55 protein-coding genes and 2 pseudogenes (2 of these 57 only partly in view) are annotated in these 56,159 nt (G+C 59.0%); 38 read left to right on the top strand and 19 right to left on the bottom strand.

Annotated features, from left to right (window positions below):
* Together NXC24_RS28585 and NXC24_RS28580 are read left to right on the top strand one after the other, a co-directional pair.
* A protein-coding gene (locus tag NXC24_RS28585) for an NAD(P)-dependent alcohol dehydrogenase (RefSeq protein WP_104826740.1) crosses the window boundary here: on the top strand, nt 1-916 show its 3' portion. Its footprint begins 131 nt before the window's first position; the window shows 916 of its 1,047 coding nt (coding positions 132-1,047); its start codon lies beyond the left edge, outside the window; its stop codon occupies nt 914-916.
* A gap of 195 nt (nt 917-1,111) precedes the next feature.
* The gene (locus NXC24_RS28580) at nt 1,112-2,854 is read left to right on the top strand and encodes a cation:proton antiporter (protein WP_104826739.1); all 1,743 of its coding nucleotides are present in this window, start codon (nt 1,112-1,114) and stop codon (nt 2,852-2,854) included.
* 12 nt (nt 2,855-2,866) lie between these two features.
* On the opposite strand, the gene NXC24_RS28575 is transcribed toward NXC24_RS28580, so the two are convergent.
* Nucleotides 2,867-3,775, bottom strand: coding sequence for an acetamidase/formamidase family protein (locus NXC24_RS28575; protein ID WP_104826738.1), 909 nt, complete (start codon nt 3,773-3,775; stop codon nt 2,867-2,869).
* A 320-nt stretch (nt 3,776-4,095) separates the two neighbouring features.
* On the opposite strand from NXC24_RS28575, the gene NXC24_RS28570 reads away from it, so the two are divergent.
* Both NXC24_RS28570 and NXC24_RS28565 read left to right on the top strand, forming a co-directional pair.
* Nucleotides 4,096-5,829 carry an adenylate/guanylate cyclase domain-containing protein gene (locus NXC24_RS28570; protein WP_104826737.1) on the top strand — a complete coding sequence of 578 codons (1,734 nt, stop codon included), beginning with the start codon at nt 4,096-4,098 and terminating at the stop codon, nt 5,827-5,829.
* A gap of 224 nt (nt 5,830-6,053) precedes the next feature.
* A complete protein-coding gene (locus tag NXC24_RS28565) occupies nt 6,054-7,817 on the top strand; it encodes an adenylate/guanylate cyclase domain-containing protein (RefSeq protein ID WP_104827880.1) in 1,764 nt (587 codons plus the stop codon).
* 39 nt (nt 7,818-7,856) lie between these two features.
* Here the strand turns inward: NXC24_RS28565 and NXC24_RS35305 are convergent, their stop codons facing one another.
* Complete coding sequence (locus NXC24_RS35305; protein ID WP_158704573.1) at nt 7,857-8,123, bottom strand: hypothetical protein; 267 nt, start codon at nt 8,121-8,123, stop codon at nt 7,857-7,859.
* On the opposite strand from NXC24_RS35305, the gene NXC24_RS35970 reads away from it, so the two are divergent.
* Complete coding sequence (locus NXC24_RS35970; RefSeq protein WP_348632779.1) at nt 8,070-8,996, top strand: phosphatase PAP2 family protein; 927 nt, start codon at nt 8,070-8,072, stop codon at nt 8,994-8,996. The genes NXC24_RS35305 and NXC24_RS35970 overlap by 54 nt on opposite strands.
* Nucleotides 8,997-9,695: 699 nt before the next feature.
* A complete protein-coding gene (locus tag NXC24_RS28555; RefSeq protein WP_158704571.1) occupies nt 9,696-11,210 on the top strand; it encodes a hypothetical protein in 1,515 nt (504 codons plus the stop codon).
* Between the two features lie 96 nt (nt 11,211-11,306).
* Here the strand turns inward: NXC24_RS28555 and NXC24_RS28550 are convergent, their stop codons facing one another.
* Nucleotides 11,307-11,744 carry a plastocyanin/azurin family copper-binding protein gene (locus NXC24_RS28550; protein WP_104826734.1) on the bottom strand — a complete coding sequence of 146 codons (438 nt, stop codon included), beginning with the start codon at nt 11,742-11,744 and terminating at the stop codon, nt 11,307-11,309.
* A gap of 481 nt (nt 11,745-12,225) precedes the next feature.
* Between NXC24_RS28550 and NXC24_RS28545 the strand changes: the two genes are divergently transcribed.
* Nucleotides 12,226-12,963, top strand: coding sequence for a hypothetical protein (locus NXC24_RS28545; RefSeq protein WP_104823072.1), 738 nt, complete (start codon nt 12,226-12,228; stop codon nt 12,961-12,963).
* Nucleotides 12,964-12,969: 6 nt separating this feature from the next.
* On the opposite strand, the pseudogene NXC24_RS28540 reads toward NXC24_RS28545, so the two are convergent.
* Nucleotides 12,970-13,929, bottom strand: a pseudogene (locus tag NXC24_RS28540) (ISNCY family transposase); the annotation flags it as partial.
* Nucleotides 13,930-14,050: 121 nt separating this feature from the next.
* Here NXC24_RS28540 and NXC24_RS28535 point away from each other — a divergent pair.
* Nucleotides 14,051-15,082 carry an IS110 family transposase gene (locus NXC24_RS28535; protein ID WP_104827879.1) on the top strand — a complete coding sequence of 344 codons (1,032 nt, stop codon included), beginning with the start codon at nt 14,051-14,053 and terminating at the stop codon, nt 15,080-15,082.
* A gap of 448 nt (nt 15,083-15,530) precedes the next feature.
* Nucleotides 15,531-16,568 (top strand): IS110 family transposase, encoded by a 1,038-nt coding sequence (locus tag NXC24_RS28530; protein ID WP_104823351.1) that lies wholly within the window; start codon nt 15,531-15,533, stop codon nt 16,566-16,568.
* Nucleotides 16,569-16,859: 291 nt separating this feature from the next.
* Here NXC24_RS28530 and NXC24_RS28525 read toward each other — a convergent pair.
* From NXC24_RS28525 to NXC24_RS28510, 4 genes and pseudogenes are all read right to left on the bottom strand, one after another.
* Nucleotides 16,860-17,321, bottom strand: a pseudogene (locus NXC24_RS28525) (helix-turn-helix domain-containing protein); the annotation flags it as partial.
* Between the two features lie 442 nt (nt 17,322-17,763).
* Nucleotides 17,764-18,801 (bottom strand): IS110 family transposase, encoded by a 1,038-nt coding sequence (locus tag NXC24_RS28520; protein WP_104826107.1) that lies wholly within the window; start codon nt 18,799-18,801, stop codon nt 17,764-17,766.
* 218 nt (nt 18,802-19,019) lie between these two features.
* Nucleotides 19,020-19,982 (bottom strand): GGDEF domain-containing protein, encoded by a 963-nt coding sequence (locus NXC24_RS28515; protein WP_104826733.1) that lies wholly within the window; start codon nt 19,980-19,982, stop codon nt 19,020-19,022.
* Between the two features lie 337 nt (nt 19,983-20,319).
* Entirely contained in the window at nt 20,320-21,075 is a 756-nt protein-coding gene (locus tag NXC24_RS28510; RefSeq protein WP_104826732.1) for a glucose 1-dehydrogenase, read from the bottom strand.
* A gap of 297 nt (nt 21,076-21,372) precedes the next feature.
* Here NXC24_RS28510 and NXC24_RS28505 point away from each other — a divergent pair, with 297 nt between their 5' ends.
* From NXC24_RS28505 to NXC24_RS28425, 18 genes are all read left to right on the top strand, one after another.
* Nucleotides 21,373-21,969 carry a L,D-transpeptidase gene (locus NXC24_RS28505; RefSeq protein WP_104826731.1) on the top strand — a complete coding sequence of 199 codons (597 nt, stop codon included), beginning with the start codon at nt 21,373-21,375 and terminating at the stop codon, nt 21,967-21,969.
* 181 nt (nt 21,970-22,150) lie between these two features.
* A complete protein-coding gene (locus NXC24_RS35965; RefSeq protein ID WP_104826730.1) occupies nt 22,151-22,273 on the top strand; it encodes an ABC transporter in 123 nt (40 codons plus the stop codon).
* A gap of 145 nt (nt 22,274-22,418) precedes the next feature.
* Nucleotides 22,419-22,997, top strand: a complete 579-nt coding sequence (locus NXC24_RS28495) for a hypothetical protein (protein WP_104826729.1) — start codon at nt 22,419-22,421, stop codon at nt 22,995-22,997.
* 143 nt (nt 22,998-23,140) lie between these two features.
* Entirely contained in the window at nt 23,141-23,734 is a 594-nt protein-coding gene (locus NXC24_RS28490) for a protein-S-isoprenylcysteine O-methyltransferase (RefSeq protein WP_104827878.1), read from the top strand.
* Between the two features lie 10 nt (nt 23,735-23,744).
* Nucleotides 23,745-24,536, top strand: a complete 792-nt coding sequence (locus NXC24_RS28485; RefSeq protein WP_104826728.1) for a hypothetical protein — start codon at nt 23,745-23,747, stop codon at nt 24,534-24,536.
* Nucleotides 24,533-25,405: an SDR family oxidoreductase gene (locus NXC24_RS28480; protein ID WP_104826727.1), complete on the top strand. Its 873-nt coding sequence runs from the start codon at nt 24,533-24,535 to the stop codon at nt 25,403-25,405. Before NXC24_RS28485 ends, NXC24_RS28480 begins: the two co-directional genes overlap by 4 nt.
* Nucleotides 25,406-25,928: 523 nt before the next feature.
* Nucleotides 25,929-26,018, top strand: coding sequence for a K(+)-transporting ATPase subunit F (gene kdpF, locus NXC24_RS28475; RefSeq protein WP_034509905.1), 90 nt, complete (start codon nt 25,929-25,931; stop codon nt 26,016-26,018).
* A gap of 32 nt (nt 26,019-26,050) precedes the next feature.
* Nucleotides 26,051-27,754: a potassium-transporting ATPase subunit KdpA gene (kdpA, locus tag NXC24_RS28470; protein ID WP_104826726.1), complete on the top strand. Its 1,704-nt coding sequence runs from the start codon at nt 26,051-26,053 to the stop codon at nt 27,752-27,754.
* A 9-nt stretch (nt 27,755-27,763) separates the two neighbouring features.
* Nucleotides 27,764-27,925, top strand: coding sequence for a hypothetical protein (locus tag NXC24_RS35300; RefSeq protein ID WP_158704570.1), 162 nt, complete (start codon nt 27,764-27,766; stop codon nt 27,923-27,925).
* A 47-nt stretch (nt 27,926-27,972) separates the two neighbouring features.
* A complete protein-coding gene (gene kdpB / locus NXC24_RS28465) occupies nt 27,973-30,063 on the top strand; it encodes a potassium-transporting ATPase subunit KdpB (protein ID WP_104826725.1) in 2,091 nt (696 codons plus the stop codon).
* Nucleotides 30,064-30,075: 12 nt separating this feature from the next.
* Nucleotides 30,076-30,648, top strand: a complete 573-nt coding sequence (kdpC, locus tag NXC24_RS28460; protein ID WP_104826724.1) for a potassium-transporting ATPase subunit KdpC — start codon at nt 30,076-30,078, stop codon at nt 30,646-30,648.
* Nucleotides 30,649-30,711: 63 nt separating this feature from the next.
* Nucleotides 30,712-33,423 (top strand): sensor histidine kinase KdpD, encoded by a 2,712-nt coding sequence (locus tag NXC24_RS28455; RefSeq protein ID WP_104826723.1) that lies wholly within the window; start codon nt 30,712-30,714, stop codon nt 33,421-33,423.
* A complete protein-coding gene (locus NXC24_RS28450) occupies nt 33,420-34,112 on the top strand; it encodes a response regulator transcription factor (protein WP_104826722.1) in 693 nt (230 codons plus the stop codon). The genes NXC24_RS28455 and NXC24_RS28450 overlap by 4 nt, the downstream gene beginning before the upstream one ends.
* Nucleotides 34,113-34,212: 100 nt before the next feature.
* Nucleotides 34,213-34,668, top strand: a complete 456-nt coding sequence (locus tag NXC24_RS28445; RefSeq protein WP_104826721.1) for a PTS sugar transporter subunit IIA — start codon at nt 34,213-34,215, stop codon at nt 34,666-34,668.
* 157 nt (nt 34,669-34,825) lie between these two features.
* Entirely contained in the window at nt 34,826-35,854 is a 1,029-nt protein-coding gene (locus NXC24_RS28440) for a sulfate ABC transporter substrate-binding protein (RefSeq protein ID WP_104826720.1), read from the top strand.
* 6 nt (nt 35,855-35,860) lie between these two features.
* Complete coding sequence (gene cysT / locus NXC24_RS28435) at nt 35,861-36,718, top strand: sulfate ABC transporter permease subunit CysT (protein ID WP_104826719.1); 858 nt, start codon at nt 35,861-35,863, stop codon at nt 36,716-36,718.
* A complete protein-coding gene (gene cysW, locus NXC24_RS28430; protein ID WP_104826718.1) occupies nt 36,708-37,580 on the top strand; it encodes a sulfate ABC transporter permease subunit CysW in 873 nt (290 codons plus the stop codon). The genes cysT and cysW overlap by 11 nt, the downstream gene beginning before the upstream one ends.
* An 11-nt stretch (nt 37,581-37,591) precedes the next feature.
* Entirely contained in the window at nt 37,592-38,638 is a 1,047-nt protein-coding gene (locus tag NXC24_RS28425; protein WP_104826717.1) for a sulfate/molybdate ABC transporter ATP-binding protein, read from the top strand.
* A 51-nt stretch (nt 38,639-38,689) separates the two neighbouring features.
* Here the strand turns inward: NXC24_RS28425 and NXC24_RS28420 are convergent, their stop codons facing one another.
* On the bottom strand, nt 38,690-39,487 hold the full coding sequence (locus tag NXC24_RS28420; protein WP_104826716.1) for an NAD(P)-dependent oxidoreductase: 798 nt from the start codon (nt 39,485-39,487) through the stop codon (nt 38,690-38,692).
* Between the two features lie 104 nt (nt 39,488-39,591).
* Here NXC24_RS28420 and NXC24_RS28415 point away from each other — a divergent pair, with 104 nt between their 5' ends.
* The 3 genes from NXC24_RS28415 to NXC24_RS28405 all read left to right on the top strand — a co-directional run bounded on the left by NXC24_RS28415 (nt 39,592) and on the right by NXC24_RS28405 (nt 42,468).
* Nucleotides 39,592-40,344, top strand: a complete 753-nt coding sequence (locus tag NXC24_RS28415) for a FadR/GntR family transcriptional regulator (protein ID WP_104826715.1) — start codon at nt 39,592-39,594, stop codon at nt 40,342-40,344.
* Nucleotides 40,345-40,432: 88 nt separating this feature from the next.
* Entirely contained in the window at nt 40,433-41,338 is a 906-nt protein-coding gene (kdgD, locus tag NXC24_RS28410; RefSeq protein ID WP_104826714.1) for a 5-dehydro-4-deoxyglucarate dehydratase, read from the top strand.
* Nucleotides 41,335-42,468 (top strand): mandelate racemase/muconate lactonizing enzyme family protein, encoded by a 1,134-nt coding sequence (locus NXC24_RS28405; RefSeq protein ID WP_104826713.1) that lies wholly within the window; start codon nt 41,335-41,337, stop codon nt 42,466-42,468. Before kdgD ends, NXC24_RS28405 begins: the two co-directional genes overlap by 4 nt.
* A 91-nt stretch (nt 42,469-42,559) precedes the next feature.
* Here NXC24_RS28405 and NXC24_RS28400 read toward each other — a convergent pair whose 3' ends face one another.
* From NXC24_RS28400 to NXC24_RS28390, 3 genes are all read right to left on the bottom strand, one after another.
* Nucleotides 42,560-43,303, bottom strand: a complete 744-nt coding sequence (locus tag NXC24_RS28400) for a phosphoglycerate mutase family protein (RefSeq protein WP_104827877.1) — start codon at nt 43,301-43,303, stop codon at nt 42,560-42,562.
* A gap of 149 nt (nt 43,304-43,452) precedes the next feature.
* The gene (locus tag NXC24_RS28395) at nt 43,453-44,292 is read right to left on the bottom strand and encodes an endonuclease/exonuclease/phosphatase family protein (RefSeq protein ID WP_104826712.1); all 840 of its coding nucleotides are present in this window, start codon (nt 44,290-44,292) and stop codon (nt 43,453-43,455) included.
* Between the two features lie 127 nt (nt 44,293-44,419).
* The gene (locus NXC24_RS28390; RefSeq protein ID WP_104826711.1) at nt 44,420-45,883 is read right to left on the bottom strand and encodes a phosphatidylserine/phosphatidylglycerophosphate/cardiolipin synthase family protein; all 1,464 of its coding nucleotides are present in this window, start codon (nt 45,881-45,883) and stop codon (nt 44,420-44,422) included.
* 338 nt (nt 45,884-46,221) lie between these two features.
* Between NXC24_RS28390 and NXC24_RS28385 the strand changes: the two genes are divergently transcribed.
* From NXC24_RS28385 to NXC24_RS28360, 6 genes are all read left to right on the top strand, one after another.
* Complete coding sequence (locus NXC24_RS28385; protein ID WP_104826710.1) at nt 46,222-46,512, top strand: DUF2934 domain-containing protein; 291 nt, start codon at nt 46,222-46,224, stop codon at nt 46,510-46,512.
* A gap of 260 nt (nt 46,513-46,772) precedes the next feature.
* The gene (locus NXC24_RS35595; RefSeq protein WP_199773649.1) at nt 46,773-46,925 is read left to right on the top strand and encodes a hypothetical protein; all 153 of its coding nucleotides are present in this window, start codon (nt 46,773-46,775) and stop codon (nt 46,923-46,925) included.
* Between the two features lie 79 nt (nt 46,926-47,004).
* Nucleotides 47,005-47,319 carry a plasmid stabilization protein gene (locus tag NXC24_RS28375; protein ID WP_104826708.1) on the top strand — a complete coding sequence of 105 codons (315 nt, stop codon included), beginning with the start codon at nt 47,005-47,007 and terminating at the stop codon, nt 47,317-47,319.
* 29 nt (nt 47,320-47,348) lie between these two features.
* Nucleotides 47,349-47,639, top strand: coding sequence for a DUF3175 domain-containing protein (locus NXC24_RS28370; protein WP_104826707.1), 291 nt, complete (start codon nt 47,349-47,351; stop codon nt 47,637-47,639).
* 28 nt (nt 47,640-47,667) lie between these two features.
* Nucleotides 47,668-48,405 (top strand): glutathione S-transferase, encoded by a 738-nt coding sequence (locus NXC24_RS28365; RefSeq protein WP_104826706.1) that lies wholly within the window; start codon nt 47,668-47,670, stop codon nt 48,403-48,405.
* On the top strand, nt 48,402-48,980 hold the full coding sequence (locus NXC24_RS28360; protein ID WP_104826705.1) for an isoprenylcysteine carboxylmethyltransferase family protein: 579 nt from the start codon (nt 48,402-48,404) through the stop codon (nt 48,978-48,980). The genes NXC24_RS28365 and NXC24_RS28360 overlap by 4 nt, the downstream gene beginning before the upstream one ends.
* 86 nt (nt 48,981-49,066) lie before the next feature.
* On the opposite strand, the gene NXC24_RS28355 is transcribed toward NXC24_RS28360, so the two are convergent.
* Nucleotides 49,067-49,543 (bottom strand): cupin domain-containing protein, encoded by a 477-nt coding sequence (locus tag NXC24_RS28355; protein WP_104826704.1) that lies wholly within the window; start codon nt 49,541-49,543, stop codon nt 49,067-49,069.
* A gap of 91 nt (nt 49,544-49,634) precedes the next feature.
* On the opposite strand from NXC24_RS28355, the gene NXC24_RS28350 reads away from it, so the two are divergent.
* The gene (locus NXC24_RS28350) at nt 49,635-50,069 is read left to right on the top strand and encodes a MarR family winged helix-turn-helix transcriptional regulator (RefSeq protein WP_104826703.1); all 435 of its coding nucleotides are present in this window, start codon (nt 49,635-49,637) and stop codon (nt 50,067-50,069) included.
* Nucleotides 50,070-50,091: 22 nt separating this feature from the next.
* Here NXC24_RS28350 and ligD read toward each other — a convergent pair whose 3' ends face one another.
* The 5 genes from ligD to NXC24_RS28325 all read right to left on the bottom strand — a co-directional run bounded on the left by ligD (nt 50,092) and on the right by NXC24_RS28325 (nt 54,867).
* Nucleotides 50,092-50,979 carry a non-homologous end-joining DNA ligase gene (ligD, locus tag NXC24_RS28345; RefSeq protein WP_104826702.1) on the bottom strand — a complete coding sequence of 296 codons (888 nt, stop codon included), beginning with the start codon at nt 50,977-50,979 and terminating at the stop codon, nt 50,092-50,094.
* Nucleotides 50,980-51,079: 100 nt separating this feature from the next.
* Entirely contained in the window at nt 51,080-51,874 is a 795-nt protein-coding gene (locus tag NXC24_RS28340; RefSeq protein WP_104826701.1) for an SDR family oxidoreductase, read from the bottom strand.
* A 155-nt stretch (nt 51,875-52,029) separates the two neighbouring features.
* A complete protein-coding gene (gene pcaF / locus NXC24_RS28335; protein ID WP_104826700.1) occupies nt 52,030-53,235 on the bottom strand; it encodes a 3-oxoadipyl-CoA thiolase in 1,206 nt (401 codons plus the stop codon).
* On the bottom strand, nt 53,235-54,005 hold the full coding sequence (locus NXC24_RS28330; RefSeq protein ID WP_104826699.1) for a CoA-transferase subunit beta: 771 nt from the start codon (nt 54,003-54,005) through the stop codon (nt 53,235-53,237). Before NXC24_RS28330 ends, pcaF begins: the two co-directional genes overlap by 1 nt.
* A 10-nt stretch (nt 54,006-54,015) precedes the next feature.
* Nucleotides 54,016-54,867 carry a CoA transferase subunit A gene (locus NXC24_RS28325; RefSeq protein ID WP_104826698.1) on the bottom strand — a complete coding sequence of 284 codons (852 nt, stop codon included), beginning with the start codon at nt 54,865-54,867 and terminating at the stop codon, nt 54,016-54,018.
* A gap of 130 nt (nt 54,868-54,997) precedes the next feature.
* On the opposite strand from NXC24_RS28325, the gene NXC24_RS28320 reads away from it, so the two are divergent.
* Complete coding sequence (locus tag NXC24_RS28320) at nt 54,998-55,753, top strand: IclR family transcriptional regulator C-terminal domain-containing protein (protein ID WP_104826697.1); 756 nt, start codon at nt 54,998-55,000, stop codon at nt 55,751-55,753.
* A gap of 60 nt (nt 55,754-55,813) precedes the next feature.
* On the opposite strand, the gene NXC24_RS28315 is transcribed toward NXC24_RS28320, so the two are convergent.
* Nucleotides 55,814-56,159: the 3' portion of a helix-turn-helix domain-containing protein gene (locus NXC24_RS28315; RefSeq protein ID WP_104826696.1), read on the bottom strand. It continues 542 nt past the right edge of the window; 346 of the gene's 888 nt are visible here — the last part of the coding sequence; the start codon falls outside the window, past its right edge; its stop codon occupies nt 55,814-55,816.

The following is a 56,159-nucleotide window of genomic DNA, read 5'->3' as shown; positions in this document are numbered from 1 at the left end:
TGTGCATTATTATACGCACGGGCGCATCGGTCCGTTCATCGTGAACGCGCCGATGGTGCTCGGCCATGAGGCGGCCGGCACAGTCGTCGAAGTCGGCGCCGGCGTCGCGCATCTGAAGGTCGGCGACCGCGTCTGCATGGAGCCCGGTATTCCCGACCCCAATTCCAAAGCCAGCCGGCTCGGTATGTATAACGTCGATCCGGCTGTCACCTTCTGGGCGACGCCGCCGATCCATGGCGTGCTGACGCCCTTCGTCGTGCATCCGGCCAATTATACCTTCAAGCTGCCGGACAATGTCAGCTTCGCCGAAGGCGCGATGGTCGAGCCTTTCGCGGTGGGCATGCAGGCGGCCGCGAAGGCGAAGATCACGCCCGGCGATACCGCCGTCGTGCTCGGCGCCGGTCCGATCGGCACCATGGTTGCGATCGCCGCACTTGCCGGCGGCTGCGCTCGCGCCATCGTTGCCGACCTTGCCCAGCCGAAGCTCGATATCGCCGCCCAATATCAGGGCGTCATCCCGGTCAATATCCGCGAGAAGAATCTGGTCGAAGAGGTCAGGCGCCTGACGGACGGCTGGGGCGCCGATGTCGTGTTCGAGTGCTCCGGCTCGCCGAAGGCCTGGGAAACGGTGATGGAACTGCCGCGTCCGGGCGGGGTCATCGTCGCGGTCGGCCTGCCGGTTGCCCCGGTCGGTCTCGATATCTCCACGGCATCGACGAAGGAAATCCGCCTCGAGACCGTCTTCCGTTACGCGCATCAATATGAGCGCTCCATCGCGCTGATCGCGTCCGGCCGTGTCGATCTGAAGCCGCTGATCTCCGAAACCTTCAAATTCGAACAGTCGATCGAAGCCTTCGACCGGGCCGTGGAAGCACGGCCGAGCGACGTCAAGCTGCAGATAGTCCTGGATCGGTAAGCACCTGCTGTTGCCGCCGCGTCATATAAATGGCGCGGCGGGTTTGTCTTTTGCGCAGCATGATCCCGTCTGAAAACACCATCTGCCCTTTCGCGATCATGCCCGAACCGGTAGACGTTCCCGCAAAAGCGGTGCTAGCGTAGTATCGAACAGAGGGAACGAGGCGGTAAACGCCGCAAAACGGGAAGGGCCGCCGTGCCGCACGACGTCGCATTGATAGCACTGATTGCCGCCGGTTTCGTGTTTGCGGCCATTTTCGGCTATCTCGCCGACCGGCTGCATCTGCCACCGCTGGTCGGCTATCTCGTGGCCGGTGTGATGATCGGCTCGTCGACGCCGGGTTTTGTTGCTGATACCGCTCTGGCGTCGCAGCTCGCCGAAATCGGCGTCATCCTCTTGATGTTCGGCGTCGGCCTGCACTTTTCGGCGGCTGATCTGCTCGCGGTGCGCGGGGTTGCGATTCCCGGTGCCATCGGCCAGATCGCCATCGCGACCCTCTTGGGAATTGGCCTGACCTCGCTGTGGGGGTGGGACCTCGGAGCCGGCCTGGTCTTCGGTTTGAGCCTTGCCGTTGCCAGTACCGTTGTGCTGCTGAAGGCGTTGGAAGAGCGCAATCTGGTCAGCTCCGCCAATGGCCGCGTCGCCGTCGGCTGGCTGATCGTCGAGGATTTGGCGATGGTGCTGGCGCTCGTCCTGTTGCCGGCCTTTGCCGGCGTTCTTGGCGGCCATGCCGGTGTGGGCACGCACGCAAGCAGCGGCCCGATCTGGCTGACCATAGGCATTACCCTCGTCAAGGTGGCGGCTTTCGCCGCCGTCGCGATCTTCATCGGCCCAAAGATCGTTCCCTGGCTGCTGACCTCCGTCGCTCGCACGGGCTCGCGCGAGCTCTTCACGCTTTCCGTTCTGGCCATCGCGCTCGGCATCGCCTTCGGGGCGGCGGAGATATTCGGCGTTTCCTTCGCGCTCGGCGCCTTCTTCGCCGGTCTGATCATGAGCGAGTCCCATCTCAGCCATCGAGCGGCGGCCGATTCACTGCCGTTGCAGAATGCCTTTTCGGTATTGTTCTTCGTTTCCGTCGGCATGCTCTTCGATCCGTCGGTGGTGGTGCGCGAACCGCTGATGGTCCTCGGAGTGCTCGCCCTCATCATTGTCGGCAAGTCGCTGATTGCTTTCTGCGTCGTGCTGCTGCTGCGTTATCCCGCCAGTATGGGTTTTGCCGTTTCGGCAGGACTTGCCCAGATCGGCGAGTTTTCCTTCATCCTGGCCGGTCTCGGCGTCTCGTTGGGTCTGCTGCCGCGCGAAGGGCAGGATCTGATTCTTGCCGGCGCCATTCTGTCGATCACGATCAACCCGCTGGTTTTCCTTGCCATGGAGAAGCTGGAAAAATCGGCCTTTTCCCGGTGGCCGGTGCGCATGGCCGGCTATGGTTCGGCAAAGCACGATCGCCTCTGCCGCGAGCTGGCTATTATCAGCCAAGAGCGCGAGGAGAGGGACCGTCAGCATCACCTGGAGATCGAGCAGTTGCTCGAGACGTTTCCGATGTTCGCCGAGCTCGACGAAAGCGCCCAGGAGGAGCTTCTGCTGCTCTTCCGGCCGAGGTCTGCCTCACCGGGCGATCGCGTCATCCGCACCGGCGACCGGGGCGACAGCATGTATTTCATTGCGTCCGGCGCGGTCGAGGTGCAGCTCGAAGACGACGAGATTCCGCTCGGCGCCGGTTCCTTCTTCGGCGAAATGGCGGTGTTAACCGGCGCACGTCGCACCGCCGACGTGGTGGCCGTCGATTTCTGCCAATTCCTGGTTCTGGAACGCCGCGACTTCAATCTCTTCATGTCCCGTCATCCGAGCCTACGCGCTGCTGTCAGCAGCATGGCGCAAGAGCGGCAGGAGATGAACGTATCCCGCCAAAGGCGGGATCAATCGCTGGACGCGGGTTGATCGCCTGAAAGCCTAGCGCTGTGGCAGCCAAGCCTTGGACACGCGGCAGGCCATCGTATAGGCCGGATCGAAAACATTGCCGACATCATAACGCACGACTTGGCCAAGCAAATGACTGGCGGCGGTCTTGTTGAGGCCGTAGTCGGAGGTCAGCCACCTAAGCATTTCGCTGGTTGCATGCTGCAGCGCCTGGTCGAGCGGTCGGGCATTGCCGACGGTGAAAATGTCGTCTGCCGTTTCGCCACGCGGCCAGACGATCTTTTTCTTTTCGACGCTGAGCCGCACCGTCACTTCGAAGGTGGTCTCGATGCCTGTCCCGACGATCTCGCCGTCACCTTGTACGGCGTGACAATCGCCAAGGAAGAAGAGGGCTCCCGGCGCAGAGACGGGAAACCAGATCGTCGTGCCGGGCCCGAGCAGCCGGTAATCCATGTTGCCACCGAATTCGCCGCTGGTGGCAGTGGATATGGCCTGGCCGAGCGAGGGGGCGACGCCGAAGCAGCCAATCATCGGCGACAGCGGCAACACGAAAGACTCAAGGCCCGCGACCGGCTCCGCAAGCCGGGCCGTCAATGCCTGACCGTCGATCTGCCAGATAACCTTGTTGCTTGGCGGCAGCGTCCGCACGTCTTCCGGGTCAACGACATTGCCGGCAACGACGCTTCGGGTAAAGCCCGTGTCGCGTGTCGGCACCATGCCGAGGATTTCGACCTTCAATGAATCGCCCCGTTCCGCGCCTTCGACAAAAATCGGACCGTTCATCGGGTTAGGGCCGGATGCCCGCTGGACGCCTTCCTTATCGTAGCCGGCGGCATCGAGCGTTTGCGTAACGACAGTGTCTCCGTCGGCGATGCGCAAAGCCGGGGGAAGAGACCCAATGACGTTGTGATAGACCGTCGGAGTAAAATGATGCGTTGCCATGGAGCTCCAGCCTTCTCTAAATTTTGATCCGGCCAACCTATGCCGGCTTTAGCCTCGACGAAAAGAGCAGAATGGCGCTGCAGGCAAATTGTCGCCATCAACCTGCCGCCATCGACCTCACGGCCCCACAAAATATCGCCGCCGCTTGGCCTAATCGCTTCGTTTGTCGAACCCGCTGCGAAGCTACTCCTCCGGGTTAATCTTCAACCATAAGCGGCTTTGTGCTACGACAATCCAGGCGGAATTTGAGTGCGCGTGCGGGGGGATTAGACATTTCAAATTCTCTCATTCTTCAGAACCTAAGGAAAATTTCCGGCTCGATGATCAAGCAGTCGATCCGAAGGCGGATCGTCGCGATCGCGGCCGGCTTGATCGTCCTGATGATGGCGACTTCCGTGCTGTCGATGGTGATGGTCGGGCGGCTCGGCCATCTGCTCGATGAGCTGACGGCAAAGTACAATCCGGCCAACGAGCATTTGATGCGGATCCATGTTCTGTCACTTGAAAGAGCGCTGGCGCTGCGTCGCATGGTGATCGCAAAGATGCAGGACCCACCTGACGAGATCGGATATAAAGCTCGCAAGGAAATGTACGACGCTAAGGGCGCTGAAGTCGACCGCGAGGCGCAGGCTACGCGCAGCCTCATCAATGCGGTCATCTCAGATACGAATACGCCCTCTGATAACGCGGCGCTGGCGCGCGTCGATAGCCGGATCGATAGTCTGCTGAGTGATGGCCGCAGTCTGCTGCGCAGGGAGACAGGGGAACTGCTTTCACTCCTCGATACAAGGGACTTTGCCGGCGTGAGAGATCGCCTTCCGCGCGTCGACGCACTCCGGGACCAACTCGATCAAAGGATCGACACCCTCCGTCAGGAGATGCTGGAAGTGAGCCATGGCGCCATCGCAACAATCAGGAAAGAGCAGTCTCAAGCAGTCCTGATCTCTGCAATTGCCACGCTGCTCGCCGCCGTCCTCGGATTGATCTTCGCCAACCTTGTCAGCGGTGGCATCATTCGCTCGGTTCGGGGACTGCTGGAAGGGACGCGCGCCGTCGAGGCTGGCCATCTCGATCAACCCATCGCGGTAACGACGCGCGACGAAATCGGAGAGCTGGCGGCTGCGTTCAATCGAATGGTCGTTCAGTTGCGCGACAACCAGCGCGTCAGGGAAACGTTTGGCAAATACATCGATCCCCGCGTCGTGGAAGGTCTCATCGATCGCCCAAACTTGACCGCGGCCGAAGGTCAGCGCCGGTTGATGACGGTCCTGTTCTGCGATCTCAGGGGATTTACGAGCCTGAGCGAAGGCTTGATGCCCCAGGGTCTGGTTAAGGTCATGAACCGCTACTTTTCACTCATGTCCGAGCCTATCCGGACCAACCGCGGGATCATCGACAAATATATAGGCGACGGCATCATGGCCTATTGGGGCCCTCCGTTTGTGGACGAGACGGATCACGCGCGACTTGCATGTCTGGCCACTCTGGACATGATTGACCGTATTGAGACGTTGCGGCGGGAAATCCCCGACTTGCTCGGCGTTCGCGGCACGCCGATCGAGAAATGCGATTTGCGGATAGGCGTCGCGACGGGTGAAGCATTGGTCGGGAGCATCGGCTCTGACATCATGATGAGTTATACGGTGATGGGTGACGCGGTAAATCTCGCTTCTCGCCTGGAAGGCGCAAATAAGGTTTACGGCACCCGCAATCTGGTCAGCGAGAAAACAATCGCTGCGGCGGCTACCGCACTCGAGTTTCGAGAGATCGATCGGATCGTCGTCGCTGGCCAAACCCGTCCGGAGGTCATTTTTGAGGTGCTTGGACGGAGTGGCGAACTGACGCCGGAACGGATGGCATTACGGGACTCCTATCGGGAAGCGCTCGCGGCGTACCGAGAACGTCGATGGGATGACGCGCTTGGCGCGCTCAAGGCATCGCTGGAGATAATACCGGATGACGGACCATCGCTCGGCCTGCTTGCTCGCATCGAAAACCTGAAAGCAAAACCACCATCCCACGACTGGGACGGATCTTGGCGCATCGAGAAATAGGGAGAGAGGAGGGCGATATTCTTGCGCTGCGGGATCAAAAAACACAGCAGTGCGTGACCTAACCCAAAGGCAGTACGTTGTGGGTGATATCAATACTACGTGATGTTGTGTACCATTTCTCGGGGTACTCGGGGTTCAACGCTCTTAACTTCATCCTTATCGGGATTCTCGGAAAAGCACGTATATGCATTACTGCATATACTCTGTCTGAAAAGAGCAGCGACATGAACGCAAGCGAGTTGGGGCACGCGTCGCGAGCCGTTCTATTCATTGATGTCGTAGATTCCGTTCGTCTCATTGAACATGACGAAGAAGGGACCGTCTTGCGTTGGCTCCGCATGATGGACTGTATCGAGAACTCCATTCTGCCCGGATCGGGGGGGCGCGTCGTCAAGCATCTCGGTGATGGAATGCTTCTTGAATTCGAGAATATGCAGGCGGCAGCGTCGGCAGCATTTGAGATTCAGAACGCAAGTGTTCGCGACAACGCCGAACAGCCGCCCGATTGTCAGATACTGCTGCGCGCAGGCATTGACGTTGGCGATGTGATCATATCGCACCAAGATCTCTACGGACGTGGCGTGAACCTCGCCGCCAGGCTCATGGGCCTCGCCGGTCCGGGCGAAATCGTCGTCTCTGCGCGCGCGCGGGGACAATTGACGCCTCTCCTCGATGCCGACGTTGAGGATCTGGGCGAGTGCTATCTGAAGAACATCGAGGCCCCCGTACGCGCCTTTAGAATTGGACCGCCGGGACCCCATCCCATCGTGCAGTCGCACTGGTCGCTAGGCGAACTGCGCCCAACGCTCGCGGTCATCCCTTTCGCCGTCCGGGGCGAAGCTGCAGAACAGGGGATCCTGGGCGAGGTCTTGGCCGACGAAATCATCCGCGCTCTGTGTCGTATGCAGGAACTCAACGTTATTTCACGGCTCTCAACGACCGCTTTCGCAGGACGCAGACTGAACCTCGACGAGGTGAGACTGCATCTGCACGCAAACTATGCCGTCTCAGGGGTCTGCAGGGTGACCGGCGACAGCGTATGTCTCGACGCGGAATTGGTAGAAACAAAGACGGGGCAAATCGTTTGGGAGAATCGCCTCACGGAGCGGATTATCGGGATTCTCGAGGGCGACCAAGAAATCGTTAGTCACGTAGTTGCCGAAATCTGCAATGCGATCATGGCACGCGAACTGCTGCGTACGCGCTCGCAGCCGCTTCCGACCCTTGAAAGCTATGCGCTGCTCATGGGCGCCATTACCTTAATGCATCGCCTGAGGCTTAGGGACTTCAATGACGCCCGCACAATGCTGGAGGCGATCTTGGAGCGCGGATCGTATCAGCCACTCGCGCAAGCATGGTTGGCGAAGTGGCATGTCCTGCGCGTGCAGCAGGGCTGGTCCGACGACGTCATGGATGATGCCCACCGAGCGCTCAATCTGACAAAACGCGCTCTTGATTCCGATCCAGAATTTTCGCTCGCCCTCGCGGTTGATGGCTTCGTGCACATGAACCTCCTCAGGCATTTCGATATTGCACGGGAACGTTACAACCTTGCCATTTACACCAACCCGAGTGACGCGCTGGCCCTCTTGCTAAGAGGAATGATGCACGCCTTTTGTGACGAGGGAGAGCAAGCGGTGAGGGATACGGAGCTGGCGCTTATGCTGTCCCCTCTCGATCTGCATCGGTTTTTCTACGATTCGCTGGCCGCCTCAGCAAACCTGACGGCCGGCAACTACGCTCGCGCCTTGGAACTTGCCAATCGGTCTCTGCGCGCGAACCGAATGCACACCTCGACTTGGCGGGTTCTCACCGTGGCACAGTGGCAGCTCGGCATGCACGAGGAAGCGCGAGAATCCGCGCGCGAGCTATTGAGGCTGGAGCCCGCATTCACGGTTGGCGGGTACCTGGACCGTATGCCAAGTGCAGCTTTCTCAATCGGCAAGCTGATCGCCGACGTGCTGCTAAAAGCTGGAGTGCCGCAATAAGGGATGCATTAACAGGGGGATAGGCAAATGAGCAACATATCACCACAGGCATCGCAGGGGGGGCATGGCGGTCATGGTGGCCACGGCGGTCATGGTGGCCATGGCGGACACGGTGAGGAGGATGATGTCTTCTTTGGTACGGACGCGCCGCTGGTCGCCGATGCGCTGATAAATAATCGCGACGGAATTGTCGGCAGTTTTCTCCGGCCTGAAGCGGTGCCTCCGGAGCTTGAACTCGAAGACTCTGCCAACATGGCCAGATGGGCTCAGGAACGGCGAGAGCAGGTCGTCGACTTCGAGCTTCATTCCCGCATTGGCTTCTCTCAGGGTACGGATGATTCTCCAGGAAGCATGAATGTCTGGCATTTGGACGTTGAGCCTGACCGGGACGCCGCCGTGCCAAACGTTGAATATCGTCCGCTCGTCAGAATGGTCCGGCCTACTGAGAGAGTTTTCTTTGGCCAACTTGCGCTTGTTGCGAACTATGCCGATTTGCGGGCGGATCGAGTCACTGAAATTCTGGTGCAGCGCGATGGACCGGCCGCATTCCTGGCTTCCATCGCATACATTGCCCCCAACCGTGCACGATGGACGCTTGAACTGCTAGGGGCCGTCTTCCGGCTTGCCCAGTTTGTCGAATTTCGCATGAAGCACGCACTCGCTTGCCGACGGCCAATGGAATACTCGCCACAGATACAGCCAATGATCCTTACGCCGGAACACGGCAGTCTGCCCAGCGGTCACTCGACTGAGTCCTTTGCGATGGCCATTGTACTGGTCCAGCTTCTCCGAGCTTCGACCAATCCCGTCTACGAGCAGCACACTTATGCTATCCAACTGCTTCGGCAGGCGGCTCGGGTCGCTGTTAATCGGCAGGTAGCCGGGGTGCACTTTCCAGTCGACAGTGCGGCGGGTGCGCTCCTGGGTTTAACCTTGGGCCAATATTTCTGCCGCCGGCTTAGCGGGGAGGCCGACTTCTATGCCTGGTCCTTCGACGGCGAAGCCTATCCGGAAGATGCCGATTTCGATTGGACAGGATGGTACGACGTTCGGCAGCAGCGGCAAACCGCTCCGGATGCGAGGTCTCCATGCGCCGCGGAGCTGGGCTCCCACAAACTTGGAGCCGCCTCTTCCATCCTCACCTGGCTGTGGGAGAAGGCGCTTGCCGAGTGGTCCTGATCGCATTGGTTCCAACCCAACAGTGAGGGAGAAGCCATCATGGAATGGCGAAAAACCGACCTTGAACACAGCTATTGCCGAATCGAGGGGATAGATCCTAACGCCGATTGGGTTCTCGGGCCTGGCTTTCGTGATTTTTCACGGGGTCACGATGACGTCTTGATCCCCTGTACGATCGGTCCGCTCGACAAATCCATGGTGGACATGATGAGGACCTTTCATAAGGTCGATGCTCAGCAAGGCGGTTGGGAAAGTGGAGTCTTCGTACCGTCTCTCTATCATGATGCGACAGAGGGCCAACACATGATCGCGTTTGTGAGAAGAGCCGTGTTCGATGACCTAGCACGCGGGGAGGGGCCATTCGGCCAAATTCGCACGACTGCGAAACAGATCGACATGAGCCTGCCCCTCAATCCGAAATCGCTGCCCAATCACTGGAAGAGCCGCACTCCAGCATCGGAACCTGTCCCTCTACCGGTCTTCTCCCCTGGCCATTGGCCGAAGGATACAGTTGTTATTGGTATCATCGATGATGGAATCGCTTTTGCCCATGAGCGGTTTCGCCTCGCTGACGGCAGCTCGCGTGTTCAATATGTCTGGCGTCAGGATGGCATCTTTGACAATGACGGTTCAACCGTCGATTTCGGAAGCGAGATATGTAAACTCGATCAGCCTCGGCACAGGGGTATCGACAAACTCTTGAAGGCTTACAACCAAGCTGGGCTGATTGACGAGGAGGGGCTCTATCGTGAGGCAGGTCTGATCGACTTCCGTGATCCCGACCACAAGGCTGCGGCGTGGCAACTATCGCACGGCACTCATGTACTTGATCAGGCGGCCGGCTACGATCCAATCAAAGCGCCAATGAACCGCCCGATCATCGCCGTTCAGCTTCCGGTTTCGGTGACGGCGGACACCTCCGGTTCGAATCTCAAAACATTTGCGACGGCGGCCATCAAATACATCCTCGATCGAGCAGATCGGCTCGCCGGAAAGGATCACCTGCCTGACGGATCATGGCGGCCGCTGCCGGTGGTCATCAATTTCAGCTATGGCATGCTCGCAGGACCGCACGACGGCACTCTCGATCTCGAGCAAGCTCTCGACGATTTTGTTACCAAGCGGGGCGCACCGCTGCGCATTGTCTTGCCCGCTGGTAACGCAAATCTTTCGCGATGCCACGCCGCGGTTAAATTCAATGGGACCCGCACTCCGGTGTCTCTCGAATGGCGCGTTCAACCCGATGATAGTACGCCAACGCAGATGGAAATCTGGTTGCCGTACGATCCAGGAAAGCCGAATGCGAGCCGGGTGACCATAGCCGTCGAAACACCGTCTGGGCTACGGAGTCCGCGCCTCAAGGAAGAGGTGGGCTCGGGAGTCCAGCTAGTCTCGAACGACGATGTCGTCGCGTGCGCGCATTACGCCTTTCGTTCGTCTCCCACGAAACGGGGTGTTTTTATCATCTCGCTGCAACCCACGGCCCGCTTGCGACCCCTCGACAACCCCGCGGCAGGCGACGCGACAGCGCCGGCAGGAGTTTGGAAGGTCATCATCACGAACTCCGGCCTGCGCCCGGAACAGGAGTTGGAAGCATGGATTCAATGGGACGACGTGATCTACGGATATTCGCGCCGCGGTCGGCAATCCTATTTCGAGGCAGACTGCTATCGTCGGTTCGATCCTGTAACCGGCGACGTGGTGGACGTGGATGACAAGGGCAATCCTTGTATCATCAGGCGAGGCGGCCTCATCAACGCCATCGCTACCGGAGATGAAACAATCGTGGTCGGCGGGGTCCAGCAGAAGGATCTCACCCCGCCAAAATATGCAGCCGGCGGTCCGGTCGCGCCAACCCGCGACAAGCCTTCTCATCGCGTCGGACCGGACGCGGCGTGCGTCAGCGACGATTCACGGGTTCACAACGGCATTCTCGGAGCCGGCTCGAGAAGCGGATCTGTGGTCGCCATGAGCGGAACGAGCGTTGCCGTCCCGCAAATCGTCAAATTGGTGGCTGATATGCTGGCAGACGGTGATCCTGGGAATCGCGAGTCGATTTCCCGCTTTGCGGCGGCTGAAGAACGCGCCCGCTGGGAAGCGTCAGGAGGCGTCAATCCGGAGGCGCTGGAAAGCCTGGACAAGGAACGGTGCGGCGCCGGCCGCATCGTGAGACCGCGACGAGATTGGCTGAATCGCTACGAGAGGGATACCTGATGAAACGCGGGTGGGCAAAAATTTCCAAAGAAGCACGCTCTCAGGTCCCCATCATTAGCTGGGCATCCGTAAAGCGTGCTCCTCAGACCCTTGGTATTAGGGGTTTACGGTCAGCCTCGCATGCATGCCGGCGGAGTAGTGCCCCTTGATGTTGCAGAGGAGCAGATAGCTTCCAGGCTTGAGATCTGCTTTGAGTTCACCGTTGGCGCCCGGATTCAGGTCTTCGACCTCACCGAGGCTCTTCAACTTCTTTTCCTCGACCCGGTCCTTATTCTTATTGAGCGGGATTTTCTCGTCGGCAGATTTCAGCTTGACGAGGACCATTTCGTGCTCTTCCGAGGCTGCCTCGTTGTGAACGGCGAACGTGACGAGTCCCGCCTTCACGCTGGTGGTGTCGAGCTTGATGGCCATTGCTCCACCGTCTTCGCCACTTTCGATCACCTTAACAACAGTATCGGCAAATGATGGTGATGCGGCAAGCGCCAGCAAAGTTGTGGCAACTGCAGCGACGACGGATTTGCTTGAGAAAAACATGTGGTGACACCCTCCTTGGATTGGAATTCGACGGAGGGCTTGTAGATGAAGTTGAATATTTTTGTCCACTATAAATAACTTGGTAAATAGCGGTCGTTCTTTTGCGAGACGCCATGAAGAGCAGCGGAACATGAGACGATCGTGGCATTAGATCTGCATGGTCGCTCGACAGTTGCGGGAAGCTGCAGGAAGATGGCGGTTTGGAGATCCTAAGCCAAGTGCATCACATCTGTTTGCAGGGTAGGGATCAGCGACTGCAATGTCAAAGCTGATTAGAGGAGCGACGTGTTCAGCCAGTTAGAAATGCGCCACTGGTTCTGCCGGTAGCCCCCGATCCGACCGGCTGGGCCGGGTTGAAAGGGCGGAGCGGGGGCGGGTGATAACGCTCCCCTTCGACTTTAGCTTTCTCAGTAGCAATTGTTCTGTCGTCGGCTGATACTCCTCTACACCGCATGGGGCGGATAGGGATCGAAGCCGCACGATGCTTCCGGAAATCAACCTGCAAGGTGACGTCGATGTCGCCGCGCTGTCACCTCTTCTTCGCGGCATGCTTCTGTCCGTTGCCTATGCTGACGGTGAGGGTGGCATAGGATTGACGGCGACCGGCGCCATGAACCGCAAATTCGTGCATTGGGCCGCTGTGAACTTCCTCTGGCCCGACTTCACGGCCGAAGACCTCTACAGCATGAACAAAGTGCTGAACGAAAACGACATGCCGCCGCTCTGGGTCGTGCGGGACATGACCCGCCATCTGAAGCTTCTTCGCCGGAAAAAGGATGTGCTGCTGCCAACCAGACGTGGCCGCGAGTTCCTGATGAACCCGCAGGCCTTCTTCGATCTCGTCGCCACGGATTATCTCTATTCCTATGTCCACGCCACCGAGCGCAAAGAAGAGGTCCAAGCTCGGTTAGGTTGGTGGCGCATGTTCCTCAATCTTCTCAATATCAAGGCGAGAGAGGGCTGCACGCCATTGGACGTTGTAAAAATCCTCTATCCAGACATGGCACCTCTGTCCGACACCGAAATGACCCTGGAAGCCTGGGAGCTCAAATCCGATCTCCAATATGGTGTCCTGCGGCGCCTGTGCTGGCTGGGCCTGCTTTATGAGGCACGAGAAGGGCTCACGCTTCTTCAAGACGGAGCCTTCCATAAGACGCCGCTTTGGTCCGCCTGCCTGCAGCTGGAATCAGATACGCAAAGCGACATCGGCGTGCACTGACGATCTTTATTCCGCCGCTGGTTGCCTCAATAACGCTTTCTCTCGCCGGGCAATCACCGCGGGATCGTTCATGTAATCTGTCCTCGGCTTGCGGCCACGCTTCTGATAGCCGTTCGCCGTGCTGCCGTCCCGAATGCCGAACATATGATCCGTCTGCCCGGTGCGGCGAGGGCCGCTCTTGCTCCGTTGCTGTTCTCGTCCAGCCTGCATCTCGGCGACGATCGACAGCATGTCGTCCAGACGCTTGTTCTCGACGACTTCCGGCCGATGGACCGACCGCAGCTTGTCAAAGGTTCTGTAGGGTAGGGCAAAACTCTCGTGCATGATCTCGAGACGACCGTCCGGATAATCGCAGACAATCACCTTTTGGCCGGCCAAGGGTCTGGAAACGTCGGTCGGATCGAGAATGAACAGCACCTTGTCGTAGCGCAGCGTCAAAGCCTGCGACAGCGTGCGAACTTCCTTGCGGCACATGGCGCCATCAAGGTTCTCGTGATCGGCCAACGGCCGGTGCATGTCCTTCGGATTGCGCGGCTGTTTGCCGAAACGCGCGTTGAAATCCGTAATGAACTCAGGTGCATAGGCGTTGGCTTCCTCGATCGTGTCAATGCCGCGAAGCCGCATCTCCTTGACCAGCCGATCCTGCAATGTCTGGTTGGCACGTTCCACCCGGCCCTTGGCCTGCGGGGTGTTGGCACAGATGATGTCGATGTTCAGCTCATAGAGCGCCCGGCCGAATTGTGTCAGGCCGCTCGTCCGGTCCTTCTCCGACGCATGGGTCGAACGAAAGACGCCGTGCTTGTCGCTGTAGAAGGCCAGCGGTTTGCCCCATTGCTGCAGATAGGCCTTGGTCGCGTGCAGATAGTCGAATGTGTTCTCCGATCCGGCAAACCGTAGATGTAGCAGCTTGCCGGTCGCGTCATCGATATAGACGAGCAGGGCGCATTTGGGCCCACGGTTCTCGAACATGGAGTAATCGCGGCGCGACCGTCTCTGGATTTTGGGCTGGTGAGGGTGGTTGCCCCCGATAGGATGGAAAAACGGGCTCTCGATTGGAACCGGGCCCAAACATCGGATGGAGGCAACCTTGAACCAATATATTGGCCTTGATGTTTCATTGAAAGACACCGCAATTTCGATCCGGGAAGACGGGAAACGGATCTGGCGGGGGAAGTGTCCTTCGGATCCCAATCTTCTCGCGCAGATGATCCGCAAAAAAGCTCCACGCGCGCAGCGCGTCGTATTCGAAACGGGACCGCTGTCGACGTGGTTCTATCACGCGCTGACGAGCGAGGGGTTGCCGGCGATCTGCATTGAAGCGCGGCACGCGCAAAAGGTATTGAACGAAACGCTCAACAAGACCGATGCCAACGATGCGGATGGTTTAGCTCAACTCGCTGAAGCAGGCTTTTACAAAGCGGTTCGCGTCAAGTCGTTTGACGCTATGTTAGCCCGCACATTGGTGGCTGCCCGCGAACAGCTCCTGAACATGTCAACGCAACTTGGCAATCAAATCCGCGGCCTGATGAAGACCTTCGGTCTGATCATCCCGAAAGGGAAGGGTCGAGTGTTTGATGGCGATGTGCGGAAGCTTTTGGATGGAAACGCCGAGCTTGCGAAGATTATCTTGCCTCTTTTGGAGGCGTGGCACGATATCCGTAAGCGCGCAGCCGATCTTGGTCGCCAGTTGCTTATAGTGGCACGTGGGAGCCAAGCCACGAAGTTATTGATGACAATTCCGGGGATCGGCGCGGTCACAGCGGTGTCCTACGTTACGGCAATTGAAAATCCAGAAAACTTTCGAACGTCGCGCTCGGTTGGCGCCTGGCTCGGGCTAACAACGCGGCGTTATCAGTCAGGCGAGGTCGACTATGACGGCCATATCTCGCGAAGGGGTGACAATCGTTTACGTGGGCTGCTTTATGAAGCGGCGACAGTGCTTTTGACGAGAACGAGTGCCAGGACCGAGAGCAGTCTCAAGAGTTGGGGCCTTAAGCTGCGCGAGCGACTTGGCTTCAAGCGGGCCGCTGTGGCCGTCGCCCGGAAACTCGCGGTCATCATGCACAGCATGCTCAAGACGGGAGAAGTGTTCAACGCATCGGCTGGCGCGACCATATAGGCGACGCTCAGCCTTCGTCCCTCAGCGCGCCATCTAACTTTGGTGCTGAGCGTCCCTGCTGCGGACGTGGGCAGGATCATTCCGCTTCTGGTGGCTGCAGCTCGTTGAGACTGCGCCTCGAACATTAGGAAGATCCCACCTGCGAAGACCATTGTGCGGCGACATTTGTCGACCGCGGAGACAACCCTGCTCCCAGCACTGGATAGCTCTGAAGGACCCGGCCGGTGAGGGCAGATCCATCCAATCGATTAAGCCGGTTGCCTGTCCCGCAAGCCGGCAAGGTCGCTGAATGCTCAAGCCCGCTTGACGGATGGAATGCGATTAGATGGGATATTCGGCTTTGCGTCTCAGCGTTGACCATTGTGGCTTGCGGTGCTGCGCTTCTGGCTGATGGTAAAACGAGGTCATGTCTTTCAACAGCCTCAAACATCAAAGGGAGAAGCGCAGCATGAAACACTATTGTGCACTGGATGTATCGGTGAAAGAGACCGCGGTCTGCATTGTTGATGAGACAGGCAGGATTTGCCGGGAGACGAAAGTTGCCACTCACCCTGAGGATTTGATCTCGGTGATCAAGGATCCGAAGTGGCAGATTGAGCGGATCGGTCTTGAAGCCGGACCACTATCGCAATGGCTTTATGACGGACTTGCCAAGGCAGGATTGCCGGTGATCTGCATCGAGACCAGGCATGCCAAGGCATTTTTGAAAGCCCAACCGAATAAGACGGACCGCAACGATGCGCGTGGCATGGCCCAGATGATGCGCGTCAATCTCTATCGGCCTGTGCATGTGAAGACATTGACGAGCCAGAAGCACCGAGCATTGCTGACCGCGCGCAAACTTTTGCAGGAAAAAGCCATCGCCATCGCGAATGACATTCGCGGATTGTTGCGCAACTTCGGTCTGAAAGTCGGATTGGTCGGCAAGATCAAATTCGAGGAGCGGATCAATGAGCTCGTCGAAGACAGGCCTGATCTACACGAAATCATGCAGCCATTGTTGGCTGCACGCAAACTGTTGCGCAACGAGTTCACCAAGCTGCACAAGAAGGTTTTGGATTTGGTCCGCGAGGATGAAGTCTGTCGCCGATTGACGACGATCCCTGGTGTCGGCCCCGTGGTCGCTCTCACCTATACGGCAACCATCGATATTCCTGCGCGGTTTGCACATTCAAAGACGGTCGGTTCTGTGCTCGGGCTGACGCCGAAACTGAACGAGTCTGGTGAAAGCAAGCGGGTCGGGCGCGTATCCTGTTGCGGTGACGCGATGATGCGATCCCTGCTGTACGAAGCAGCGCAAGTCCTGCTTGTAAACGTCAAGAAATGGTCGTGGCTAAAGGCCTGGGCGATGAATATCGCTAGGCGTCGCGGGAGGCAAAAGGCGGTTGTAGCGTTGGCTCGACGGCTTGCGGTGATCATGCATCGCATGTGGAGTGACGGAACCGAATTTTGCTGGACACGGGAGAGCTTGCCTGTTGCTGCGTAGTTAGCAACCAGGGTAACGAGAAAAAAAGGAGACAAGAAGATTCCGCCGCCGGTGGAAAAGATGTCCTTCGCAGGACGACGGATGGGGTGAGTTCGCGTGGTTGTCTTGGTACGGTCGTTTATTGCGATCAGGTCGCCAATTAGATTGTTCCGCCCCATTCTTCTGGTCCCATAGTGGGAGGGCCACACAGGTCGATCCCGGAGAGAAGCGCGATACTGCGAAGACATCGATCACCATAGCTACGGACAGTCAGAAGGTGCTTGACCTCACCACGCCGAATAGAGAAGACAACCACCAGTGATGCGAGCCATCGATCTGCACCAGTTCGCCAAAGCAATCACGTCGACCGCGTGGCTGGAAAACCCGTTTCTTGCGTTCTCTGCGTGAGACCCAGATACCAGCCTCGGTCATCCATTGCCGCAGCGTCTCCTTGGCGACAGAGATCCGGTGCAGCTCGATCAGCTTCTCACGCGCCAGCGTCGGGCCGAAATCCAGATAGCGTTCGCGGATCAGATCCAGCGCCGCATTGCGAAATTCCTCGCTGTGACGCCGGTTGCTCGGTTGAGATCGCTTCTTCGAAACGAGCCCGGCTGGACCATCCAGGTCATAAGCCTGCAGCAGCCGATGCACCTGACTTCGACTGAGGTCGAGCAGTTCGGCAGCCTGGACAACGCTCAGGCGTTCGTCACGGATCTTCTGGATGACTTCGAGGCGATGCAACTCTTTCTGCGACATAGTGATCAAACAGGACATGACGACTCCGACCGCTCATGGTCTCGACCAGGCTGAAGGTCGTCATCCTTGCTCCCAACCTTGGCATTGACCAGAACGTCGAGAGGCGAGACTGTCGCATCTCTAACTGGCCCAACTGTCGCATTACTAAATAGCCGCTACATGCAAAAAGTGCATAAGGCATCTTATGGAACTTCTCTATTCGGCGTATTGAAGTCAAGCGCTACCGAGCTTGCATTTACACCGGCATTTGACGTCGTTCACGGGGCCTTGCTTCTCTTCGGGATCGGGTCTCGCCCCTCCCATTATGGGGTCAGTAGAAAGAAGTGGAACAATCTAAGTCGCGTCCTGGTCGGATGATCCGGCCGGCACAAGTTCCATAGCGGACTCACTTCCTTCATCGTCCCGCGAAGGACATTTTTCCACCGGTCAGTGGAACCTTGTTGTTTCGTCGTAGGTAGTTTCAGGGCTTTGCCGGTCTGCCACTCTTTGACCATTGGAACTCTGTGCCGTCGCTCCAGATGCGGTGCATTATCACCGCAAGCCGACGCGCCAGCGCCACGATCGCTTTCTGGTGGCCACGGCGTTTAGCGATATTCATCGCCCATGCTTTGAGCCAAGACCATTTTCTGACCACAGTCAGCATGACTTGGGCCGCCTCATAGAGCAGTGTTCTCATCATTTCGTCACCACACAGCGAGACACGGCCGACACGGCTACTCTCGCCCGATTGATTCAAAACCGGGGTTAGCCCCAGCGCAGGACCAACCGCCTTGGAGTTTTTGAAGCGGCCAGGTATGTCGATCGTGCTGACGAAGCCCAAAGCCACCACCGGTCCAACGCCTGGAATGGTCATTAAACGTCGGCAGGTCGCATCGTCTCGAACGATCGATAGCAGTCTTCGGTGCAGAGTTGTAAAGGTCTCCCAAAGTTGCTGTCTTGCCTCGAGCAACGGTTCAATGATGTGCTGCAGCTCGGGCACACCTTCAAGAAGCTCCCGTATCCGGGCTGCAAAACCAATTCGCCCGATGACCCCAACCTTGAGACCGAAGTTACGCAGTAACCCGCGGATGTCATTCTCGATATCTCTTGCCTTATTGGATATTAGCTTACGAGCAGTGAGTAAGGCGCGTCGTTGCTGGCTCGACACTGTTTTGACATGCACAGGACGAAACAGGTTAACCCGCATCATTTGGGCAATACCCCGGGCATCATTACGATCGGTTTTATTCACTGTGGCCTTGAGGAAGGCTTTGGTGTGGCGTGTTTCGATGCAAACAGCCGGTAGGCCGGCGTTGGCAAGACCTTCGAATAACCATTGCGACAATGGCCCCGCTTCAAGGCCAATACGCACCAAACGCCAACCAGAATTGCTGAGAACCGCGATGAGATCATCAGGATGGCTGGTGACTTTTACCTCTTTGCAAACCGTTCCCGCTTCATCAACGATGCACACGGAAGTCTCTTTCACAGAGACGTCTAATCCAACATAGTGGTTCACGCTGCGCTTCCTTTCTGATGCTTGTGGCTGTTTTGTACGGACCACGTTTTATCATCACTCGAAGCGCAGCACCCCTGCCACAGTTTCAAGCCGCCAAAAGATGAGGTGCCGAGCCGAATACCCCATCTATAATCTTTCAGAAATATCAGCGAGAAGTCCCAATCCACTTACCGTGTTTGGGTGATCCCGCCGCCCTCGACGTGAAAACATCCGTCGCCTTATGATGCCGAGCATGTCTGACGTCTTGGAGACAGCAAGGATTCAGAGTCAGACGGAGGAGTACAACTCGCCAAGCTGAAGCCAGCTTTCGTATCGCGTTTCACCGCATACATGAGCTGGTCAGCCTGGCGCATCAGCTCGTGCAGCGAAGCGCTGTCACCAGGAAGGGCGACTACCGCGCCCATGCTGCATGTGACACTATGGCCAGTGCTCTCCAATGCCGCCATGAACCCCACATGCAACCGCTCAGCCACTTCTGGTGCGCACTCTTCCTTGGATAGCTTTATTAACATGGCAAACTCGTCGCCGCCCATCCGTCCGAAACAGTCCTCCAAGCCGATTAGTGCCTTCCCCTCTTCTGCAAGGCATTGCAGGAGCCGGTCCCCTGCTTGGTGTCCGAACCGATCGTTAACGGCCTTGAAGCCATCAAGATCGAAATAGGCAAGTAGCAAAGGCTGATTGCGCGTCGTTGCCGATGACAGCATTGCTTCAGCCTGGCGTTGGAACTCCTGCCGGTTCAAAATTCCTGTCATCCAATCTCGCCGCGCGAGGAGGCGTTCCCGGTCGAAACTTTGCCGGAAGCGCGTCACGACACCAGCGACACATCCGAACTTGATAAGTTGCATTACCAGTTCGACCATCGCGTTTGCGTCGAGATGACCGGAAATTCCTAGTGTGGTCGCAACCGACAATATGATTTCCGCGACCGCGATGCTCATCCCAGTTTTGAAACCGAAACGCCAGCACGCGACACAAATTGGCAGCATATAGAGCAGGCCGACATTGTGAATGCCGCTGGTCCGGAAAAGCCAATCCAAGCTTGCCATACAGATTAAGCTGAGGATCAGTAGTCGCCAAACGGCGGTTGGCGTCAGGGAGCTGAGCCACTGTTCCGGAGAAAACAATGGGGCGTCGAGATAGCCATTCCGCTGGCTTCGATAGTCTTCCCGCAATGTTGTCATCCCTCCGTACACACCGTCCTTCCGCCCGTGTGCCGGCCAAAAACCGGACTAGCCGCATCAGAGGATCAAAGATGCGCAAGGCTGCAGAAGCCGAGCGTTGGAAACCTGAGGTTAGTCTGGCACAGACGCCTTTGGCTTAAGCCTGCGCGCCCGTCCACCATGCTTATTCCTAACCTTGTAGCGTTTCCACGCCCCGGTCTGAGTCTCACAAGCTGTCGAAGGAAATAGCTGAAAATCCTTAATATTTAGGGAGCGCAACCTCACTGCGAGGGCGGCGGCTGTGCAGTTTGTTGGCCGCACAAAGCAGCTCGCCATCTTTGGTTCGGTTTTGCTAAGTTTAATGGGCAGTATAAGCCCCGTCCACCAGATGGCAGCTCCCGGTGATGAAGCTTGCCTGTTCCGATAGAAGGAAACATACGAGAGCCGCCACTTCCTCAGGGTTTCCGCGTCTGCCCATGGGCTGGAGTAATTCCATACGTCGGGTGCTTGTTGCTTCCGAATGCTCCGACAGAAGCGGCGTTTGAATCCAACCGGGACCGACGGCATTGATACGGATGCCCATTCGCGCATATTCGATTGCGGCAGCCTTCGTCAGTCCTACAACACCATGCTTGGCCGCCGTATACGCCGATGCAAAGGGCAATCCAACCGAACCGAGGATGGAAGCTATGTTGACGATAGCGCCGCCGCCGCCCGACAGCATGGCGGCGATCTCATATTTCATGCAGTAAAAGGCGCCATCCAGATTGACGCTCATCAACTTCCGCCACTGGTCGAGCGGGTAGTCCGCGGTTGCCTTTCGCACACCATCGAACCCCGCGTTGTTGACCGCCAAATGTAGGCCACCATAGGTTTGGACGCTGAAATCGACTAACCGCTTGACGGCTTCTGCATCGGAAACGTCGACTGCAAAGGCGCAAGCCTGGCCTCCCTGCGCGCAAATCTCGCCGGCGACGCGCCGCGCTCCATCGGCGTCAAGATCGGCAACGACAATCTTGGCTCCCTCGTCGGCAAGTTGAAGGGAAATAGCGGCCCCGATCCCAGAGCCAGCCCCTGTCACAACCGCGACTTTTCCGTCGAGGCCTAGCTTCATAATATCCCTCCCCTTTTAGTTCGTGCTAATCGAGCAGAGGCCGATGGTTGATGCAAGTGGTTTCCTCGACGATACACAACTGCACATTTGCAGCCGCGCGGAGCCGTATCCAGCGTCTGAATGGTAGAGCCCGTGTAAGACCCCACGCCGCTCGCTCAACAATCATAACAGATGCAGCTTTCGGTTTTCGATGTTTCTCAAATCACTCAATCAGAATCAGCTAATGTGGTGATAGCTTCTGAAACGCGGCGATGTTAAAGACGAGCGTAGGGCTGATCTATTGTTGGGCAGGTGGAAATGGACGAAAGCCGCGTCACGCGCCGGGGGCTGGTGCTCGGTAGTCTGACTTTGATGATTTCTGGATGCGTGTCGGGGTCGCAGGATGGACCTCCGCTTGGATACAACGTCTTTGGGAGGGACCCGGATAACGATTCTCGCCTTCGGCGACAAGAGGTAGCTTACGATGGAGGCGAACCGCCGGGAACGATTGTCGTCAATACGTCGGAGCGCTATCTCTACTTCATCGAGCAAGGTGGCCGGGCAACGCGTTACGGCGTTGCTGTTGGTGAAGAGGGGTTGAGCTTCAAAGGGGAAGCCACCATCGGACGTAAGGCGGAGTGGCCGTCGTGGAAGCCCACCGATGACATGATGCAACGTAAGCCTCGTCTGATGCAGTATGCGGACGGCGTGCCGGGCGGGCCGCTCAATCCACTAGGCGCGGCGGCTCTCTACCTCTACCAGGACGGACATGACACCATGTTCCGGCTGCATGGTACAAACGCTCCCTGGTCGATAGGTCATGCGGTGTCTAACGGATGCATCCGTCTGACAAACTCAAATATTGTCGACCTCTATAGCCGCGCCCCTGTAGGGACGCGGGTGCTGGTCATCTGATCGAATGTTCATTCATCGACCCCAACAGTTTGACCACGGGCAACTTAAGAAGGTTAGAAAAAACACAGATAATCCGTCGCAGTGTGTTCTTTCTGCACTAGGCCTATATGTTAGTTGTGACTACTATTTGATTCGTTGCCTACCATAAGTAATGCAATCCTGAGGAGAGAGGACTTCTTTGATGAGCAGAATTCTAATCGCAATCATCTCTGTTTTAGCCGTTGCCAATCTCAGCGCTTGCGCAGACATTGGCAAAGGAAAGGGTAAGGCACCGCCGCCCGCAGCAGCGGCAGTCTACAAGTAAGGTTAGCCTTAAATGAGAGGGGGGGCCGGATTAGACCCCCCCTCCCAAAACCCGCCAAATGATCCTGCTTACAATCACAATGGCGAAGAATTGATCGCTTACTTCAAGCCCCGCGCTTGTCAGGGCTTTCTAATGGAGCGTACCGATGATGCGTGGAATGGGTGGCCTTTCGCTTGCAATCCTGTTGGCGTTGGCGACAGCATCGTGCCAGACGGAAGATAAAAGTCCCCAACCCCGGTACACTTCCAACCGCCATGGCCCGGCAACAGCCTCCGCTCAAAACAAAGCCGGCCACTTTATCGAATTTCGTTCGCGCTATGCACTCACCTACGGCCATACCTATGTGGTCTTTGGACGCGCCGACGAGAATGGGAAGATGATCGATCCCGAAGTTGCGGGCCTTGCGCCGGCCTCGCCGGATCCTGGGCCTTACGTCTTGGGCCATTTTGTACCGGTGCCGGCCACGACCGGAGCGACCGATGGTGACCTGGAAGAACAGTACAGGTCGGCTAGCTGGCGAGTCATGCTTAGCGATGCCGAATACGCTGATGTTGTTGCTTTCATACGCAAGCAGCAGGCCACTTCCCATCTGTGGCAAGCAACGGTCGACAATTGCAATGCCTGGGTGGGGAACATCGCACGACACATGGGATATAAGACTCCCGGTATCTGGCTCAGGCCGCAACAGTTCATTACGCAGCTTCGAGAGCTAAACACGGCTTGAGGCGTTATCTCAGCGAGTCGGCGAGCTGCTCTGGTACTATTTGATTCTTCCGCTAAATTGTCGATGAAACTGGGGAGCGAGCGTGGTCGTATCGCTGGGGTGCGTCGACGATCGCGGATTGCAGAAAGGCTTTGGTGAACAATTTGACCGCATCGGCAGCAGGGGCCGGCCAAATCATCTGGGTGCTCGGGGTCGTCGCCTGGTACGTTATTCGCTATCCATTCGCACGTCGCGCCAAGCGTTTACGGGTTATCCAAGATCAACGCTCACAGATCGAGACCATCGGGCTCGCCGCGGCTCTTCTGGGCCTTGCGGTTGTGCCCGGAATCTATGTCGCGACGGGCATTCCACGGATGGCCGATTATCCTGCCCATGCATGGGCCGTCGGCGTTGGAACGATTTTGTCCTTCGCAGCAATGTGGGTTTTCCGCAGGACCCATAAGGAGCTCGGCAAGAACTGGTCGATAACGCTGGAGATCCGCGAAAAGCACAAGCTGGTTTGCAGCGGCCCATACGCCCTCGTCCGCCATCCAATGTACACCTCTTTCCTGCTCATGGGGCTTGGACAAGCCTTTTTGCTGTCGAACTGGGTGGTGGGGTTGGCAGGCCTGTTGGGCTTTGCAATCCTTTATTTCCTACGGGTAGACAAAGAAGAGCGTATGATGCTGCAACATTTCGGCCCCGACTATCGCGCCTATATGGATCGCACGAAGCGAATTATCCCTTATCTCTATTAGAGGTGGCACCATGCGAGGGCGAACCGTCAAGCTATCAGCATCACGACGTCTTGTCGGAGATTTGATGAGATTCTCGATCGGCGTGCCGCGGGTTGCGGTGCAGCGGCAGATGAATCTTGGTCCGCTGCTGGCCGCCAGAGCGATGCAGACACAGCCAATGAGGCCGTCCTGGACCGTGCTTTTCCTGAAGGGATACGCGCTTCTTGCCAGCGAGATTCCGGAATTGCGGCGCGCTTACGTCAAGTTGCCCAGAGCGCAGCTTTATGAATACCCGGAAAGCGTGGCCTCAATTGCCCATGAGCGCGAACATGAGGGTGAGAGGGTCGTATTGCTCAGCCTCATAAAGCGCCCCGAGAAGAGATCCATCACCGAGCTCGAGGCGCTCACCACGGCCGCTCGGTCACGTCCGGTTCTTGAAATAAAGGAATTCCGGCGGATGTTGAAATTTGCGCGTCTGCCGGGGCCCCTTAGATGGCTGATGATGTGGCTTGGGTTGAATATCGGCAGACAACGGCCACGCTTTTTTGGCACGTTTCAACTGTCGGTCTATTCGGGTCTCGGAGCAGAGTCCCTCAATCCGCTTACGCCATTGACGACGCTGCTGAACTACGGCCCGATCAGCAAGAACGGAACGGTAACCGTGCGCATTCACTACGACCATAGAGTGATGGACGGGGCCAATGTGGCGCGAGCTCTGGAGCGGTTCGAAAAGATATTGAACGACGACGTTGCCTGTGAAGTAAGAGCCCTTGCTCAAAGCGAAGCTGTGCCCAGCACGGCCGCCGTTGGAACTGCGACATGAGCCTTCAGCAAGAGGGGCGCCTTGCAGTCGTGGTCGTCGGTGCATCGCGTGGCATCGGGAGGGCAATGGCCAAGATCGTTGCTCGCGAGCGGGCTGCTGTCGTGCTTGTTGCGCGGTCATCGGAAGGTCTAGTGGCTGCTGCGGCTGACGTGCGGGAAGCCGGCGGCGAAGCTTACGCACTGGAGCTGGATATTGTCGCGTCCGATGCATCGACGCGTCTTCATGATTTCTTGTCCGCAAACGGTTTGGTCTGTGATGTTCTCATCAATAGCGCTGGATATGGTTTGCGTGGCGCGGCGACCATCCTTCCTATCGAAGATCAGCTTGGGATCGTTGATCTCAACATACGCGCCCTCACCGATCTGACCCTTCGCTTTTTGCCGGAAATGGCAGCACGGCGGCGCGGCGGCGTGATCAATCTCGGCTCCATAGCGGGGTTCCTTCCGGGGCCGAATATGGCGTTATACTATGCCAGCAAAAGCTTCGTGCGTTCCTTTTCGGAGGCGCTTCATCAGGAACTACGCCGCACTGGCGTGACCGTCACATGTGTCGCCCCGGGGCCGGTGTCCACGGAATTCCTCGAAAGATCCGGCGCTGGCCGGGCGACGCTATTCAAGATTCTACCCAAGCTGGATTCGGCTTATGTGGCTGAACGCGCCTGGCGCGGATTCAAATCCGGCCGCCGTCTCGTCGTGCCGGGCATCTCGGCCAAGCTGGTTGCCGTTGCGGCGAGGTTGTTGCCTTCCGTTGTTCTGCTGCCATTGATTGGTCGATTGCAACGTCGCAGCGGCGATCCATGTCCCTGCGGCTCAGGTGAAAAGTTCAATAAATGCTGCGGCGCCGGCCGCCAGAGCGTCGGAAGTCGCTGACGGCTTCACCCTCCCCTATATCGAAAATGGCGTGCTCGTCCGCCTCCTGCCATATTGGCAGGCCGGTGCCGGTCCCATTTCATTTTATTAGGCCAATCCCGCGCTTCCGTCCGTCAAAACACGCAATTTCATTGATTTTATTAAAGAAAACGCCCGAAAAGCCGGGATTGCGGAGCGGTTCGCCGGTAGCCCAGACCTTGTGTCCCATTACGGTTTCGTTCCGCCACCCAGGCCCGGCATTTATAAGATTTTTATATCTTTCCCTCACCCGCCGTCTCGAACCTTAATGCTGTTCGGCCGCATATTGATGTCCGAGATATTCGCAAGATGATCTCCCCGCCGGGAGGATGTGAAGGGCGCCTTCTTCGAAGGTGCCTTCAGTCTATTTCGGCGCTCAACAAGAACAAATCAAGGATCAACGATCAATGATGGACATTCTTCTTATCGGGATCGGTGTTTTATTCTTCATCCTGTGCGTCGCTTACACCAAAGCCTGCGACAGCCTTTAGTCGGAGAGACACCAATGCTCCTGGATTACATTCTCGGCGGCGGCGTGACCCTGTTTCTCACCGCTTACCTGATCTACGCTCTCATTCGCCCTGAGCGCTTCTAATTCGATAGCGCCGGGTAGGGAAAGTTACCACCATGACCTTCAATGGATGGCTTCAGATTCTGATTTATATCGGGATCCTCCTTCTGCTCGTCAAACCGCTCGGCGGTTACATGACGCGTGTCTTCACGGGCGAGCGCACGATTCTCTCCTACGTTCTCGGTCCTTTGGAACGGGGACTTTATCGCATCGCGGGAACGGATGAGCGTGAGGAGCAGCATTGGACGACCTATTCGATCTCCATGCTGCTATTCAGCCTCGCCGGCTTTTTTGTGCTGTATTTCCTGCAGCGGTTCCAGGCGAGCCTGCCTTATAATCCTGCCGGCATGGCCTCGATCGGCCCTGAGCTTTCGTTCAACACCGCCACCAGCTTCGTGACCAATACGAATTGGCAGAACTACGGCGGCGAAAGCACGATGTCCTATCTCGTGCAGATGGCCGGCCTCACCGTCCAGAACTTCGTCTCCGCCGCAACCGGTATCGCCATCGCGATAGCGCTCATCCGCGCCTTCTCGCGCGCTTCCGGCAAGGCGATCGGCAATTTCTGGGTCGATCTGACCCGGGCGACGCTCTACATCCTGCTTCCCGCCTGCATCGTCATGACGCTGGTCTTTGTCTATCTCGGCGTGCCGCAGACGCTCGGCCCCTATGTCAACGCCACGACGCTCGAAGGCGCACAGCAGACGATCGCCGTCGGCCCGGTCGCTTCGCAGCTTGCGATCAAGATGCTTGGCACCAACGGCGGCGGCTTCTTCAACGCCAACTCCGCTCACCCCTTCGAAAACCCGGATGCGATCTCCAACCTCATCCAGATGCTGGCGATCTTTGCGATCGGTGCTGCGCTCACCAACGTCTTCGGACGCATGGTCGGCAATCAGCGCCAGGGTTGGGCAATCCTCGGTGCGATGGGCGTGCTGTTCATCGCCGGCGTCATCATCACCTATTGGGCTGAAGCAGCCGGCAATCCGCTGGTGCATGCGCTCGGCATCCAGGGCGGTAATATGGAAGGCAAGGAAGTCCGCTTCGGCATCACGCTGTCCTCGCTGTTTGCGGTCATCACCACGGCGGCATCCTGTGGCGCGGTAAACGCCATGCATGGCAGCTTCACGGCGATCGGCGGCATGATCCCGCTCATCAACCTGCAGCTCGGCGAAGTCATCGTCGGTGGCGTCGGTGCCGGTTTCTACGGCATCCTGATGTTCGTCATCATCGCCATCTTCGTCGCTGGCCTGATGGTTGGGCGTACGCCGGAATATCTCGGCAAGAAGATCGAGGCCAAGGAAGTGAAGATGGCGATGCTTGCCGTGCTTTGCCTGCCCTTCGGCATGCTGATCTTCACCGCCATCGCTTCCGTGCTGCCGTCCGCCGTTGCGTCCATCGGCAACCCCGGTCCGCACGGCTTTTCGGAAATCCTCTATGCCTATAGCTCGGCAGCCGCCAATAACGGCTCGGCCTTCGGCGGTCTTTCCGGCAATACGCCCTGGTACAACATCACGCTCGGCATCGTCATGCTGATCGGTCGCTTCCTGGTCATCGTTCCGGCGCTCGCCATTGCCGGCTCGTTGATTGCCAAGAAGACGGTTCCAGCCTCCGCCGGTACCTTCCCGACAGATGGCCCGCTGTTCGTCGGACTGTTGGTCGGCACGATCCTGATCGTCGGCGGGCTGACCTTCTTCCCGGCGCTGGCGCTCGGCCCGATCGTCGAGCACCTGTCGATGATTGCCGGACAGACCTTCTAAGGATCCGCGATGTCGCAGCCCATGTTCATCAGGCTTCGAAAGCTCATCGATCCACGCCCCTTCGATAGGGGGCGTGGCACGGCCGGGATGGCCTGCGCTTCCGACGTCATCCTGGCTGCGATGGTCACGCTGTTTCTCGGCCTTGTGGTCTTCGGAATTTTACTGGGCTGACCGGGCAATCCCGATCCGCCGTGTCCCTCTTCACGCTGGAGTCTCTTATGAGCCAGTTAAAATCCGCGAGTATTTTGGATTCTCGCATCCTCATTCCGGCCGTGGGCGCCGCTTTCAAGAAGCTGAACCCACGGACACTAGCCAAAAACCCCGTCATGTTCGTGGTTGCCGTCGTCTCGGCGCTGACCACCGTCCTCTTCCTGCGCGATCTTTTGACGGGCGGCGGCAATCTCGGCTTCTCCCTCCAGATCAACATCTGGCTCTGGTTTACCGTGCTGTTTGCCAACTTCGCCGAAGCCGTCGCCGAAGGCCGCGGCAAGGCTCAGGCCGAGTCGCTGCGCAAATCGCGCACCGAGACCCAGGCGAAGCTTCTGACCGGCAATGGTCGGAGCGATTACAAGATGGTGCCGGGTACCAGCCTCAAGGTCGGCGATGTCGTCCTGGTCGAAGCCGGAGATATCATCCCCTCCGATGGCGAAGTCATTGAAGGCGTCGCCTCGGTCAACGAAGCGGCGATCACCGGTGAATCGGCTCCCGTCATCCGCGAATCCGGCGGCGACCGTTCGGCCGTCACCGGTGGTACGCAGGTGCTGTCCGACGAAATTCGTGTCCGCATCACCGCGGCTGCCGGCTCGACCTTCATCGACCGCATGATCGCGCTCGTCGAAGGCGCGGAACGCCAGAAGACGCCGAACGAGATCGCCCTTAACATCCTGCTTGCCGGCATGACGCTGATCTTCGTGCTGGCCACGGTGACGATCCCGAGCTTTGCGGCCTATGCCGGCGGCTCGATCCCAACCGTCGTTCTCGTCGCCCTGTTCGTGACGCTGATCCCGACCACGATCGGCGCGCTGCTATCGGCGATCGGCATCGCCGGCATGGACCGTCTGGTGCGCTTTAATGTGCTTGCCATGTCCGGCCGCGCCGTCGAAGCCGCCGGCGACGTCGACACGCTGCTTCTGGACAAGACCGGCACGATTACCCTCGGCAACCGTCAGGCCACATCCTTCCGCCCGGTCAAAGGCGTGACGGAGCAGGATCTGGCAGACGCTGCGCAGCTCGCTTCGCTCGCCGATGAGACGCCCGAAGGACGCTCGATCGTCGTGCTTGCCAAGGAGAAATACGCGATCCGCGGCCGCGATATGACCAGTCTGAAGGCTACCTTCGTGCCCTTCACCGCCCAGACCCGCATGAGCGGCGTCGATATCGAGGGCTCCTCGATCCGCAAGGGCGCTGTGGACGCGGTTCTTGCTTATGTCAACGGCAGCGCAGCTTTCGCCTCTGACGCCGGTGCGACCGTGATGTCGCGCACCAACAGCGAGACGATCCGCGATCTGCAGACGATATCGGACGAAATCTCCAAGGCCGGCGGCACGCCGCTTGCAGTCGCCCGCGACGGTCGCCTGCTCGGCGTCATCCAGCTCAAGGATATCGTCAAGGGCGGCATCCGCGAGCGCTTCGCCGAACTGCGCCGCATGGGCATCCGCACTGTGATGATCACCGGCGACAATCCGCTGACGGCCGCCGCCATCGCCGCCGAAGCCGGCGTGGACGACTTCCTCGCTCAGGCAACGCCGGAAATGAAGCTGGCGCTGATGCGCGAGGAGCAGGCGCAGGGCAAGCTCGTCGCCATGTGCGGCGACGGCACCAATGACGCCCCGGCGCTTGCCCAGGCTGACGTCGGCGTCGCCATGAACACCGGCACGGTCGCCGCCCGCGAGGCCGGCAACATGGTTGACCTCGACAGCGACCCGACGAAGCTCATCGAAATCGTGGAGATCGGCAAGCAGTTGCTGATGACCCGCGGTGCGCTGACCACCTTCTCGATCGCCAACGACATCGCCAAATACTTCGCCATCATCCCCGCGATGTTCATCGCCTTCTATCCGCAACTGAAGATGCTGAACGTCATGGGGCTGGCAACGCCGCAAAGCGCCATCCTGTCGGCAATCATCTTCAACGCGCTGATCATCATTGCCCTGATCCCCCTGTCGCTGAAGGGCGTTCGTTATCGCCCGATCGGTGCAGGCGCCCTGCTCAGCCGAAACCTGCTGATCTATGGCGTCGGCGGCATCATCGTGCCTTTCATCGGCATCAAGGCCATCGACATGGCGGTTACCGCCATGGGCCTCGCCTAAGGAGTTCTTGTCATGCTCAAACAAATCAGACCGGCCATCGTCATGATCGTCGTCACCACCGCCGTCACCGGCCTTCTCTATCCGATCGCCATGACTGGTGCCGCCCAGGCGCTCTTCCCTTACCAGGCAAATGGTAGCCTGGTGGAAAAGGACGGCAAGGTGATCGGCTCGACGCTCATCGGCCAGAATTTCACCTCCGACCGCTATTTCCACGGCCGCCCCTCGGCTGCCGGCACCAACGGCTATGACGCTTCGTCCTCCGGCGGCTCCAACCTCGGCCCGACCAGCCAGAAGATGCTCGACCGCATCAAGGGCGATGTCGCAAAACTGCAGGCGGAGAATCCGAATGTGCCGGTCCCGATCGATCTGGTTACGACGTCGGGCAGCGGTCTCGATCCGGATATCTCGCCGGAGGACGCGTACTTCCAGATCCCGCGTGTCGCCAAGGCGCGTGGCATGGATGAGGCCAAGGTCCGCACGATCGTCGATGCCGCCATCGAGCCGCGCGAACTCGGGGTTCTCGGCGAACCTGTCATCAACGTCCTGGCATTGAACCAGGCGTTGGATGCTTCTATGACTCAGTGAGACCAAGGGGTTGAGGTGGCGAGCGCCACCTCAACTTCCGCCGTCATGAAAGAGCAATAATCAATGCCAGACGATAGCCGCGATACGCTGAGCAGGCCCTCACCCGACGCGCTTCTGGAGAAGGCTCGGCAGGAAACGCGCGGCCGCCTGAAGATCTTTCTGGGTGCTGCGCCCGGCGTCGGCAAGACCTACGAAATGCTGATCTCCGGCAAGGCGAAGATTGCCGACGGCGTCGATGTCGTCGTCGGCGTGGTCGAGACCCATGGTCGGCGGGAAACGCAGGCCCTGCTCGAAGGCTTCGAGATCATTCCGCGGGTCAATATCGATTACAAGGGCCGCCCGCTCGACGAGATGGACCTCGATGCCATCCTGAAGCGCCGTCCCGGCCTTGTGCTCGTCGACGAACTCGCCCACACCAATGCCCAGGGCAGCCGCCACCCGAAGCGTTATCTGGACGTCAAGGAGCTGCTGGACCGCGGCATCGACGTCTATACGACGCTGAATATCCAGCATGTCGAAAGCCTGAACGACGTGGTGTCGCAGATCACCCGCGTGCGTGTGCGCGAAACCGTGCCGGATTCGATCATCGACATGGCAGACGATGTGGAAATCATCGATCTGACGCCCGATGACCTGATCAAGCGCCTGCATGACGGCAAGGTCTATGTGTCGAAGACAGCCGAGCGAGCGCTAACCAATTATTTCACTCCCGGCAATCTGACGGCGCTGCGCGAGCTGGCATTGAGGCGCACGGCGCAACGGGTCGACGACCAGCTTCTGACCCACATGCAGGCGCATGCGATCCCCGGCCCGTGGGCCGCAGGCGAGCGTGTTTTGGTCTCCATCGACCATCATCCGCGCTCCACTTCGCTGGTGCGCTATGCGGCCCGCATGGCCTCGCGCCTGCGCGCGCCTTGGGCAGCCGTTTATGTCGAGACCAATCGGTCTATCAGCCTGACGGAAGCGCAGCGTGACACCATTGCGGCGACGTTGCGGCTTGCCGAACAACTCGGCGGCGAAGCCATTACTATTCCCGGCCGCGAGGTCGCCGAAGAACTGCTTCGTCATTCGGCCAGCAACAATGTTACCCATATCGTCATTGGCTCGCCTAAGATCGGAACATGGCGGGATTGGTCCAAGCGCTCCGTCTCCTACGAATTGATCCGCAAGGCCGGCGACATCAGCGTTCATGTCATTTCCGGCAGCGACGCGGAAGGCTCGGCGGCAAGCCGTGGCGTCAGAGCGGCGCCCTCGCCTACCCCGTTCCAGCTTCGCGGCTACATCCTGGCGACGCTCTATGTCGCCGTCGCCCTCGGCTTCTGCGTCATCCTCGACCAAGTGCTTGACGTCCGCAATCTGGCCCTAGTCTTCTTGATGGCCGTATTGGCCTCTGCCGTGACGCAAGGCTTGCGGCCGGCCCTTTATTCCTGCCTTCTTGGTGCGCTTGCCTTCAACTTCTTCTTCCTGCCGCCGCGCTACACGCTGACGATCAGCGATCCGGAAAGCGTGCTCGCCTTCTTCTTCTTCCTCGGCGTCGCCATCGTCGCCAGCAATCTGACCGCAACCGTGCAACGGCAGGCCGCCGCGGCACGCCAGCGGGCGCGCACGACTGAGGATCTTTATCTTTTTTCGAAGAAGCTTGCCGGTACCGGTACACTCGATGACGTGCTCTGGGCGACGGCCTTCCAGCTCGCTTCGATGCTGAAGGTGCGCGTGGTGCTGCTGCTGCCGGAGGATGGCACGATTGCCGTAAAGGCCGGCTATCCGCCTGACGATACGCTTGACGATGCCGATATCGCCGCCGCGCGCTGGGCCTGGGAACACAATCATGCCGCCGGGCGTGGCGCCGATACGCTGCCGGGCGCCAAACGCCTTTATGTGCCGCTGCGTACCGGCCGCACGGCCGTCGGTGTCATCGGCCTCGACAGCGACCGCCGTGACGGTCCGCTATTGACGCCGGAGCAGCAGCGCCTTCTCGATGCGCTGGCCGATCAGGCAGCGCTTGCCATCGAGCGCGTGCAACTGGTCGCCGATGTCGACCGGGCCAAATTGGCCGTCGAGGCCGACCGGCTGCGCTCTGCCTTGCTGACCTCGATCTCGCACGATCTCAAGACGCCGCTCGCTGCGATCCTCGGGGCTGCCGGCACCTTGCGCGACTATCTGGAATCCCTGCCACATGAGGACCGGGTTGATCTTCTGACGACGGTGGTTGATGAATCCGAACGACTGAACCGCTTCATCGCCAATCTGCTCGACATGACCAAGATCGAGTCCGGCGCCATGGAGCCGAATTACGCTTTGCATTATGCCGGCGATATTGTTGGCAGCGCACTTCGGCGTGGGGAGAAAATCCTCGCCCGGCATCGCGTGGAAGTACAGATTCCGGTCGATCTGCCGATGGTTCGGGTCGATCCCGTACTCTTCGAGCAGGTGCTGTTCAATCTGCTCGACAATGCCGCCAAATATGCGCCGGAGGAGTCTGCCATTCGCCTGGAGGCCTGGGCCGATATCGATAATATCGTTTTCCGCGTCATGGACGAGGGCCAGGGCATTCCGCCCGCCGATCTCGAACGCGTCTTCGATATCTTCTATCGCGTGCGCAAGGGCGATCAGGTGCGGGCCGGCACAGGTCTTGGCCTTTCTATCTGCCGCGGCTTCATAGAGGCCATGGGCGGCACGATCACGGCAGGCAACCGCACGGATCGCCAAGGCGCGGTCTTCACCATTCGCCTGCCGAAACCCACGGATGTTCCCAAGCTGGATGACCTGAAATGAACACGACTGCCGTCAAGATACTCGTTGTCGATGACGAGCCGCCGATCCGCAAATTGCTGCGTGTCGGCCTGAGCGCGCAAGGCTATGCCGTCAACGAAGCCCAGAACGCTGCCGCGGCGCGGCTTTCCGTAAAGGAGGATCAGCCCGACCTGATCGTGCTCGACCTCGGTCTACCCGACAAGCCGGGCCATGACCTCTTGCAGGAATGGCGCGAGGACGGATTGCAAATGCCCGTCGTCATTCTCTCGAGCCGCACCGACGAGGCGGGCATTGTCAAGGCGCTGGAAACCGGCGCCGACGACTATGTCACCAAGCCTTTCGGCATGAACGAACTCGGAGCGCGCATACGCGTCGCGCTTCGCCACCGTCTGCAGCAGCAGGGCGAAAAAGCGATTTTCCAGACCGGCGGCCTGTCGATCGATCTCGTCAAGCGCATCGTCAAGGTCGACGGCAAGGAAGTGAAACTCTCGCCGAAGGAATATGACATCCTGCGCGTGCTGGCGCAGCATGCCGGCAAGGTGCTGACGCATCAGTTCCTGTTGAAGCAGGTCTGGGGTCCGGCGGCGGATGTGCAGTATCTGCGCGTCTATGTCCGTCAGCTCCGGCAGAAGGTAGAACAGATTCCGGATCAGCCCCAATACATCACCACGGAGACCGGCGTCGGCTATCGTCTGCGTGAGCCGGAATGAAGCTGTAATCCTCTGGTTTGTGCGATCGCCGGCCTTGTTGCGACGGGCCTGCTATGCGAGGCCATGCCAAAACTATCAATGTCCGAGCATGAGAGTGACAATGGACCTTTCCACCATCATCCTGCCTGAGCACGTCTTCGTCGGCCTTTCCGCGCCGACCAAGTGGCGAGCCTTGCAGATCTTGTCGTCGAAAGCGGCTCATTGCCTCGGTCTCGATGAAGGCTCGGTGCTGCGGGCGCTGGAGGCTCGCGAAAAGCTCGGAACGACCGGCATCGGCAATGGCATCGCCGTTCCGCATGCGGCAATCGTGGGGATGACGAGACCGCGCGGGCTGATGGTTCGTTTCGGCCATCCCCTCGATTTCGAGGCGATCGACGACGTTCCGACGGATCTTGCCTTCGTCCTGCTCTTCGCTGAAAATGGTCGCAGCGAATATCTGAACGTGCTTGCCGCCATCGCCCGGCGGCTCAGAACTGACGGCGTGTTGGCCGCCATGCGCCAGGCAAAAAGTGCCGACGAACTCTATTCCGTTTTCATGTCCGACTCGATCTGCTGACGCGCTATCGGTGTACTACGGCCAAACGATGGGAATGCGATTTCACTTTCCTTGATTCTATGGGATGTCGTTCTATGTAATCGCGTCCGGCGGGAACAATCTTCGTTACTTTATACGACCAAGTTGATAGAGTTAAAGCACAACGAAGGAGGTCACCATGCAGACGATAAAGCTTTCGCGGCTTCTCGCCGCCGCAGTTCTGATCGGCAGTTTTTCGCTCACAGCGGTAGCGCCGACTTGGGCCGCGGATACGACGCTTCTCAACGTTTCCTATGATCCGACGCGCGAATTATACAAGGATTTCAACGAAGCCTTTGCCGCGAAGTGGAAGAAGGACACGGGTGAAAGCATCAAAATCAAAGCTTCGCATGGCGGCTCCGGCGCGCAGGCCCGCTCGGTCATCGACGGTCTTGATGCCGATGTGGTGACGCTGGCACTGGAAGGCGATATCGACGCCATTGCCAAGGCGACAAAGAAAATTCCCGCCGACTGGAAGACTAAGTTCCCGAACAACAGCATTCCCTACACATCGACCATCGTCTTCCTCGTCCGCAAGGGCAATCCGAAGGGCATCAAGGACTGGTCGGACCTCGTCAAGAACGATGTCCAGGTGATTACGCCGAACCCGAAGACTTCGGGCGGAGCTCGCTGGAACTTCCTGGCAGCCTGGGCCTGGGCCAAACAGGCAAACGGCGGTGACGATGCCAAGGCGCAGGAATATGTCACGCAGTTGTTGAAGCACGTACCGGTGCTCGATACCGGTGCTCGCGGCGCCACCACGACATTTGTTCAGCGCGGCCTCGGCGACGTTCTGCTTGCTTGGGAAAACGAGGCTTATCTTTCGCTCGAGGAGCTCGGTCCCGATAAATTCGAGATCGTGACTCCGACGGTTTCAATCCGCGCCGATCCCCCGGTCGCGGTCGTCGACGGCAATGTCGACGCGAAGGGCACCCGAAAGGTTGCCGAAGCCTATCTGAACTATCTCTACTCCGACGAGGGTCAGAAGATCGCCGCCAAGCACTACTATCGGCCGATCAAGCCGGAAGCGGCCGACCCCAAGGATATTGCGCGGTTCCCAAGTTTGAAGCTGGCAACGATTGACGATTTCGGCGGATGGTCCCAAGCTCAGCCGAAGTTCTTTGACGATGGTGGCGTCTTCGACCAGATATACAAGCCGGGACAGTAATTCTTAATGCATATAATAACCCGCAAACGGTGGCGGTTTAGGCAGCCGAGTGTCATTCCGGGCTTCGGATTGGCGCTCGGCGTTACCTTGACTTGGCTCATCCTGATCGTTCTCATCCCGCTCTCGGGATTGTTGTGGAAGAGCAGCTCTCTTGGCTGGTCCAAGTTTTGGGCCCTCGCGCTCGATGTCCGCACGCTTTACGCACTCCGCATGAGCTTTGGCGGCGCGTTCATCGCCGCCATCGTCAATGCGGTGTTTGGCCTGATCCTCGCCTGGGTGCTGGTGCGCTACCGTTTTCCCGGCAAGCGCATTATTGACGCCATGGTCGACCTGCCTTTCGCCTTGCCGACGGCGGTCGCCGGCATCGCGCTGACGACGCTCTATGCGCCGAACGGCTGGATCGGCCAGTTCCTGGAGCCGCTCGGCATCAAGATCGCTTTCACGCCGGCCGGCATCATCATCGCGCTGATCTTCGTCGGGCTGCCCTTCGTCGTGCGGACGGCGCAGCCGGTGATGGAGGAGATCGACCGTGAGGTGGAAGAAGCTGCCGCGACGCTTGGCGCAAATCGTTTCCAGACGATCACCCGCGTGTTGTTGCCCGGCCTCGCGCCGGCAGCCCTCACCGGTTTTGCTCTCGCTTTCGCGCGCGCGGCCGGCGAATACGGTTCGGTGATCTTCATCGCCGGCAACAAGCCCTACGTCTCCGAAATCGCGCCATTGCTCATCGTCATCCGTCTTGAGGAATATAATTACGCTGCGGCGACGGCGATCGCGACCATGATGCTGATCATCTCTTTCATCATGTTGCTGGTCATCAATCTCATTCAATCCTGGAGCAGAAGGAGATACGGCTATGGCGCATGATGCCGTTTCCCTCGCCGACACAGGTCAATCCGTCATCACCGAGAGCAGATTTGCGCGCTGGATTTTCGTCGCCATCTCGCTTGCCTTCCTGGCACTGATGGTGCTGATGCCGCTTGCCGCCGTTTTCGTCGAAGCGTTCCGCAAAGGTGTCGAAGAGTTCTTCAGCGCCTTGGTGGATGAGGAAACCTTTGCCGCCATCCGGCTGACGCTGATCGTCGCCGGCATCAGCGTGCCGCTGAACCTCGTTTGCGGTGTCGCGGCCGCCTGGGCAATCGCCAAGTTCGAGTTCAAGGGCAAGGCATTCCTGACGACGCTGATCGACCTGCCGTTCTCGGTCTCGCCGGTCATATCGGGTCTGGTCTTCGTGCTGTTGTTCAGCTCGAACAGCGTGCTTGGGCCTTGGCTGCAAAGCCATGGCATCCAGATCCTGTTCGCGGTTCCGGGCCTTGTGCTGGCGACGATGTTCGTCACCTTCCCCTTCGTCGCCCGTGAATTGATCCCGTTGATGCAGGAACAGGGAAATTCCGACGAGGAAGCGGCGTTGTCGCTCGGCGCCAATGGCTGGCAAACCTTCTGGCACGTAACCTTGCCGAACATCAAATGGGGCCTGCTTTACGGCGTTCTCCTTTGCAATGCCCGCGCTATGGGCGAGTTCGGCGCCGTGTCGGTTGTCTCCGGCCATATTCGCGGCGAAACCAACACCATGCCGTTGCAGGTCGAAATTCTCTATAATGAATATAATTTCTCGGGCGCTTTCGCGGTTGCCACGCTTCTCGCCTTGCTTGCCCTTGTCACACTTGTACTGAAGACGCTGTTGGAAATGCGCTATAGCGAAGAGATCGCAGCCAGCCGACGTCACTGAAGGAATTGTTAATGGAAGTTCGCGTTCAAAACCTGCGCAAGGAATTCGGTCGCTTTCCGGCGTTGCATAATGTCTCCCTGGATATTCGCTCTAGCGAGCTTATCGCGCTCCTCGGCCCTTCCGGCTCAGGCAAGACGACGCTCTTGCGTCTGATCGCCGGATTGGAGACGCCGACCGAAGGTCGGATTTTCTTCGGTGATGAAGATGCGTCGAAGAAGACGGTGCAGCAGCGCAATATCGGCTTTGTGTTTCAGCACTATGCGCTGTTCCGCCATATGACGGTGTTGGATAACATATCCTTCGGCCTCAAGGTGCGCACCGCTTCGCGCCGCCCTCCCCGCGCTGAAATCCATCGCCGTGCTCTCGAGCTGCTTGAACTGGTGCAGCTTAGCGGCCTCGAAAAGCGCTACCCGGCGCAGTTGTCCGGCGGCCAGCGCCAGCGCGTGGCGCTCGCCCGGGCCATGGCGGTCGAGCCGAACGTGCTGCTTCTGGACGAACCCTTCGGTGCGCTCGATGCGCAGGTCCGCAAGGATTTGCGCAAGTGGCTGCGTGAAATCCATGATCGTACCGGTCACACCACCGTTTTCGTCACCCACGATCAGGAAGAGGCGCTGGAACTGGCTGACCGTGTCGTCGTGCTCAACAAGGGCGCCATCGAGCAGGTCGGCACGCCGGATGAGATCTACGACACGCCGAACTCGCCCTTCGTCTATGGCTTCATCGGCCAGTCCAACCGCGTGAAGGTGCGTATTTCCAGCGGCGAAATCTGGTTTGACGATCGGCCACTCGGACTCAGCACGCCGCACGAGCCCGATGGTGAAGCCTATCTTCACTTTAGGCCGCACGATATCGAGCTCCGCGACGGTGATGGCGGTTGCATCGCCGGACTGTTGACCTCCAGCCGCCGCGTTGCTGGTACTCGTCATATCGAAATGAACATCGGGGCCAATCAGGAGCCCGTCGAAATCGAGCTGCCGCCGGACAAGGCCGGCGCGCTCGACCGCAACCGCATCGCTTTCAGGCCGACGCGTTGGAGATTGTTCCGAAACGGCGACTGAGGTTTTACGGGGCGGATCGCCGCCCCGACGATTGCTGACCTCGTTTAGTTCTCAATCTTCCGGATGGCCGGCGGCGGCAAAGCCGCCGCCCTGATAGATCACAGCCGGATCATTCGGGTCTTCCGGCGCGGCGTTCGCCAGAACTTCCGCCCGCCAGGGTGAGGAGCTGTCTTTCGGCTTCCAGCCGAGGAAAGCAGCGTTGCGATTGTCCCACCATTGTTCGTCATTATCGGAGGCGCCGTAGACGATCGTGTGTCCGAGCCGAGGTGTCTCAAAGGCGCGGTCGCAGAGCGTCATCAAATCGCGGGCGCTGAGCCACGTCGCCAGCATGCGCGGATTGCGCGGCTCCGGGAAGCAGGAGCCGATGCGTACGGACAAGGTCTCCTGCCCGAACTTATCGAAATAGAGGCTCGCCAGAGCTTCGCCGTAGACCTTCGAGACCCCGTAAAGTGAATCCGGCCGGGTCGGAACCGTGTTGTCGATACGCTCGTCGCGGCGATAGTAGCCGATCGTATGATTGGAGCTCGCAAAGATGATGCGCGGCTTGCCGGCGGCGCGGGCGGCTTCATAGAGATTGTAGAGGCCGATGATGTTGCCCTGCAGGATCAGGTCGAAGGACTTTTCCAGGGAGATCCCGCCAAGATGAATAATGCCGTCGACACCCTTGACCAGTGCCTCGACGCCGCCGCGGTCGGCGAGATCGCAGGCAATGAAGCGTTCGTTCGGACGCAGATCGTCGATCGGCGCAATATCCGAGAGCACGACGGCTTCGGCGATCTGCGAAAGAAGCGGCCGCAGTGCCTGGCCAACGCCGCCGGCAGCGCCGGTCATCAACAGAGTTTTCAGCATGGTTTTCTCCCATATCGGTGTCATCGAAGTAGAACTTATAATATGGGCTTTCGCTCGTCATCATATATCTGTAATCTCCCTGTTCGAAACTTGGGGATGTCGGAATGCCGAGAAGCGCAGCGATCAAGACAAGGGAGCGTAACGAACGGCCGACGGGCCGGCGCAATTTGGTGGACATTGTCGGCCGGCAACTGCGCCAGGAGATACTTGGCGGCGTCTTGAAGCCTGGCGAAAAATTGCCGAGCGAAAGCGGCCTCACCGAACGATATAAGGTCAGCCGCACCGTCATTCGCGAAGCGATCGCTTCAATGCGTGCGGATGGACTAGTCGAGGTGCGCCACGGCATCGGCGTCTTCGTCCTTCACGCAAGGCCGCCCTTCCCCGCCGCGGGCTTGCTGGACACCGATCCGGGTCGGATCTCCTCCATCATCGAAATGCTGGAATTGCGCGCCGCGGTGGAAACCGAAGCGGCTGGCCTCGCCGCCGCCCGCCGCTCGCCGGCGCAGGACGAGGCGATCATCGAGCGGTTCGAAGATATCGATCATGCCATGGAGCGCGGCATCGCGACATCGGAGGCCGATTTCGCGTTTCATCTCGCCATTGCCGACGCCACCAACAATCCGCGCTTCCGTGAGTTTCTGGAGTTGACCGGCAAGAGGGCGATTCCCCGCTCCTTCCTGCAGGATCAGCCGGACGAAATCGCATCCGCCGACTATCTGGCGCAGATCCAAGCAGAACACCGACGCATTGCTGAAGCCATATCGGATCGCGATGAACACGGCGCACGCGAGGCAATGCGACTGCATTTGAAGGGCAGCCAGCAGCGGTATCGAAGCCTGATCCGAAGGGGAACTTGAACGTAGACATATGATAACAGATTGACTGTTGTCATATGTCATCTATGATCCCGTCAACTCAGAAGGATTTTGGAGGATCATCGTGTCCATGGACCCGCAAGCTCTCAAGGCCGCGCTTGGCGCCGGGCTCTTGTCTTTTCCCGTGACGCCGTTTGGCAAGGATGGCAACTTCAATCGCGCTGCCTATAGCGATCATGTCGGCTGGCTTTCGGGCTTCAAGGCAAGCGTGCTTTTCGCCGCCGGCGGCACCGGCGAATTCTTCTCGCTGGCGCCGGATGAAATCCCGACAATCGTCAGCGCCGCAAAGGCGGCCGCGGGCGATACGCCGATCGTCGCGGGTTGCGGTTATGGCACGCGCATCGCCGTTCAGATCGCTCAATCGGCGGAGAAAGCCGGGGCAGACGGCATCCTGCTTCTCCCGCATTACCTGATCGAGGCGCCGCAGGACGGCATGTTCCAGCATATCAAGGCAGTCTGCGATGCCGTTTCGATCGGCGTCATGGTCTATAATCGCGACAATTCCATTCTGACGGCTGAAACGCTTGCTCGGCTCTGCGATGCCTGCCCGAACCTCGTCGGTTTCAAGGACGGCTCCGGCGATATCGGCCTGGTGCGCAAGATCACCGCGACGATGGGTGAGCGACTGACCTATCTCGGCGGCATGCCGACGGCCGAGCTTTTCGCCGACGCCTATCTCGGTGCGGGTGTCACGACCTATTCCTCGGCCGTTTTCAACTTCGTACCGGCGTTGGCGCAAGATTTCTACAAGGCGCTGCGCGCAGGCGACACGGCGGCGACCAACAAGCTGCTGATCGATTTCTTCTATCCCTTCATGAACATCCGCAACCGCCAGAAGGGCTATGCCGTGTCGGCTATCAAAGCCGGCGTCCGGTTGCTCGGCTTTGATGCCGGTTCGGTTCGCCCGCCGCTGACCGACCTGACCGAACAGGAAGTTGCCATGCTCGATGATCTGATCAGGCCGTACCGCCCATGAAAATCTCCGCTGTTCACACCCATCTGCTCGACCATAAGCTGGATCACGCCTTCGAAAGCGCTTCCATGCGCTTCGACCGCCGCCAGCATTGCCTCGTCGAAATCGTCTGCGATGACGGTACCGTCGGCTGGGGCGAATGCCTCGGCCCGGCCGGCCCCAACGCCGTGGTGGTGAAAGCCTACACCCCTCGCCTGCTCGGCCGCGATCCGCGTGATACTGAGGTGATCTGGCTCGAACTCTACAATCTCCTACGCGATCAGGGCCAACGCGGCCTGACGGTGACGGCGCTCAGCGGCATCGACATCGCGCTCTGGGATATCAAAGGCAAGCACCACGGCACCTCCGTGTCGCGGCTGCTCGGCGGCCGCTTCCGCGAGAATGTGAAGGCCTACGCCACCGGTTCCTTCCGAAAGGATGGCGTCGACCCGGTCTCCGATATCGCCGCCGAAACCGCCGCCTATGTTGCCCAAGGGTTCCATGCGGTGAAGATCAAGATCGGGTTTGATGTCGAAGAGGATATCGCCGTCATCCGCGCCGTGCGCGAAGCAATCGGTCCCAATATACGGCTGATGATCGATGCCAATCACGGCTATGACGCGCTGGAAGCCTGCACGGTCGGCAAGGCGGCTGCGAAATACGGCGTCGATTGGTTCGAAGAGCCGGTCGTTCCGGAACAGCTCAGCGCCTATCGCGCCGTGCGCGCCGGCCAGCCGATCCCTGTCGCCGGCGGAGAGACCTGGCATGGCCGCTTCGGCATGCGCGAGCCGCTGGAAACCCGTGCCGTCGATATCATCCAGCCCGATATCTGTGGCACCGGCGGCTTCAGCGAAATGCGCAGGATTGCCGATATGGCCGCCATCAACGGCGTTCGCCTCGTCCCGCATGTCTGGGGAACGGGTGTCGCCATCGCGGCCGGCCTGCAGTTCATCGCCGCCCTGCCCCCGGACCCGCCGCGCCGCAATGGCCGGCCGCCGATCCTGGAATTCGACCGCACCCACAATCCATTCCGCCAGGCCGTGCTGACAAAGCCGCTGGATCATGTGAACGGCGTCGTCGCCATTCCCGATGGCCCCGGTCTCGGCATCGAGATCAACCGCGACGCGCTGGAGCAATACCGGCTGAAGGATTGAGCGGATAAATTCGGCAGGAATTTCGGCCGTTACGGCTGAACGCTATCGATATTGTTTGTGGCCCAAGACCCCTGTTTTGGGCCATACCACATCACCCAATCTTCGCGGTGACCAGCTCCGAACCATAGGCATCCCGCAATTCGCCCTCCTCACCCTTAGCCCGATCGACCGCCTTGTGGATCAGGATTGACGTGTAACCTTCCGTGGCGGTGCCCTCGATCAATGTGACATCCGCATTTCCTGGATTGTCCGAGCGTTCGAACCAATCGACGGAATGATGCAGAAAATTCATTTCGAACGCCCTGTTGGTGACGCCGTGGCCAACGATAATGACATTGTTTCTGCCATGCTTAGCCTCGTGCATGACCGTCTGGAGGAATAGGCGGACCCTCTGCGCCACATCCGCCCTGCTCTCGCCGTCGGGAGGCCTTGCATAGAATTTCCCGTTGTTGTTACGCAGCCTGGCCCATTTTTCGAATTCCTCGGGAAACTTCCGTTTCTGTTCTGCACGATCATAGATTTCGGTGAAGAGGCCGAAATCCTGTTCCCGCAACAGGTAATCCTCCCGAGAGTCGGTGTCGCACTCGCTCGGCAGGACTTCGAGCAAAGCATCCTTGCTCTGTAGCGTCCTCAGATAAGGGGAATACCAGATGCTCAGTTTTGACGCTTCAGCGCTTGGTCGGGCTTTCAGATGGGAGGCGATCACACGTCCGGCTTCCAGCACCTGCCGATAGCCCCACTGCGTCAACGGAACGTTGTGATCACCGAACTGCCGGTAAGCCTGCTCGCTGATGTTGCCAAGGGATTCGCCGTGTCGAACGAGAAAGATGTGCATCACAATCCGCATTGTCTGATCTGAAATCGAGGTCATCATGAATGGGAAGCGCAGAGTGCGCAACGCATTAGCTTCTTTGCCCCGGATGATTTCATGGGATGGATCGAAACGGCAGTCGACCTTTTCGGCTTAGCGCCGCATGCCCGATTTCAAGCAGATTCGGCCCGCGCCTCTGTTTCCGCCCTCAGTGTTTCCAGGCTGACGACTGCCTTGATCGGCAGATGATCAGAGGCGACACGCGCCAATGGCGAGTCATGAACCTCCACTGTCGAGATCAGCCCGCGGCGATTGGCCATGATGCGGTCCAGCGCCAGAAGCGGCAGGGTGGAGGGAAAGCTTGGCACGGCCGGTGGCAGCGGGCCGAAGGCGGCCTGGAAGGTGTTGAGCGACGAGCGGTCGCCGAGCCGCCATTCGTTGAGATCGCCGAGGAGGATGGTCGGCGTGTCATTGTCGGTTCTCATCAGGTCGACGATCAAACGCGCTTGCTGGGCACGGGAGCTATGCAGCAGCCCGAGATGGGCAGCGATGATCCTGAGCGCTCCGCCGCGGGCCAGTTCGATTTCGGCAAGGAGCGCGCCGCGGGGCTCCAGCCCCGGCAGGTTGATCTGATGTACATCGCGCACCGTACCCTGCTTGAACAGCACGACATTGCCATGCCAGCCATGCGCCTTGCTGACACCCGCCACGGGCACGGGAATTAGGCCGGTTTCCAGCTCGAGCCGCCGCAGGTCAAGCAGACCCGTGCGTTCGCCAAACCGCGTATCGGCCTCCTGCAAGCCGATGACATCGGCATCGATTTCATGGATGACCCGGCTGATCCGCTCCGGATCGAAACGGCGATCGGCGCCGACGCATTTGTGAACATTGTAGGAGGCGATCAATGTGCCTGCGGGACGTGCTCGTTCGCCGGCATGCATCGTCCGCGACTTCTTTCTGTTCTTCAACGTTTCGAAAATGCTTGCACGGAGACTCTCGTTCTTTTTCCGCATCTGTCCGTTGACCATTTCCGTTGTCAAAGCCTGCCGAGCGGCGTCTTCAGGAGGAGTATAGGGAGTGATTGCCGGCCTTGTCATGTGAAAAGGCTTGTTTGTAGAAAGACGGACCGCGCCACTTTGTTCAGAGATAGGGCGAACCGAGCCACAGGATCTTTTCTATCAGGCGGACGATGAAGGGGCGAGCGCGCAGCTTGCCGAGCTCGACCGGGATCGCCGTTTCGAGGATCGCGCCGATACGCGCATCGAGCGCGCCCGCAAAGCCGCGGTCCATCACCTCCAGATCGACTTCGAAATTCAGCCGTAGAGAGCGCGGGTCAAGATTGGAAGAACCGACATAGGCCCAGGTGCCATCGACCGTCAGCAGCTTCGAATGATTGAAAGGGCCATCAGCCCGCCAGATGCGGCAATAATCCTTCAGCATCTGATCGAACTGCGCGGTCATGGCACGGTCGACAAGCACAAGATTGTTGGCCGCCGGCACGATGACATCCACTTCGACGCCACGTCTTGCCGCTGTCACCAGCGCGCTGATCAACTCGCGATCCGGCAGGAAATAGGGCGACATGATGCGGATGGAGGTGCGGGCGACCGAGAATGCACCGATCAGCATTTTATGGTTCGTCTCGACGCTGCGGTCGGGTCCGGAGGCAATGACGCGCATGAAGACCGGCGCGCCGGGTTCGTTCGCGGGCGTCCCAATCCGCCAGTGGTCACCGCTGAGTGCCTCGCCGGTGGCAAAACGCCAGTCCTCGGCGGCCGTGTTGAACAGATCGGCGACGGCGGGGCCGGTGACGCAAAAATGCATGTCGCGGGCGCAGTGATCCCCGGCGAACTCCCTGGCGAAACCCTTGCGGATATTCATGCCGCCGGTAAAGGCAATGCGGCCGTCAATGGCCAGGATCTTACGGTGGGTGCGCAGATTGGCATAGGGCAACCTGAGGCCGATGATCACATTGCCGTTGAAGACGTCCACCTGCACGCCGCCTTCTTTGAGATGGCCCATGATGCTCGGCACCGAATACCGTGCGCCGACCGCATCGATCAGCACGCGCACGCTGACGTCTCGTTTGACCGCCTCAATCAGCGAATCGGCGATGCGCAGGCCGATCGGATCGCGGTCGAAAATATAGGTCTCCAGCAGGATGCTGCGTTCGGCGCCATCGATGGCGGCTTTCATCGCAGCGTAGGCGACATCGCCGCTCTCCAGCATTTCGATGGTATTGCCCGTACTCATCGGATAGCGCGCCACGCGGTCGCCAAGCGTCTTCATGGATCCGAAGCGCTCGCCAAAGATCCGGCGCACGACTTCGCCCTGCGCATCGAAGCTCGCGAGTACGCCCGAGGCATCCTTCTGGAACAGGACGTTGCGCTGCGAGGTTAGCGAAGCCCGGCGGATGCGGTTGATACCGGCCACTGCATAGAGCAGAGCCCCCACGATGGGCGACAGGATGATGACGCCGACCCAGCCGATCGCCGCGCGAACCTCTTCCTTCGTCATCGCCGCATGAATGGCCGCTGCCGCCCCCATGGCGATGGAAAGGACAGCGAGGATTTGGCCCCAATGGGCAATCACCAGGTCAAACATGGGGGGAGTATAACTTTGCCCGTGAAAGCTGCAATCGATCGCAAGGTCTATTCCCGGTCCCGTCGACAAAACGTTCTATGAAAAGACTGTGTATTAGATGTTTTTAAATTGAATGACGATTATGCTCTCGCCATATTGGCGGTTCGGTCGCTTCGCTATCGTCCATCACAGTACACGAGCGAAGCACCTGGCGCAGCCTGGGCATTGAGACAGGGAGAGTTTTGCTCCGTGGTCCCTCAGAGCCGGCATGCCGGCTGCTCGGGAAGGCATGAAAGCCCGCATTTCAAGACGGGCATTTTTTCTTCAACCATGTTCAATAATGCGAACGGAGGACGGCAATGTTGGAATCCCGGGACGAATGGATCAAGAAGCGCGCCTACGCCATATGGGAGGAAGAAGGATATCCTTCCGGCCGTGATACGGTTCATTGGGAACAGGCGAGCAGCGAGCGCATCGCGCTTGAGAAAAAGGCCGGAAAGAAGGAGAAGGTCGACACTAAACCTAAGACCGACTCCAAACCCAAGATAAAGGGTCAAGCGGCTGCTGTAATGGCTGCGGCCGTTGCCGGAGCGACCGCAAAGGCCGCGACGAAACGAGCGTCAAAAAAGACCGGTGACGCGAAGATCTGACGTAAACTTTGCGGTTGGTGAGACAATCGGCGACATGATCGGCCCGGGTTGAGTTCGGGCCGTTGGCTTGTTGCGCCATGTTGCCGAATTTTCGCAAGGATTTCGGTAAATTACGCGTCCTGCGCGAATAGATGTCACATATCCATGGTACGTAGCGAAAAGGGAACTTCGCCAGGGTAATAACGACATGAATCGCGTTGAAGTCTTTGTTCTGGCTGTCGGGGCAGGCTGCTGCTTGGCGGCTGGATCGACGTAAACCCATGCTATCCCTCCTCCTTCTCGCCACTCTTTATCTCTTCGCAGCGCTGGTTCTGATCTTCATCATCGACCGCTCTGTCGGCATCATGTTCCCCGCATCGACTGAGGATACGCGCACCGCGGCGCACCCTCCCCTCCCAGATGCTTCGAACTGATCGCCCATATTCCTGCTGAAATCGGAACTTTTTCCGTGGCGTTGGGTTGGTTTTCTCACAGGCAACAAGGAGAAACATCATGCCCCGAGGAGACAAATCCGCATATACCGACAAGCAGAAGCGCAAGGCTGAACATATCGAGGAAAGCTACGAGAGCCGTGGCGTTTCCGATGAAGAAGCCGAACGTCGTGCCTGGGCGACCGTAAACAAGGAAAGCGGCGGCGGTAAAAAATCCGGCTCCGGCCGAGGCCATAGCGAAAGCCACGCATCCTCTGAAAAGGGCGGACGCATCGGCGGCAAGGCATCCGCGAGCCGCTCTGCGAGCGAACGTTCCGCATCGGCAAAGAAGGCCGCTGCAACGCGCAAACGCAACGAGCACCGCGCTCATCACTAACGTCAAATTCTTGAGGAAGGAGCCCTGCTATGGCCCGATCCCAAAAGAAGAAATGGTCACATGACGTGACCGAGAACAGCGACGCCTTGGACTTGAAAGACGGCGTCTTCAAATCGCGCGATCCCAAGGCCATTGCCGACTCTCTCAAGCATTCCGCAGAGGCGAGCGATCGCCGCAAGTCCAGCCCCTTCCGTTCCGCTATGTCGATGCTAAATTTCTATATCAATCGCGCCGGCAGCCATCTCAGCAAGCGGCAGAAACAGACGCTCGAAGCCGCCAAGGATGAGTTGCGCAAGGATTTTGGCCGCGAACCGAAATAGACCTGCAACGGGACGGAAGGATTCTTGAATGCCCTATGAGCTTTACTACTGGGACGGCATCCAAGGCCGTGGCGAGTTTGTGCGCTTGGCGCTCGAAGAGGCCGGCGCCGACTATATCGACATCTGCCGGGGTCCTGCGAGCGAAGGCCAAGGCATTCACGCGATGATGGCGGTGATGAAGAGCAAATCCGAGGCGCATATACCGCTTGCCCCTCCTTTCCTGAAAGACGGCGATCTCATCATCTCCCATGTCGCCAATATCCTGATGTATCTCGGTCCGAAACTTGGGCTCACACCTGAGGATCCAGCCGCGCGCCATGTCGTAAACGGATTGCAACTGACGATCACCGATCTTGTTGCCGAAGTGCACGATACGCACCATCCGATCGCCACCTCAAAATATTATGAGGAGCAGAAGGAGGAGGCCAAGGCCCGCGCTGCCGAGTTCATCGATAATCGCATGCCGAAATTCCTCGGCTATTTCGAACGCGTTCTGCGGCAAAACCCGCACGGGCCAGCGCACATATTCGGCGATCGGCTGACCTATGTCGATCTGTCTCTATTCCAGGTGTTCGAAGGACTGCGTTACGCCTTTCCTCGTGCGACGTCGCAACTGAGCACTCAATATCCGCACCTAGCAGCTCTGCATGATGCCGTCGCTGAACGGCCGAACATCGCCCGCTATCTCAAATCTGAGCGCCGCATTCCTTTTAATGAAGACGGCATCTTCCGGCACTATCCCGAATTGGATAAAAATGCGGCATGAGCGAAGCAGCTTTGTTGGCTCGGTTCCTGCCGGTCTGCTGGGGCATTTGGGCAGTAATTTGGTTTGTTGCATCGTTCCGCGTCAAGAAGACGACGCGGAGCGAAGATCCGTTGTCACGGCTATCAAACACGGCACCTATCTGGATCGGCGCTTTTTTGCTGGCGGCGCCGCCATCTTGGCTCGGCCTCCTGTCCTTCCGGCTCCTCCCGCAAGATCTGATCTATTACGGCATCGGCGCGGCTCTGACCGTCATCGGCCTCGCCTTCGCCGTCTGGGCGCGCTATCACCTCGGCCGTAATTGGAGTGGCGTGATCACCGTCAAGGAAGATCATGCGCTCATCCGCACCGGCCCCTACGCCATCGTTCGCCATCCGATCTATTCCGGCCTGCTGCTTGCCGTCATCGGCTCTGCAATCACCCGCGGCCATATCGGCGCGATGCTCGCGATCGCATCCATGTTGTACGCCGTCCTGCGCCGTGTCCGCATCGAGGAGCGCTGGATGAGCGAGACATTCGGCCAAGCCTATACGGACTACAAGGCCGAGACGCCAGCGCTGGTGCCGTTCGTCGCGTAGGATTTGTCGTAAAGCGTTGCGATATGCCGGCACCCCCTGATCCTATTGAAAGGCGGTTCGACTATCCGGTATCGCCCCACTAGCTTCTATGTCGGAGGCACCGCTGGCGTAAGACCATGACGGATCATGATTTCCGCCATTTTCGCCCGATCTGGCGGACCTCCGGCGGCCGCGTTGAGCACCGCGAAGGCCTCGCGGAAATATTCCGGCCCGATCGCTGCCGGTGTGGCCACACAGAGTGCCTTTACGTCCTGGCCGCCGTTGTTATCAAACCGATGAACGGCGCCGCGCGGAATGCACAGTACCTGCCCCGGCCCGACGTCGATCTGCTTTTCATCCACCGTCCAGGTCAGCACCCCTTCGAGGCCGTAGATCGTCTCCTCGTAGTGATTGTGGCTGTGAGCCGGCGCCGGCAGTCGCAGCGCGGCGGGGACCATGAGTTCGAAGGCCGCAATGCTGTCGTTCGAGTTGTCCGCAGTCACAAGGAAGCGAACGGCGAACCCTTTGGAACCAATGGTTTCGTCGGAAGGATTGACACGGAGATTAGCGGTTTCATGTGGCATTGCAAAGCTCCCATCGGTAAATTAAATTTACCGTCTAGAAGTAAATGAAGTTTACCGGGTCGTCAATGTCTACAGTCACGAAAGCTTGCCGATGAAGACCGAAGATATACTGATAGGGGCCCTGCTACGCGTGCCCGCCCAGGCAATTCAGCGCCGGTTGATTAAGGGGCTCAACGCCACCGGCTTTGAGGAACTGCGTCTGCCGCATATGGCGGTTCTGCAATTTCCAGGACCGGACGGGGCAAGGCCGGGTATGATCGCCGAACGCGCCGGCATGAGCAAACAAGCCATCAACCAGCTACTCCGCAGCCTCGAGGGCTTCGGCTATATTGTCCGCTCCGATGTTCCAGGCGAAGGCAACGCGCGTATCGTCCGCTTTACTGAACGCGGACACGCTGCATTCGGGAAGATGGTCGACATATTGCGCGACATTGAGGACGAGTGGCGCGTCGAGCTCGGGCCGGAGCGTTTCGCCGAACTCAAGGCGCTGCTGTTTGACGTCTGGGACAGTCCACTGGTGCGCTAGATCAAATCATTTGCAACGCGTTCTAGCTTCTCAGCGGTTCGGCCGCCTCGAAGAAATCGGCCCACGGGTCGGCGGAGCGTTCGTCGAGCCGTGAGGCTGCATTTTTTACCGTGAATGACGACGGGCCGGTGCGATCCGTCAATTCGTCCCAGGCAAGTGGCATCGAAATCGCCGCTCCCGGTCTTGCGCGGGTCGAATAGGCTGCTACGGCCGTATTGCCGCGGCCATTGCGCAGATAGTCGATGAAAATGTGGCCGGCCCGTTTCGCCTTCGCTGCGACGGAGAGGTATTTTTCGGGATTGTCGGCGCTCATGCCCTCCGCGATCGCTTCCGCAGCGGCTTTGACATCCGGCCACGCAGCCTTTGGCTCGAGAGGGGCGACGACATGCAATCCCTTGCCGCCGGACGTCTTGACGAAGGAGGCAAGGCCCAAAGCCTGGAACCGTTCCTTGATTTCCTTAGCCGCCGCAATGACCGCGCTCCAGGCAACATCCTCGCCGGGATCGAGATCCATGATGATCATGTCCGGCTTTTCCCAATGCGCCGTTGTCGCGCCCCAGGGGTGGATTTCGAGGGAGGCGGATTGGACCAGTGCAACAAGGCCGTCGAAATCCTTGATCCGCAACAGCTTTTCCCCGTCCTTTTCCTCCGGGTCGGCTATCTCTTCGATATGCCGATTGATGCCTTTCCAAGCATGCTTCTGAAAGAAACGCGGACCCTTTATGCCATCCGGGCAACGCAGCAATGCCAAGGGCCGATCGACGACGAAAGGCGCCATGCGCGGCCAGGCAAGCGCGTAATAATCGACCAGATCCTGTTTGCTGACGCCGTCGTCCGGCCAATAGATCCGCTCCGGATGCGTCAATTGCACGGAGGTCTTTACAAGGTCTCGTGTGGGCGTCTTTGCCATATCGCGTACGCTCCATCATGGATATTGACGCCGCCTAAAACGATCGCGCCGGGCATAGGTTCCATTCCCCGACGCAGGAAGTCGATTGCCGGCCCTCGCCTTACGGCATCAACTGGCCGCCGTTGACCTCGATGACCTGCCCGGTGATGTAGCCGGAAAGGGTCGGTGAAGCGAGGAAGAGGTAGGCGCCGACGCAATCTTCCGAGGTGCCGACAAAGCCCATCGGGATGGTCCTGCGCTGCAGTTCCATCTGCTCATCGTTGGTGTAGCGCTCATGGAAGGGCGTGGCGATGACGCCTGGTGCCACGGCATTGACGCGGATCTTATCGGCGACGAATTCCTTGGCATGGCCATGGGTGATGGTCGAAACGAAGCCCTTGGAGGCGGCATAGAGGATCGCACCGTTGCCGCCGCCGTTGCGGGCGGCAATCGAGGTAGTATTGATGATGAAACCGCCCTGTTTCTTGAGATAGGGATGGGCAGCGCGCGTTGCGGCTAGGACCGAGCGGGCGTTGAGATTCATCACGCGCTCGTAATGTTCATCGGTCATTGCGGAGGTCGGCACACGACCGAGCATGCCGCCGGCATTGTTCACCAGGCCATCGAGTCCGCCGAATGCCTTCGCTGTCTCATTGACGACGCGCTCAGTCTCGCCATCCTGCGAGACGTCGCCCTGGACCAGATGCACATGGCCGCCGCCGGCGGTGATCTCCGCTGCCAGCTTTTCGGCTGGTTCACGGCTGGCGTTAAAATGGATGCCGACCTTCATCCCCTGCTGGGCAAAAGCACGGGCAAGAGCTGCGCCGATACCGGTCGATGCACCGGTTATCAACACCCGCTTGCCGGCGAGATCAGGAATGCGGATGGAAGCGAGTAGTTGCGCAAGTTCTGCCATGACAGCTCCTCCTGAATGTCAAAAACGTAAAAGCTTAAAACAATTGGCATCGGTAATATCAGTCGGAATTGCGATCAGGCAATGCATGCGCCGCCAACAAAAAGCGGGCGGCAGGGAAACCCCCGGCCGCCCGCCGTCAAATTCCTGTGATGCCGTCAGACCCGCTCGAGCGCGATCGCGATGCCTTGGCCGACACCGATGCACATGGTCGAGAGTGAATAGCGTCCGCCGGTCTCCTTCAATTCCAGCGCCGCCGTGCCGGTGATGCGAGCGCCGGACATGCCGAGCGGATGGCCAAGCGAGATGGCGCCGCCGTTGCGATTGACGCGGGCGTCCTCGTCGGCAATGCCGAGCTCGCGCAGTACCGCAAGACCTTGCGAGGCGAAGGCTTCGTTGAGTTCGATGACGTCGAATTGCTCCTGTTTCAGGCCGAGTCGGGCCATCAGCTTGCGGGATGCCGGCACCGGGCCGATGCCCATGATGCGCGGCGGCACGCCGGCGGCAGCCCCGCCGAGGATACGGGCAATCGGCGTCAGGCCGTATTTCTTCGCCGCCGCTTCCGAAGCGATAATCAGCGCCGCCGCACCGTCGTTGACGCCGGAGGCATTACCGGCGGTCACCGTGCCGCCCTCCTTCTTGAAGGGCGTGCCAAGCTTTGCCAGCGCTTCCATCGTCGTTGCGCGCGGATGTTCGTCCTTGCCGACGACGATCGCATCGCCCTTGCGCTGCGGGATCGTTACCGGCGTGATCTCCTTGGCAAGCCGGCCATTTTCCTGTGCGGCCGCAGCCTTGGCCTGCGAGCGGACGGCGAAGGCGTCCTGGTCTTCGCGGCTGACCTTATAATCCTCCGCAACGTTCTCACCGGTTTCCGGCATCGAATCAACGCCATACTGCTTTTTCATCACGGGATTGATGAAGCGCCAGCCGATGGTGGTGTCGTAGATTTCGGCATTGCGGGAAAAGGCGCTATCGGCCTTCGGAATGACGAAGGGCGCGCGTGACATGCTCTCGACGCCGCCGGCGATCATCAGTTCCGCCTCGCCGGAGCGAATGGCGCGTGCTGCGGTGATAACGGCGTCCATGCCGGAGCCGCAAAGGCGGTTGATCGTTGTGCCCGAAACGGAAACCGGCAGGCCGGCGAGCAGCGCCACCATACGGGCAACGTTTCTGTTATCCTCGCCGGCCTGGTTGGCGCAGCCGTAGATCACGTCGTCGACCGCTTCCCAATCGACCGAACCGTTGCGCGCGATCAGCGCCTTCAGCGGCACTGCACCGAGATCGTCGGCGCGGACGGAGGAAAGCGAACCACCGAAACGGCCGATCGGCGTGCGGATATAGTCACAGATAAAGGCTTCGGTCATCAGGCTGCCTCATGTGCTTTCTTGGTGCGTGCGTTGATATCGCGCAGAACGCAGAGTTCGGTTTCGGTGGGCGCCGGCGTCTCGATCACCTCGTCGGCAAACTTGATCGCCCAGCCGCAATTCTCCGATATCTGCTCACGGGTGACACCCTTGTGGATCGACACGACGGTCAACTCCTTGGTCACCGGATCCGGCTCGAGAATGCAGAGATCGGTGATAACGCGAGTCGGGCCTTTCGTCTTCATGCCAAGCCGTTCGCGATGGTTGCCGCCTTCACCGTGGCCCATCGAGGTGATGAAGGGCAGCTTTTCGACGAAGCCACGCTTGGAAAGCGCCATGGTGATGAAGATCTGGCCGCAATTGCTGGCGATTTCCGGCGCGCCGCCGCCGCCCGGCAGGCGAACCTTCGGATGATCATAAGGGCCGACGACCGTGGTATTCAGATTGGCAAACCGGTCGATCTGCGCGCCGCCGAGAAAGCCCGTCGTAACCCGCCCGCCTTGCAACCAGTAACGGAACATCTCCGGCACCGAGACCGTGAAGAGCGCGGTATCGCAAAGCTCGCCGTCGCCGATCGAGAGCGGCAGCACATCCGGCTTGGTGCCGACGGTTCCGCTTTCATAGATAAGCGTAATGTCGGGCGCATGTGTCAGTCGAGCAACGTTGCATGCGGCCGATGGCGCGCCGATGCCGACGAAGCAGACGTCATCATTGGTGAGTGCACGCGCCGCGGCGATGGTCATCATTTCCGTGGGGGTAAAATCGGTCATCTCCGCCTCCTCACGCTGCGTTCTTTTTTGCATATTTGGCGAAATCTTCCGGCCTGGCTTCCATGACATTCTCCCTGATCCAGGCCTGGAAGCTGTCACGGTCGCGGGCGATTTCGTCCCAAGCAATGTAGAAGGCGTTCGAGCGCGCATAATAACCCTGCGCATAGGAGGGGAAGGCGCCGCCCGGCACATGCGCAACCGAGGTTACCGCCCAGGTCGGCAGCACGACGGAATTCGGCGATGGCGGGTTCAGTTCGTCGACGATCTCCTCGACCGTGACGATCGACCGTCTGGCAGCAAGCACCGCCTCCTTCTGCACGCCGACGATGCCTTCGAGCAAGACATTGCCCTTCCGGTCGGCACGCAGCGCGTGGATGATCGTGACATCCGGCCGGATCGCGGGAACGGCGGCCAGCACTTCGCCGGTGAACGGGCAAGTCACGCTTTTGATGTTCGGATTGACCTTCGGCAGGTCGGCGCCGATATAGCCGCGCAGCATGGCGAAGGGCAGGTTCGCCGCCCCCGCCTCATAGGCGTTTGCCATGGCCGCATGCGAATGTTCCTCGATCTCCAACGGCCGCGGCCACTGGTTCTCGACGGCGTCGCGGAAGCGATGCAGCGAGCCGACGCCGGGATTGCCGCCCCAGGAAAATTTCATGCCGCGCGCGGCACCGACGCCGATCAACTGGTCGTAGAGGATGTCCGGCGTCATGCGGATCAGGTAAAGATCCTTCTTCCCCTGCCGGATGACCTCGTGCCCGGCGGCATAGGGGATGAGATGGGTAAACCCTTCCATGGCGACGGTATCCCCATCCCGCACATTTTCCGCCACCGCTTCCGAAAGCGATACGATCTTCGCCATGAGGCCTCCCAAAATAGTCATGTGGTATGGGCGTCAATAAGCGCCTCCAGGTGACCGACGTCAAATATTTTGTGCGTTATTTGACTTTTGTTCATATATCGCACAAAATGCTTTTACCTGGAGGAAGACTATGCGTGAAACTGATTTCGTAAGCGGCTTTGCCAAAGGATTGAAAACAATCGAAGCCTTCGGCGAGACGCGCCAGAGACTATCGATCGCCGAGGCGTCGAAGCTAACCGGACTCGATCGCGCAACGGTGCGCCGCTCGCTGCTGACGCTCGCCGAACTTGGTTATGCCGACTACGACGGAAAATTCTTCGCGCTGACGCCGAAAATCCTGCGGCTCGGCCATGCCTATCTTTCGGCGACGCCGCTTCCGACGATCATCCAGCCCTATCTCGATCAACTTTCAGAGCGCGCCGGTCACAACGCTTCCGCTTCGGTGCTGGACGGCACAGAAATCGTCTATATCGCCCGCGCCTCACAACGCCGGGTGATGTCGATCAACCTCACACCCGGCAGCCGCCTGCCCGCCTATTGCGCCTCCATGGGCCGCGTCTTGCTCGGCGCCTTGCCGGAAAATGAGGCGCGCGCCGTGCTTGCCCGCACGGAGATCAAGGCCAATACGCCGAATACGAAAACAGATCCGGAAGTGTTGATGGCCGAGTTTCGCCAAGTACGGGCTCAGGGCTATGCCGTCATTGACCAGGAGCTGGAAATCGGCCTCTGCTCCATTGCCGTTCCCGTGGAGAACGATCGCGGCCAGACGGTTGCGGCAATCAATATCGGCGCGCCGGCGGCCTATGTTGCCGCTGCCGAGATGGCGGAGCGCTATCTGCCGCTGCTGCGGGAAACGCAGAAGATGCTGCGGCTGGTTCTGCGTTAGCCTTCACGTCCCTCGAAGCACGAGGGCGGGTGATTGGACTCCGATTTTCGATTGCCTTGCTCACATTCCGAGCCTCTGTCGTTCCTCAATGCGCCATGCGCGGGGTGTCTGGCCGGTTTGCTTGACAAAGAAGCGCGAGAAATAGGTGGGATCGGTAAAGCCCAGGCGATAGCTGATCTCCTGCACGCTGCCCAAGGTAAAGACCAATTCGCGCTTGGCCTCGTCCACCAGCTTGCGGGCGATGAGCTCATGGGCGCCATGGCCGGTTTTGGCGCGTACGATGCGGTTCAGATGTGTCGGCGAGATACCGAGCGCTTCGGCGTAAAAGGCGGCGGGTTCGTGGGAGCGGAAATGCCGCTGGATGAGGCCGTTTAGTTTTTCCATCCGTTGTTCGCCTTCGTCGGAC

The sequence above is a fragment of the Rhizobium sp. NXC24 genome, assembly GCF_002944315.1.
Classification (GTDB): Bacteria; Pseudomonadota; Alphaproteobacteria; order Rhizobiales; family Rhizobiaceae; genus Rhizobium.
Note: the sequence above shows the minus strand (reverse complement) of the source record. Positions and strands in the feature narration are given on the sequence as shown.

Excerpts from the sequence above, each read along its gene's own strand:
- NXC24_RS28360 (WP_104826705.1), top strand. The coding sequence starts at position 48,402 with ATGAGCGAAGCAGCTTTGTTGGCTCGGTTCCTGCCGGTCTGCTGGGGC.
- NXC24_RS28425 (WP_104826717.1), top strand. The coding sequence starts at position 37,592 with ATGGAAGTTCGCGTTCAAAACCTGCGCAAGGAATTCGGTCGCTTTCCG.
- NXC24_RS28390 (WP_104826711.1), bottom strand. The coding sequence starts at position 45,883 with ATGTTTGACCTGGTGATTGCCCATTGGGGCCAAATCCTCGCTGTCCTT.
- NXC24_RS35970 (WP_348632779.1), top strand. The coding sequence starts at position 8,070 with ATGGCCAGATGGGCTCAGGAACGGCGAGAGCAGGTCGTCGACTTCGAG.
- kdpC (WP_104826724.1), top strand. The coding sequence starts at position 30,076 with ATGCTCAAACAAATCAGACCGGCCATCGTCATGATCGTCGTCACCACC.
- NXC24_RS28575 (WP_104826738.1), bottom strand. The coding sequence starts at position 3,775 with ATGGCAACGCATCATTTTACTCCGACGGTCTATCACAACGTCATTGGG.
- NXC24_RS28330 (WP_104826699.1), bottom strand. The coding sequence starts at position 54,005 with ATGACCGATTTTACCCCCACGGAAATGATGACCATCGCCGCGGCGCGT.
- NXC24_RS28495 (WP_104826729.1), top strand. The coding sequence starts at position 22,419 with ATGATGCGTGGAATGGGTGGCCTTTCGCTTGCAATCCTGTTGGCGTTG.
- NXC24_RS28455 (WP_104826723.1), top strand. The coding sequence starts at position 30,712 with ATGCCAGACGATAGCCGCGATACGCTGAGCAGGCCCTCACCCGACGCG.
- NXC24_RS28325 (WP_104826698.1), bottom strand. The coding sequence starts at position 54,867 with ATGGCGAAGATCGTATCGCTTTCGGAAGCGGTGGCGGAAAATGTGCGG.
- NXC24_RS28445 (WP_104826721.1), top strand. The coding sequence starts at position 34,213 with ATGGACCTTTCCACCATCATCCTGCCTGAGCACGTCTTCGTCGGCCTT.
- NXC24_RS28530 (WP_104823351.1), top strand. The coding sequence starts at position 15,531 with ATGAAACACTATTGTGCACTGGATGTATCGGTGAAAGAGACCGCGGTC.
- NXC24_RS28385 (WP_104826710.1), top strand. The coding sequence starts at position 46,222 with ATGTTGGAATCCCGGGACGAATGGATCAAGAAGCGCGCCTACGCCATA.
- NXC24_RS28400 (WP_104827877.1), bottom strand. The coding sequence starts at position 43,303 with ATGCACATCTTTCTCGTTCGACACGGCGAATCCCTTGGCAACATCAGC.
- NXC24_RS28370 (WP_104826707.1), top strand. The coding sequence starts at position 47,349 with ATGGCCCGATCCCAAAAGAAGAAATGGTCACATGACGTGACCGAGAAC.
- NXC24_RS28415 (WP_104826715.1), top strand. The coding sequence starts at position 39,592 with ATGCCGAGAAGCGCAGCGATCAAGACAAGGGAGCGTAACGAACGGCCG.
- kdpB (WP_104826725.1), top strand. The coding sequence starts at position 27,973 with ATGAGCCAGTTAAAATCCGCGAGTATTTTGGATTCTCGCATCCTCATT.
- pcaF (WP_104826700.1), bottom strand. The coding sequence starts at position 53,235 with ATGACCGAAGCCTTTATCTGTGACTATATCCGCACGCCGATCGGCCGT.
- kdgD (WP_104826714.1), top strand. The coding sequence starts at position 40,433 with ATGGACCCGCAAGCTCTCAAGGCCGCGCTTGGCGCCGGGCTCTTGTCT.
- NXC24_RS28485 (WP_104826728.1), top strand. The coding sequence starts at position 23,745 with ATGCGAGGGCGAACCGTCAAGCTATCAGCATCACGACGTCTTGTCGGA.
- NXC24_RS28420 (WP_104826716.1), bottom strand. The coding sequence starts at position 39,487 with ATGCTGAAAACTCTGTTGATGACCGGCGCTGCCGGCGGCGTTGGCCAG.
- NXC24_RS28340 (WP_104826701.1), bottom strand. The coding sequence starts at position 51,874 with ATGGCAGAACTTGCGCAACTACTCGCTTCCATCCGCATTCCTGATCTC.
- NXC24_RS28515 (WP_104826733.1), bottom strand. The coding sequence starts at position 19,982 with ATGACAACATTGCGGGAAGACTATCGAAGCCAGCGGAATGGCTATCTC.
- kdpF (WP_034509905.1), top strand. The coding sequence starts at position 25,929 with ATGCTCCTGGATTACATTCTCGGCGGCGGCGTGACCCTGTTTCTCACC.
- NXC24_RS28480 (WP_104826727.1), top strand. The coding sequence starts at position 24,533 with ATGAGCCTTCAGCAAGAGGGGCGCCTTGCAGTCGTGGTCGTCGGTGCA.
- NXC24_RS28510 (WP_104826732.1), bottom strand. The coding sequence starts at position 21,075 with ATGAAGCTAGGCCTCGACGGAAAAGTCGCGGTTGTGACAGGGGCTGGC.
- NXC24_RS28450 (WP_104826722.1), top strand. The coding sequence starts at position 33,420 with ATGAACACGACTGCCGTCAAGATACTCGTTGTCGATGACGAGCCGCCG.
- ligD (WP_104826702.1), bottom strand. The coding sequence starts at position 50,979 with ATGGCAAAGACGCCCACACGAGACCTTGTAAAGACCTCCGTGCAATTG.
- NXC24_RS28395 (WP_104826712.1), bottom strand. The coding sequence starts at position 44,292 with ATGCGGAAAAAGAACGAGAGTCTCCGTGCAAGCATTTTCGAAACGTTG.
- NXC24_RS28375 (WP_104826708.1), top strand. The coding sequence starts at position 47,005 with ATGCCCCGAGGAGACAAATCCGCATATACCGACAAGCAGAAGCGCAAG.
- NXC24_RS28350 (WP_104826703.1), top strand. The coding sequence starts at position 49,635 with ATGAAGACCGAAGATATACTGATAGGGGCCCTGCTACGCGTGCCCGCC.
- kdpA (WP_104826726.1), top strand. The coding sequence starts at position 26,051 with ATGACCTTCAATGGATGGCTTCAGATTCTGATTTATATCGGGATCCTC.
- NXC24_RS28320 (WP_104826697.1), top strand. The coding sequence starts at position 54,998 with ATGCGTGAAACTGATTTCGTAAGCGGCTTTGCCAAAGGATTGAAAACA.
- NXC24_RS28505 (WP_104826731.1), top strand. The coding sequence starts at position 21,373 with ATGGACGAAAGCCGCGTCACGCGCCGGGGGCTGGTGCTCGGTAGTCTG.
- cysT (WP_104826719.1), top strand. The coding sequence starts at position 35,861 with ATGCATATAATAACCCGCAAACGGTGGCGGTTTAGGCAGCCGAGTGTC.
- NXC24_RS28565 (WP_104827880.1), top strand. The coding sequence starts at position 6,054 with ATGAACGCAAGCGAGTTGGGGCACGCGTCGCGAGCCGTTCTATTCATT.
- NXC24_RS28365 (WP_104826706.1), top strand. The coding sequence starts at position 47,668 with ATGCCCTATGAGCTTTACTACTGGGACGGCATCCAAGGCCGTGGCGAG.
- NXC24_RS35305 (WP_158704573.1), bottom strand. The coding sequence starts at position 8,123 with ATGAAGCTCGAAGTCGACGACCTGCTCTCGCCGTTCCTGAGCCCATCT.
- NXC24_RS35595 (WP_199773649.1), top strand. The coding sequence starts at position 46,773 with ATGCTATCCCTCCTCCTTCTCGCCACTCTTTATCTCTTCGCAGCGCTG.
- NXC24_RS35965 (WP_104826730.1), top strand. The coding sequence starts at position 22,151 with ATGAGCAGAATTCTAATCGCAATCATCTCTGTTTTAGCCGTTGCCAAT.
- NXC24_RS28550 (WP_104826734.1), bottom strand. The coding sequence starts at position 11,744 with ATGTTTTTCTCAAGCAAATCCGTCGTCGCTGCAGTTGCCACAACTTTG.
- cysW (WP_104826718.1), top strand. The coding sequence starts at position 36,708 with ATGGCGCATGATGCCGTTTCCCTCGCCGACACAGGTCAATCCGTCATC.
- NXC24_RS28545 (WP_104823072.1), top strand. The coding sequence starts at position 12,226 with ATGCTTCCGGAAATCAACCTGCAAGGTGACGTCGATGTCGCCGCGCTG.
- NXC24_RS28440 (WP_104826720.1), top strand. The coding sequence starts at position 34,826 with ATGCAGACGATAAAGCTTTCGCGGCTTCTCGCCGCCGCAGTTCTGATC.
- NXC24_RS35300 (WP_158704570.1), top strand. The coding sequence starts at position 27,764 with ATGTCGCAGCCCATGTTCATCAGGCTTCGAAAGCTCATCGATCCACGC.
- NXC24_RS28570 (WP_104826737.1), top strand. The coding sequence starts at position 4,096 with ATGATCAAGCAGTCGATCCGAAGGCGGATCGTCGCGATCGCGGCCGGC.
- NXC24_RS28355 (WP_104826704.1), bottom strand. The coding sequence starts at position 49,543 with ATGCCACATGAAACCGCTAATCTCCGTGTCAATCCTTCCGACGAAACC.
- NXC24_RS28405 (WP_104826713.1), top strand. The coding sequence starts at position 41,335 with ATGAAAATCTCCGCTGTTCACACCCATCTGCTCGACCATAAGCTGGAT.